Source organism: Streptomyces sp. NPDC001634 (assembly GCF_040298185.1).
Classification (GTDB): Bacteria; Actinomycetota; Actinomycetes; order Streptomycetales; family Streptomycetaceae; genus Streptomyces.
Genome location: NZ_JBEOZU010000021.1, coordinates 45,723 through 91,255 on the forward strand (window position 1 = coordinate 45,723; position 45,533 = coordinate 91,255).

Sequence of the window (45,533 nt, forward strand, 5' to 3'; positions counted from 1 at the left end):
CCAGGATCAGAGCCCCCCCCCCCCCCGGCAGCCGCCCGCCCACAACCCCGAGCAGCAGTAACGCCACCGCCAGCCCCACCAACGCCCCCAAAAGCACCTCGGCTCCGGCCCGGGCACCCCCCCCCCCCGGCGCCCCCCCCGGCGCCGCCCGCCGCGCGGGCCCGGCCGGCCCCCGCCCCCCCCCCCCCCGCTTCCGGCGGTCTACGCGGCGGACGCGCCTTCCTGTTCCACCTCGATGCGCGCGTTCCACTCGCGCTTCGAGGCCTGCCAGCCGTCCTCGTCGTGGCCGAGCCGCCAGTAGCCGGAGATCGACAGGTCCTCGCGTGCGATCTGAAGTTCGACGCGCAGCATCCTGCGCAACTCCTTCACGAAGCCGGCCTCGCCGTGCACGAACGCGTGCAGCCGGCCCTCCGGGAACTCCAGGGCCCGTATGGCCTCGACCAGCGCCTCGCCGACCGGCCGGTCCCCGCGGTGCAGCCAGACCACCTCCACATCGGAGTCGATCTTCTGCTCCTCCTCGGGGCCCGCCACCTCCACGAAGGCGTGGGCCCTGACTCCGTCGGGCAGCGCCTCCAGGGCGGCCGCGATCGCGGGCAGCGCGCTCTCGTCCCCGGCGAGCAGATGCCAGTCGGCGCCCGCGTCCGGGGCGTAGGCGCCGCCGGGACCCATGAAGCGCACGGTCTCGCCCGGCTGGACGCGCATCGCCCATGGTCCGGCGAGGCCCTCGTCGCCGTGGATCACGAAGTCCAGCGTCAGCTCGCGGTGTTCGGGATCCCAGGCGCGCACGGTGTACGTCCGCGTCACGGGCCACTGGCTGCGCGGGAACTCCTCACGGATCCGCTGCATGTCGAAGGGTTCGGGGTAGGTGACGCCCTCGGCAGGGAACAGCAGCTTCACATAGTGGTCGGTGCAGGTGCCCGCCGTGAAGTCGGCCAGACCCTCGCCGCCGAGTACCACGCGCTGCATATGCGGGGTCAGCCGCTCCGTGCGGACGACCTGCGCGGAGTGGGCCTTGCGGGCCCTGCCTGCCGGGCGCTCTGCCATGACGCCTCCAAGTTGCCATTCTTAGGTTTACCTAAGTTAGCACCTCCTCCCGACGAACACCTCGTCCACTCAAGAGTTGACCGGGCACTCGTCGCCGGAACCGTCACGTCCCCAGCGTGGTGAGCAGCCGTTGCAGTGACCCGCCCAGGCCCCAGCGGGCCGCCAGCCTCTCCACTGCGGCCGGGTCGCGCGGTGCGTGCGGCAGCGCCGTGTCCACGTCCGGCACGGGTACGTCGTCGGCGACCCGTACCACCTTGGGGGCGACCGCGAGGTACGGCCGCGCCTCGTCGAGCCGCTTGCGCTGCGCCGGTGTGAGCTTCGCCTTCGGGTCGTCCACCGCCGCCATGATCCCGGCCAGGTCCCCGAACTCGGCGAGCAGCTTCGCGGCCGTCTTCTCGCCGATGCCCGGCACGCCCGGCAGCCCGTCGCTCGGGTCGCCGCGCAGCAGTGCCAGGTCCGCGTAACCGCGTCCGTCGACGCCGTACTTCTCGCGCAGGACCGCCTCGTCGGTGAGCTGGAGCGTGCCGACGCCCTTGAGCGGATACAGCACGCGCACCCCGCGCGCGTCGTCGACCAGCTGGTACAGGTCGCGGTCGCCGGTGACGATGTCGACCGGGCCCTGCGCGCGGGCCGTGAACGTGCCGATCACATCGTCCGCCTCGTACCCCTCGACGCCCACGCGCGCGATGCCCAGCGCGTCCAGGACGTCCTCGATGACCGGCACCTGGGGGGAGAGCGTGTCCGGCACCTCCTCCTCGTCCGGTCCCACCGCGTGCTCCTCGGCCACCCGGTGCGCCTTGTAGGAGGGGATCAGCTCGACGCGCCAGTGCGGGCGCCAGTCCGCGTCCATGCAGGCGACCAGGTCGTCCGGCCGGTGGTCCTTCACCAGGCGGTCGATGAATTCGAGCAGCCCGCGCACGGCGTTCACGGGTGTGCCGTCCGGGGCCTTCACGGATTCCGGTACGCCGAAATAGGCGCGGAAATAGAGCGAGGCGGTGTCGAGAAGCATCAGGCGTCGGGTCACCTTCCGCATCATGCCGTACGGCTCCGACAGTGACCCGCGCAGCGGCGCGCGCTGGTCGGGCAGCCCGGAGGGCGGGATCAGGTACCGCGGTCAGGATTCCGCGGAGGCCGCCGTGGCCGCGTGGCTGAAGCAGCACCCGGGCCGTACGGGCGTACGGACAGGATCCGGACAACCACTCCGAGTGGGCGGCCATGCCCCTGAGCGAGTCCCGCCGGGCGGGTAGCCGGACGCTCCTCCGGCGCCCCCGCAGCCTCCCACGCTGATCCGAGGACGTCGCCCACCCCGGCTCTCCGCCCGCGCACATCCCCCAACTCGCCGCCCGCCGCCCCCCGGGCCGTGCCACACCTCGCTGCGCCGGAGCAGTCCCGAAGGCCGTCCACGCTTCTGATCGGCCCCTTCGTCATGCGCGAAGGCGGGGCGCACCAGGAGGCGGGACGGCTCGTCCAGTGGCGCGAACCGTGGCCCTCACCACTCTTGTATGTGACAGCGATGTGACGGGCGCATGAAACGGTTTGCCGAACATGCGTAGGGTGCAGACAACTCGACAGAAGCAGTGCACCGATGAACCATCGGGCAGTGGCGGCACAGCCGCCGGGCAGAGCAGCGAACCGACGAGCGAGGGAGGGAGCCGGAGCGATGGGCGACCACAAAGAACAGCCCCTTCGGGTGGGCGCGGCCGTCCGGCGGCGGCGCCGGACGCTGCAGCTGACCCTCGCCGTCGTGGCCGAACGCAGCGGCCTGTCGGTCCCCTTCCTGAGCCAGGTGGAGAACGAGCGGGCGCGCCCCAGCCGGCCCTCCCTGGAACGCATCGCCGACGCCCTGGGCACCACCGCCGTCGAACTCCTCGCGGCGGCCGACCCGGCGTGCAGCGTGGATGTCCTGCGCGCCGATGACGACGAGTTCACACCGGGGCGGGCGCTGGTGCGCCCGCTGGTGCGCGGTCACCATCAGTTGCATGCGATGGAGTTCATCGGGGACCACGACGAGGGACGCGAATTCCAGCACCGCAACGACGAGTTGATGTACGTCGTCGACGGCGCGGTCGAGATCGAGGCGGAGGGCCGGGCGCACCGGCTCGGGCGCGGCGACACGCTGTATCTGAGCGGGGGAGTGCGCCACCGCTGGCGGGCCACCGTGCCGGACACCCGCGTGATCGTGGTCGCGGTCGCGGACCACATCGAGGCGGTCGAGGACCCCTCCGGCCGACGCTGACCCTTGTGGGGGCATCCATCCGGGTGCCGCGCTGGAATACTCGACGACATGGCTGACATCTCCGGATACGACTGCGGCCGGGCCCCGGTGCTGTCGGCGTCCACACCGGAGGGGGCCGCGCTCTTCGAGCGGGTGCACGACGTCGACATCCATGACCTGCACGGTCAGTTGACCGAGGACGGACCGACGCGGGACGGCCTGGACCGCCGCGCACGGCTTGTGAAGGACCCGGCGTTCGCCGTCAACTCCTACCCGCTGATCTGCACCTGGGGCAGGCGGCCGTGATGCGTGTCGTCTCCCTCGTGCCCTCACTGACCGAGGCCGTGGCCGCGTCCGCGCCGGGAGTGCTGGTCGGCGCGACCGACTGGTGCAGCCATCCGGCCGACCTCGACGTCGTCCGGATCGGCGGCACCAAGAACCCGAAGACCGAGCGGATCGTCCGGCTCGCCCCCGACCTGGTCCTCGCCAACGAGGAGGAGAACCGCGAGCCGGACCTCGCCGCCCTGCGCGAGGCGGGCCTGGAGGTCCTGGTCACCGAGGTGAGGGACGTGCCGGGGGCATTCCGGGAACTGGAGCGGGTCGTGACCGCGTGCGGCGCGCCCGCCCGGCCGCGCTGGCTCGACGAGGCCGAGGCGGCGTGGTCCCGGCTGCCGGTGCACCGGGCCCGTACGACCGCCGTCGTCCCCGTCTGGCGACGGCCCTGGATGGTGCTGGGCCGGGACACCTTCGCCGGGGATGTCCTGGCCCGGCTCGGCGTGGACAACGTGTACGCGGCGCACCCCGAGAGCTATCCGCGGATCCCCCTGCAGGAGCTGTGGGACGCGGCCCCCGACCTGGTCGTGCTCCCCGACGAGCCGTACCGCTTCACGGCCGACGACGGTCCGGAGGCGTTCGCGGGGACGCCGTGCGCGCTGGTCAGCGGGCGCCACCTGACCTGGTACGGGCCGTCGCTGACCGAGGCGCCGGACATCATCGGCGCGGCCCTGCGAGCAGCTCGCCGCTGACGACTCCCCGGGCCGTGAGGACGGCTGCGACGCCCCAGGCGGCGACGAGCAGCCCGTACAGGCCCGCGGCGAGCCCGTCGAACGCGGCGAGCCCGGTGCGCCGGGCCAGCACCTCCGCGCCGGTGACGCAGGTGCCGACCGGGAAGGTGAACGCCCACCAGGTCATCGTGAAGCCCATGCCCCGCCGTCGGGCGCGCACCACCAGCGCGGCCGCGAGCGCCAGCCACAGCAGGGCGAAGCCCGTCACGGGGACGCCGTAGAGCACGGCGAGGACGCCCAAGCCGTGGTCGTACGGGGCCGGTACGACACCGTGGGCGGCGTCCGCGGACGTGCCGAGGGCGGTGGTGGACTGGCCGAGCGGGCCGAGGACCAGGAACAGGGTCGGGGTCAGGGCGAGTGGCAGCGGGCCCACGGTGATGAGCCGGGCGACGATCAGTGGCAGCATCACAAAGGTCGCCAGCAGGCTGAGCCCGAACAGGGCGAGGCAGGCGAACAGCAGGGTCTCCGGGGGCTGACCGGCGGGCAGGTGCCGGACCAGGAACGGACCCTGCGCCGCGGACACCATGGGGGCGACCAGGGGCAGCAGCCAGACGGGGCCGGCCTGGACCGGCTCGATGCGGTGCCGGGCGACCATCAGATACGGGACGGCCACGGCGGCGACGAGACCGGCGACCGTTCCGGCGGTGAACAGGACGGCGTCCAGGGCGACGGCCGGACCGGTCCCGGTCCAGTCCCGGCCGACGGCCACGGCGCCGCCGCCCACGGCCAGCAGGGCCATGGCGAGGCAGCCGTGGAAGGGGGCCACCGCGGGGTCGAGGAGATGGGCGCGAGCCTGGTCGCGGTGATGGATCCAGTGCAGGGCACGAGCGCCGAGAAGGGTCGCGAGCAGCACCGAGGAGAGCGCCCAGACGGTCGCGCAGAGCGTCCGCAGCCCGGGTATGTGCGCGGCGCCCGGCAATCCCGCGCCCGCAGTGGCCACGATCGCGGTGCCCATCACGCAGGCGTACCAGTTGGGGCCGAGGTGGCGGACGGCGGCGGCGCGCCGGTGGCGGGGTGCGGGGAGGGCGAGGGGCTGGGCTGCGGTGACCATGTCTCCACGGTTCCTTCGGAACGGGCCCCTCACCAGGGAGTACGACTCTATGAGGACATAAGCTGGGTTTATGAGTGAGGACCTTGGGCGTTCCACGGCCGGCCTGGCGCACCGGGTGCCGGACCTGGGAGCGCTGGAACTGCTGCTTGCCGTCGCCCGGCTGGGCAGCCTGGGGCGGGCGGCACGGGAACTGGGGATCACCCAGCCCGCGGCGAGCAGCCGGATCCGGTCGATGGAGCGGCAGCTGGGCGTGGCGCTGGTGGACCGTTCACCGCGGGGGTCGCGGCTGACCGACGCGGGGGCGCTGGTCACCGACTGGGCGCGGCGGATCGTGGAGGCGGCGGAGGCCTTCGACGCGGGGGCGCAGGCGCTGCGCGGCCGGCGGGACTCCCGGCTGCGGGTGGCCGCGAGCATGACGATCGCCGAGTACCTGCTGCCCGGCTGGCTGATCGCCCTGCGTGCCCAGCGGCCGGACACGGCGGTGTCGCTGCTGGCCGGGAACTCGGCGGCGGTCGCGGAACGTCTGCTCGCGGACGAGGCGGACCTGGGGTTCGTGGAGGGGCTGTCCGTGCCGGCGGGCCTGGACGCGGCGGTCGTCGCCCACGACCGCCTGATCGTGGTGACGGCACCGGGGCACCCGTGGGCGCGCCGCCGCAAGCCGCTCTCGGCGCGGGAGCTGGCCGCGACACCACTGATCCTCCGGGAGGAGGGCTCGGGCACCCGCCAGGTCCTCGACGCGGCCCTGGGCGGCCTTGCCCGCCCGCTGCTCGAACTGTCCTCGACGACGGCGGTCAAAGCATCGGCGGTCAGCGGCGCGGGCCCGGCGGTCCTGAGCGAACTGGCCGTCGGAGAGGAACTCTCGGCCCGCCGCCTGGTGAGCGTCCCCGTCGACGGCGTACGGCTGGACCGGGCGCTACGGGCGGTGTGGCGCACCGGCCACCGGCCGACGGGCCCGGGCCGGGACCTGCTGGGGCTGACGCGGGGGTAGCGGAACCTAGACGCTGGACGCGGCCCGAAGCAGCGCCCTCATCACCCGTACGTCCTCTCCCATCTCCGGGTGCCACTGGACGCCCAGCACCCAGCCGGCGGACGGAAGTTCGATCGCCTCCACCGTGCCGTCCGCGGCGTACGCCGACGCTGCGAGGCCCGCGCCGAGGCGGTCCACGGCCTGGTGGTGGTAGGTCGGCACGGACGTCTCCTCCGGGACGGCATCGGCGTACAGCGTGCCCGGCACGGGCTTGACCGTGTGACGGCCGAAGACTCCGACGACCTCCGCGTGCCCGTCGATGTGCTGCACGAGCGTGCCGCCGAGCGCGACGTTCAGCAACTGCATCCCGCGGCAGATGCCGAGCAGCGGCGTCCCGGACGCCAACGCCGCCTCGATCAGGGCGAGTTCCCAGGAGTCCCGCTCGGGCGCGGGCGGCCCGGTCCGAGGTGAGCGCGCCGCGCCGTAGTGGGACGGGTCGACGTCCGGGCCGCCCGCGATCACCAGACCGTCCAGCCGCGCCACGGTCGCGGCCGCGTGCGCCGGGTCGTCCGGGGGCAGCATCGCGGCGAGCCCGCCGGCCTGCTGCACCAGCCGTGGATAGCCCGCCGGCAGCAGCGCCGCGTCCAGATCCCAGACGCCCCAGCGGACTCCGGCCTCCAGATACGTACTCACACCGATCAGCGGTCGTGCCCTCATACGGTGCCTCCCCGGGATTCAATGGAACGTATTCATACCTTTGTGGGGCCTGCTTACGCCAGGAATCCCCGCAACAGCGCCGCCGTCCCCGCGCAGTGCTCCCGCATCATCTCCCGCGCTCCGTCCGCGTCCCCGTCGAGCACCGCCTCCACCAGCGCCTCGTGCTGCCGCTGCGAGTGCTCCAGGTTCCGCACCAGCAGAGGGATGCAGTCCAGCAGATCGTTCACCGTCGCCCGTACGGCCGCGTACTGCGCCGTCAGCGACGGCGACCCGCACAGCTCGGCCAGCGTGAGGTGCAGCAGTGTGTCGAGGCGCCGGTACTCGGCGAGCGGTGCGTCCTGGGTGCGCGCCAGTGCCTCCCGCAGCCGCCCGGTCTGCTCCTGAGTGAGGCCGTGTGTCGCGCACAGGCCCGCCGCCCCCACCTCCAGCACCTCGCGGAACCGCAGCACGTCCTCGATGTCGACCTTCTCGATGCGCCGGCGCAGCTCGTCCTCGCCGCCCGCGTCGACGCGCGGCCGCACGAACGTGCCGCCGTACCGTCCGCGCCGCGACTCCACCAAGCCCTGGTCCTGGAGCACCTTCAGGACCTCGCGCAGCGTCACCCGGCTGATGCCCAGCCGCTCCGCCAGCTCCCGCTCCGCGGGCAGCCGTTCGCCGCCCGGCACCAGCCCGAGGCGGACGACCTGGAGGATCTGCTCCAGCGCCTCCTCGAAGCCGTTGCCGGCCCGCACGGGTCGCAGCACCGGCGTCAGCCGGTCCTGCGGGCCGCCGAAGCCGCCGTCGGGTTCCGCCTGCGACATCTTGCCGTGCCCCCTTCCCAAGCAATGGTTCTCGGAAATACCTTATGACTCCCGGCGGACCGAAGGAGACCTCCCGTGGCACACCGCACATCCCCGCTCGGTGTCGAGGAGCTGCACGCCCTCGTCGCGGGCGGCGAGATCGACACTGTCGTCCTGGCCTTCCCCGACATGCAAGGGCGCCTCCAGGGCAAGCGGTTCGCCGCACGCTTCTTCCTCGACGAAGTCCTGGAGCACGGCACGGAGGGCTGCAACTACCTCCTGGCCGTCGACACCGAGATGAACACGGTCGACGGCTACGACATGTCCTCCTGGGACCGCGGATACGGCGACTTCGCCCTCCATCCGGACCTGAGCACACTGCGCCGGGTGCCCTGGAACGAGGGTACGGTCATGGTGATCGCCGACCTCGCCTGGAACGACGGCTCGCCCGTGGTCGCCGCGCCCCGCCAGATCCTGCGCCGCCAGCTGGAGCGCCTCGCCGCCCTCGGATACACGGCCCAGGTCGGCACCGAGCTGGAGTTCATCGTCTTCAAGGACACCTACGAGCAGGCCTGGGACGCGAACTACCGGGGTCTGACCCCGGCCAACCAGTACAACATCGACTACTCGGTGCTGGGGACCGGGCGGATCGAGCCGCTGCTGCGCCGTATCCGCAACGAGATGGCGGGCGCCGGGATGACCGTCGAGTCCGCCAAGGGCGAGTGCAACCCCGGACAGCACGAGATCGCGTTCCGCTACGACGAGGCCCTGGTCACCTGCGACCAGCACGCCATCTACAAGACCGGCACCAAGGAGATCGCGGCCCAGGAGGGCGTCTCGATCACCTTCATGGCCAAGTACAACGAGCGCGAGGGCAACTCCTGTCACATCCACCTCTCGCTCGCGGACGCCGACGGCACCAACGTCATGGCGGGGCACGGGGAGGGCGGCATGTCGGAGGTCATGCGTCACTTCCTCGCCGGCCAGCTCGCCGCCCTGCGTGACTTCTCGCTCCTGTACGCCCCCAACATCAACTCCTACAAGCGCTTCCAGCCCGGCTCCTTCGCCCCGACGGCGGTCGCCTGGGGATACGACAACCGCACCTGCGCCCTGCGCGTGGTCGGCCACGGGCGCTCGACACGCTTCGAGAACCGGCTGCCCGGCGGCGACGTCAACCCGCACCTCGCGGTCGCCGGAATGGTCGCCGCCGGGCTCTACGGCATCGAGCAGAAGCTGGAACTTCCCGAGCCGTGCCCGGGAAACGCGTACACCGCCGAGTACGAGCATGTGCCGACCACCCTGCGCGAGGCCGCCGAGCTCTGGGAGAACAGCGCCATCGCCAAGGCCGCCTTCGGCGACGAGGTGGTCGCGCACTACCGCAACATGGCCCGCGTCGAGCTGGCCGCCTTCGACGCCGCGGTGACCGACTGGGAGCTGCGCCGCTCCTTCGAACGCATGTGAGAGGTCTTCCCTTGTCCGACCAGCACGAGCTGCAGGTACTCAATCCGGCCACCGAAGAGGTCGTCGCCACCGTCCCGGCCGCCACTCCGGCCGACGTGGACGCTGCCGTCGTACGGGCCGCTCAGGCGCAGTCCCGATGGGCGGCGCTCCCGCCCGGCGACCGGGCCCGGCTGCTGCGCCGGTTCGCCGCCACTGTCGACGAGCACCTCGAAGAACTGGCGCAGTTGGAGGTCCGGGAAGCCGGACACGTCATCGGCAACGCCCGCTGGGAGGCCGGGAACGTCCGCGATCTGCTCGACTACGCGGCCGGGGGAGTGGAGCGGCTCACCGGCCGTCAGATCCCGGTCCCGGGCGGCCTGGACGTCACGATCCTCGAACCGCTCGGCGTCGTCGGCGTCATCGCGCCCTGGAACTTCCCGATGCCGATCGCCGCGTGGGGCACGGCCCCGGCGCTCGCGGCGGGCAACGCGGTGATCCTGAAGCCCGCCGAGACGACCCCGCTCACGGCCCTGCGCCTGGCCGAACTGGCCCTGGCGGCGGGGCTTCCGGAGGGGCTGTTCCAGGTGCTGCCCGGCCACGGCCCCGTCGCGGGCAACGCACTCGTCGAGCACCCGGGCGTGGCGAAGATCGTCTTCACCGGGTCGACGGCCGTGGGCAAACAGGTGCTGGCGAAGGGCTCCGCCCTCCTCAAGCGCGTCACCCTCGAACTCGGCGGCAAGAGCCCCAACATCGTCTTCGCCGACGCCGACCTCGACGCCGCCGCGGCCGCCGCCCCCATGTCCTTCCTCGACAACTCCGGCCAGGACTGCTGCGCCCGCACCCGCATCCTCGTCCAGCGCTCCGTCCACGACCGCTTCCTCGGTCTCCTCGCCCCCGCCATCGAGTCCGTCCTCGTCGGCGACCCGGCCGACGAAAGCACCCAGATGGGCCCCCTGATCTCCAAGGTCCAGCTGGAACGGGTGCGTTCGTACGTCGCCGCCGACGCGCCAGGTATCCGCGGCAAGGCACCCGAGGGCCCCGGCTTCTGGTTCCCGCCCACGGTCCTCACCGGTGTCGACCCGCAGGCGCGCGTGGCCGTCGAGGAGGTCTTCGGCCCCGTCGCCGTCGTGCTGCCCTTCGAGGACGAGGCCGACGCGATCCGCCTCGCCAACGACACCTCCTACGGCCTCTCCGGCTCCATCTGGACCCGGGACGTCGGCCGCGCGCTGCGTGTCTCCCAGGCCGTCCGCGCGGGCAACCTGTCCGTCAACTCCCACTCCAGCGTCCGCTACTGGACCCCCTTCGGCGGCTTCAAGCAGTCGGGGATCGGCCGCGAACTCGGCCCGGACGCCCTGACCGCCTTCACCGAAACCAAGAACGTCTTCATCAGCACGGAGGGCCCCGCACAGTGACCGCAACCAGCGAAGACATCGTCTGCCGCCGGCTCGTCGGCCGTACCGCCGTCATCACCGGTGCCGGCAGCGGCATCGGTCTCGCCACCGCGCGCCGGCTCGCCGCCGAGGGCGCCCACGTCGTCTGCGGCGACGTCGACGAGACCCGCGGCAAGGCGGCCGCCGAGGAGGTCGGCGGGCTGTTCGTGAAGGTCGACGTCACGGACGCCGAGCAGGTCGAGGCGCTCTTCAAGGCCGCGTACGACACCTACGGCTCCGTCGACATCGCCTTCAACAACGCGGGTATCTCGCCGCCCGACGACGACTCCATCCTGGAGACCGGCCTCGAGGCCTGGAAGCGGGTCCAAGAGGTCAACCTGACCTCCGTCTACCTGTGCTGCAAGGCCGCGATCCCCTACATGCAACGCCAGGGCAAGGGGTCCATCATCAACACGGCGTCGTTCGTGGCCCGGATGGGCGCGGCGACCTCGCAGATCTCGTACACGGCCTCCAAGGGCGGTGTGCTCGCCATGTCCCGCGAACTGGGCGTGCAGTTCGCCCGCGAGGGCATCCGGGTCAACGCTCTGTGCCCCGGACCGGTCAACACGCCGCTCCTGCAGGAGCTGTTCGCCAAGGACCCCGAGCGGGCCGCGCGCCGGCTGGTGCACATCCCGGTCGGCAGGTTCGCGGAGGCCGAGGAGATCGCCGCGGCGGTCGCGTTCCTCGCCAGCGACGACTCCTCCTTCGTGAACGCCACCGACTTCCTGGTGGACGGCGGGATCTCGGGGGCGTACGTCACGCCTCTCTAGAGTCATGCGGCTGTGCCCCGGAGCCCTTATGGTGCCGGGATGAGCAGTACGCCCCCGCCCGGCTGGTACCGCGACCCCTCCTATCCGCTCACCGAACGCTGGTGGGACGGGGCCGCGTGGACCGACCACCGGCGTCAGCCGGAGGTGCCGGTGCCGCCGATGGTGCCGTCGCGGCCCCCGGACGGCGGGGGCTCCCGGCGGGCCAAGGCGGTGGCGCTCATCACGGCCGGGGCCGTCCTGGTCGCTGCCATCGTCGTCGGCGCACTCGTCCTCGGCCGCGAGGGCGGCGGCGCCGCGCAGGCCAAGTCCACACCACCGGTGGTGAGTTCCACGACGACGAGCAGTCCTGCGACCTCATCCGCGTCCGAGGACTCACGCGTGGTCGTGGATGACCTCAACGGCATCACCTTCCCCGTGCTCCAAGGGTGGGCAAGGCCCCAGAACATCGCCGAGAAGGATGTCGTACTGACCACGCCGGGCACGTACGACTGCCCGGGCGACGCCGGCTTCTGCCGACACGGCAGGGTGATCTCGCGCACCGCTACGGCCGACGCCGGAACGACCCCGGAGGCGCTCGCCAAGGGCGACATCACGGACGCCGCGAACGCGGAGTACGACCGCGACACGATCGGCAACCGGCCCTTCGGCGGGATCACCTCCCACCGATCGGTGAAGTCCGGCCCGGTCGCGGTCGCGGGCCGCGTCGGCTACTTCGTGCGCTGGCGCGTCACCACCGCCAAGGGGCCCGGCGGTTACGTCCAGTCGCTGGCCTTCCCGTCCAGCGTGGGGTCGGGGGCGCCGGTCCTCGTCCGCTTCGCCTTCGACGCGGGTCCCGACGGGCCGCCACTCGCCGACATGGACAGGATCACCGAGGGGATCAGGCCGGTCGGGGACGCGGCGACCGGCGGCGGCGTGGGCAGCAGCATCGGCACCGGACGCTGACCCGAACGGTCAGAGGAAGGTCTGCCCCTCGCCGCGGTACGTCGGCGCGGTAGCTGTGACCTCGTCGCCCTCGACCAGGTGCAGCACGTCGAACCGTTCGCACAGCTCGCCCGCCTTGGCATGCCGGAACCACACCTTGTCGCCGATGAGGAGGTCGTCGGCGGGCGAGCCCAGCAGCGGCGTCTGCACCTCGCCGGGGCCCTCCTGGGGGTCGTACTTCAGCCCCTCGGGCAGATACGGGACGGGCAGCCGGTCCCGGCCCGGGGCGCCCGACGCCGGATAGCCGCCGCCCAGCACGGTCACCACCCCTACGCCCGGCCTGCGCACCACCGGCTGGGCGAACAGCGCGGCCGGACGCCCGTGGAACGAGGTGTAGTTGTCGAACAGCCGCGGCACATACAGCCCCGAGCCCGCCGCGATCTCGGTCACCGCGTCCTCGGCGGCCGTGGACTGCACACTGCCCGTGCCGCCACCGTTGACGAACTCCAGGTCCGGAGCCACGGCCCGGACGGCACGCACCACTTCGGCGCGCCGCTCGGCGAGTTCCCTGCGCGCCGCGGCCTGCATCAGCCGGATGGCCCGAGACCGCACCGGCCGTCCGGCCACCGCGTCACCGACACCGGCGATGTGGCCCTCGTACGCCATGATCCCCACCAGCCGGAAACCCGGCGTACGCGCGACCACACGGGCCATCTCGGCGACCTGGGCGGGGGAGTGGAGCGGCGAGCGCCGCGCGCCGACGCGGACGCGCCCGCCGAGCAGCTTCAGTGAGGTGTCCAACTCCAGGCAGACACGCACCTCTTCGGTGCCGCCCCGGCGGGCGTCGTCGATCAGACGCAGCTGGGCCGGGTCGTCGATCATCACCGTGACGGCGGCGGCGAGCTTGGGGTCCCCGGCCAGTTCGGCGAAGGACTGCCGGTCGGCCGACGGGTAGGCGAGCAGGACGTCGTCGAAGCCGGACCGGGCCAGCCACAGGGACTCGGCGAGCGTGAACGACATGATGCCCGCGAAACCGTCGCGGGCCAGGACGCGTTCGAGCAGGGCACGGCAGCGCACGGACTTGCTGGCGACGCGGATCGGCTTGCCGTCGGCCCTGCGGAGGAGGTCCTCGGCGTTCGCGTCGAACGCCTCCAGGTCCACGATCGCGACGGGGGCGTCTAGATGAGCGGTGGCCCGGTCGTAGCGGGCCCGGTCTGCGGCGCGGGCAGTCATGAACGAAGCCTGCCAGATGCGATTACCGCAGGGTAGGGGGACGATCCGGGCAGATGCCCCGGTGCTGCGGACTGGTTCCCGTTCGAGGCCGTTCAACCCGTAGAGTGACGCGCACGTGGGGAAGCGAGGGCTCCGCCCGGGCGCGTACGCCTGGGATGGGTGCCGACCCGCGCGGGTATGCCTGCCCAGGACGGGGCGGAGAGTCCCGCCCCGCGCGTACCGGCCGCCCCCCATGGGCGGTCGAACACCCTGGCAGAGCCCGGGGCGGCCCGGCCACAACGAAACGGGGGGTGCATGAGCACGGAAGCGCGCCGCGCCTCCATCCCTCCGCGCCCCACGGCCCCGCCCCGCTCGTCGACCCGGCCGGGCGAACCGCCCGCGGAGCCGGACCGCACGCCTTCCGCCCCGCAGAACCCGCCCCGGACGGTGCCGCGCAACCCCGCTGCCGGAACGATCCCGCCCCGCCCCGAGCACCCGCCCACGACGGCGAACACACCGGTGCCGGGCGCCCCTGCGCCGCAGGTTCCGCCCCGCCCGGGGCAGCCGCCCAGGACGGGAACCCCTGCACCCCCGCGGCCCAGCGGGCCGCCCGCGCCCCAGGAGAGGCCTTCCGCACGTACGGCACCGTCCCGCCAGGAGCAGCCGCCGCCGACCGGAAGGACGACACCGCCGTCCTCCCCGGCGAACGGTTCCCCGGACCGGCCACGAGCAAACGGCTCCCCGGACCGGCCACGAGCGAACGGCTCCTCGGACCGGCCCGGCGTCGGGGGCGGTTCGGCGCGCCCCGGCATGGATGGTCCCTCGGCCCGGTCCGGTGCGGCTGATGGGTCTGCTGGGTCCGGTGCGGCTGATGGGTCTGTTGGGTCCGGTTCTGCTGGGTCCGGAGCGGACGGTTCTTCGGTTCGGTCCGGCACGAACGGATCTTCGGCGCGGCCAAGCGCCACAAGGCCAAGTGCCACGCGGCCAAGCGCCAGTGGCTCCTCGTCGAGTTCCGGTGTGGCCGGCCGGCCTCCCCTGGCCGACGCGAACACCCCCGTCGCGCACCCCGATGCCGCCGATACGTCCGCCAGGCCCGGAACGGTGCGATCCGGTGGGGTCGCGCGTCCGTTCCGGATCGGTTCTTCCGGCTCCAAGCGTCCCTCGGGCGTATCCCGCGACGCGGACGCGCCGTCACGGCACAGCCCCGAATCCCCCCGGTTTCCGAAACTCCGGCTCGACCGCCACGCCGAGCCGTTCAGCCCGCCCCCGCCGCCGGCCTCCGCGCGCTTCCCGGACGCGCCGCCGACGGCCGGCGCAACCTCGCGTACCGCCGAGACGGATGCCGCGCCACCCCTGCGCACCCCCCTGCCCACCGACGGCATCGTGGAGACCACCTCGCGTCTGCTGCCCCAGCGTGACGAGACCGGGACCGCTCCCTCCGCCCGCCCGTTCGTGACGCTGGCCGAGCCCGACACACGCGACGTCGACACCGCGCGCCCGCGGCCCTTCGGCGGCCGTGTGCGTCCCCGGGTCGCCGCGTCCGCCGTCTGCCTGGTCCTCGGCCTCGGGCTCATCGGCGGTGCCGTGGCCGGAAGCTGGCTCACCGGGGACGACTCGGAGGACGGTACGCGCGGCGCGTTCGCCGTCGCCGGAAGCCTGTGGCACAGCATCCCCGTCGACCAGTTCTTCCCGCTCACCGTCGACGGCACCGGCGCGGGCCCCGGCGGCGCCGACCGCGTCTGGACGCGCATCGCCGTCGCCCCCGACAGCGGCTGCAACGACGCCTTCGACCCGCTGCTGCGCAGGGCCCTCGCCCCCGCCGGCTGTCTGCGGTTGCTGCGTGCCACGTACACGGACGCGACCCGCAGTCATGTCACCACCGTCGGCCTGCTGTTCACCCGGGCCGACGCCGCCGCCATGACCGCGCTGAACAGCCGCTTCAAGAACGAGGGTCTTGCCCGGCGCACCGACCTGATGCCGCGCCCGTACGCCGCGAAGGACACCGTCGCCGCGGGCTTCGGCGACGCCCAGCGCGCCTCCTGGACGATCTCGGTCCTCACCGACGTGCCCGTCGTCGTCTACGCGGTTTCCGGGTTCGCCGACGGCCGCACCGTCACCGAACCGCAGTCGGCCGAGGACGCCATGAAGACCGGCGCCACCACGGCCCCCGCCCAGGCGGGTCTCGGCAACGAAGCGGTGGGCCTCGCCGACCGCATCGAGGCGAGGCTGCGCAAAACCGTCACCTCGGCCACGGAGAAGCCCTCGTGAGCGCCCGCACGACCGGCGCCCGGCTCCTCACCCTCCTCCTCGCCGGCTCCCTCGCGCTGCTGCCCTCCACCGCCGCGCACGCCGACGCGATACGCGCCCAGGAATGGGCCCTCGACGCCCTGCACACCCAGGAGGCCTGGCGCACGACCAAGGGTCAGGGCATCACCGTCGCCGTCCTCGACACCGGCGTCGACGCGACTCACCCGGACCTCGCCGGCAACGTCCTCGAAGGCAAGGACATGGTCGGCTTCGGAGCCCAGCGCGGCGACCGCCCCTGGGCCCGGCACGGCACCGCCATGGCCGGCATCATCGCAGGTCACGGCCACGGCATCGATGACGCCGACGGTGTCATCGGTATCGCCCCCGAGGCGAAGATCCTCCCCGTCCGCGTCATCCTCGAGGACGGCGACCCGGCCCGTACGAAGGCCCGCAACACCCGCGGCAACGCCCTCGCCGAGGGCATCCGCTGGGCCACCGACCACGGTGCCGATGTCATCAACCTCTCCCTCGGCGACGACTCCAGCTCCGCGCACCCCGAGGCGGCCGAGGACGAGGCGGTGCAGTACGCCCTGAAGAAGGGCGCCGTCGTCGTCGCCTCGGCCGGCAACGGCGGCGACAAGGGCGACCACATCTCGTACCCGGCGGCCTACCCGGGCGTGATCGCCGCGACCGCCGTCGACCGCTACGGCACCCGTGCCTCCTTCTCCACCCGCCGCTGGTACGCCACGGTCAGCGCGCCCGGCGTCGATGTCGTGATCGCCGACCCGGACCGCAAGTACTACGAGGGCTGGGGCACGAGCGCGGCGTCCGCGTTCGTCTCCGGCGCCGTCGCGCTGATCAAGGCGGCGCATCCGGGCCTCACCCCGGCCCAGATCAAGCAACTTCTGGAGAAGACGGCCCGCGACGTTCCCACCGGGGGCCGCGACGACTCCCGCGGCTTCGGGTTCGTCGACCCGGCGACGGCGATCAAGGCGGCGGCGAACCTCAAGCCGGAGGACCTGCACGCGGCGGCGTACGGCCGGAAGTACTTCGGTACCGGCCCCGACCCGGCCACCGACACATCCGGTTCCCCCGGCTGGGCGGGCCCGCTGGCGGGCGGCCTGGGCGCGGTGCTGCTGGCGGCGTCGGTGGCGCTGTGGCGGGGACGCAACAGGACGCGTCTGTGGGGCCTTTGAGGGGGCCTGGGGCCGCGAACCACTCAGGCGAACGCCGAAACCGCCGCCTGGGCAGCCGCCTCCACCAGTGAAATCCCCTTGTCCTTCGTGGAGTTGCCGTTCGAAAGCGTCGCCACCAGATAGTCGTGGCCGTCGACCGTGACCCGCCCGATGCTGTTGATGTCCCACAGTCCCGTCGTACTGCGCGCGAGCCAGCCGTTCTTCAGCGCCCACGCGGAGCCGTCCGCGGCCGCCGAGACGCCCCATTGCTGGTCCGCGGCGATCTTGCCCATGAGCCCCTGCAGATACGTCTGTGAGGCGTCGCTCAGCGTCGAGTCGTCCCCGAACACCTGCTGGAGCAGGGTGAGCTGATCGGCCGCCGTGGTCTGCGTCAGTCCCCACAGACCACCGTCGCCGCCCGCGGTGCCCGTCAGACCGAAGCGCTTGTTCGCGCCGTCGAGGCCGTCCGCCTGCCCGATCGCGGTCCACAGCGCCGACGCCGAGGTGTTGTCGCTGTTCTCGATCATCGCGGTGGCGTACGTCTTCTCCTGCGCGGTCAGATGCCGGTCCGCGTCCTGCGCCTGGAGCAGCAGCGCCGCCAGGATGTCCACCTTCACGATGCTCGCGGTGTCGAAGGTGCCGTCGCCGTACGCGGCGCTCTCCCCGGAGTCCATGGCGAGCACCGCCACGGCCACGTCCGCGCCGTCCTCGACGGTCACGGTCTTCATGGCCTTCTCCAGCAGCGCGTTGCGGTCCACCGAGGGTTCGTCCGCAGGTTCCACCGATGCCTCCAGGCTCACCGGGACCGACGCCGAGGGCGTCACCGACGACGGCGACGATACGGCGCCCGCGTCGGCGTGCGCCTGCGCCTTCACATACGCGGTCCCGGCGGCCGTACCGCCGACGACGACGGCCGCCGCCAGCACCGTACAGAGGAACGGGCGACGGCGGGAGGAGCGGGCGCGGCGGCGACGGTGGGCTCTGCGGGACTCCATGCCCGCGATGCTCGGGGCCGATGCTGTGCGATCCGTTGGACGAATGTGAGATGTGTGTCAGCGGGAGCTGAGAAACCCGTGAGGCGGGTGACCGCCGAGTCTCAGGGGCGGCACGAGGCCGGCAGAGACCCCCCGATAGGGTCGGTGACCGTGGCGAACAAGAACATTCCCGACTCCCCGTTCTCCGACGACGACGGCTCCGCCGACCCGCGGCTGAGTGCGGCGCTCGCCGCGTGGGCCGAGGACCGCAGCGCCGTGGGGCCCGTGCTGGAGGCGCTGAAAGGCGCGCGTCTTCTCGTCCCCGTCGTTGCGATCCTCGGGGACGTCGAGGAGGACGAGAAGGGGCTGCGCCGCGAGAAGAACAGCGAGATGGCCGTGCCGACCCTGAAGGCCGCAGGCCGCACCGCCCTGCCCGCCTTCACGTCCACCGAGTCGCTGGCCCGCTGGGACCCCGCGGCCCGCCCCGTCGCCGTCCCGCTGCACCAGGCCCTGCAGGCCGCCGCGCACGAGAAGGCCGACACGATCGTGCTGGACATGTCCGGGCCGGTGCCGTTCGAGCTGACGGGCCCCGCGCTGCTGGCGCTCGCGGAGGGCCGGACCTCGACCGATCCGCTCGCCGACCCGGCCGTGACGGACGCCGTACGGGCCGCGGTGGCCGCCGAGCCCGCCGTGCTGTGCGCCTACCTCGGCCCGGGACAGGCCGACGGCATTCTGGCGCTCGTCCTGGACCCCGCGGTGGCCCCGGCCGAGGCCGCTCGCGCGGTGGCGCAGCGCATGGCCGGGAACGACACACTGAGGGCCCGCCTGGTGCGCGGCCTCGACCTGGCAGTGCTGCCGGCCGGGACCACGCCGCCGGGCGAGCCCCTCTTCGTACGCGGGTGAGTCAGCCGTAGACCGGGCCGGTGTACTTCTCGCCCGGCCCCTGGCCCGGCTCGTCCGGGACGATCGAGGTCTCGCGGAACGCCAGCTGGAGCGACTTCAGTCCGTCGCGCAGCGGGGCCGCGTGGAAGGAGCTGATCTCCGTCGCGCTCGCGTCGAGCAGACCGGCGAGGGCGTGCACCAGCTTGCGGGCCTCGTCCAGGTCCTTGTACTTGTCGCCCTCCTCGGTCAGTCCGAGCTTCACGGCGGCCGCGCTCATCAGGTTGACGGCGACCGTCACGATGACCTCGACCGCGGGGACCTCCGCGATGTCACGGGTCATGGCGTCGAAGTCGGGGCTTTCGGCGGGAGCCGGAGATTCCGCGGCAGCCGGGGATGCTGCGGAAGCCACGGATTCCTCGGGGGAGGTGTCACTCATGCCCCACACGATAGGCCCCGGTGTGCACCCTCCCGCGCATGGGAGGTGCGGGGCCGGGGCGGCGGATGCCCGGTGCAGGCCGGTTCGCACCACTCCCGGCGAGCTGCTAGCCTTGTGGGACGACCGGCCGGACATGGTTATGCCCGGCCCACAAGTGGAGGCTCCGATCTCCCACCTGGCCGTCCTGAGGGGTGGCGGGTCACCGGTCAGGCGGCCACCACCGTTCCGTACGGACGGTGGAGTCGCCCGAAATCGCGCCCCGCGGTAGACCGCGGCGGTGCTCCGGAAGGTTCGGAGTCCCGCCTGTGTCCCGTCCGGGGCATTTTTGATGCGCCGCGATGGTTGGTCCCAATGTCAACCAGACATGCGCGGACGTCCGCCAGACGGCCGTGTGGTGCTACCGAGGAGGATCCATCAGCACCGAGCCCCGCATCAACGACCGGATTCGCGTTCCCGAGGTGCGACTTGTCGGTCCCAGTGGCGAGCAGGTCGGCATTGTGCCGCTTGCCAAGGCCCTGGAGCTTGCGCAGGAGTACGACCTGGACCTGGTCGAGGTCGCGGCGAACGCCCGTCCGCCTGTGTGCAAGCTCATGGACTACGGGAAGTTCAAGTACGAGTCGGCCATGAAGGCCCGTGAGGCGCGTAAGAACCAGGCGCACACGGTCATCAAGGAGATGAAGCTCCGGCCGAAGATCGACCCGCACGACTATGACACCAAGAAGGGTCATGTCGTCCGGTTCCTCAAGCAGGGCGACAAGGTCAAGATCACGATCATGTTCCGTGGCCGCGAGCAGTCCCGGCCCGAGCTGGGCTACCGGCTGCTGCAGCGCCTCGCGGAGGACGTCCAGGACCTCGGTTTCGTCGAGTCGAACCCGAAGCAGGACGGCCGCAACATGATCATGGTTCTCGGTCCGCACAAGAAGAAGACCGAGGCGATGGCCGAGGCCCGTCAGGCGCAGGAGGCCCGCAAGGCATCCGCGAAGGCCAACCCCGGTCGCTCGCAGAACGCCGCCGACGCCGAGACCGCCGAGGCCCCGGCCGAGGCTTCCGCCGAGGCCTGATCCCGGGGTGTGAGCCCCGGGGGAGCCGGACGTACGGACGTACGACCACCACAGAGTGGGCGTACGGACCCCGGAAAGCCCGGGACGCCAGTCCCAGGATGTAACCGATACAAGAGCGACGCTCCATCGTGCCCGGTTTCACGACCGGGCACCGGAGCGCCACCGACGAGGAGAGAACGGCGCTATGCCGAAGAACAAGTCGCACAGCGGTGCCAGCAAGCGCTTCAAGGTCACCGGCTCCGGCAAGGTGCTCCGTGAGCGCGCCGGCAAGCGCCACCTGCTCGAGCACAAGTCGTCCCGTCTGACGCGTCGCCTCACCGGCAACGCCGAGATGGCCCCGGGCGACGCCAAGAAGATCAAGAAGCTTCTCGGCAAGTGACGCAGCGGCGCGTGAGCGCCGTACGTCAGGACCGGGACCCAATCGATTCCGGGCCGCGTGAGTCCAACCGCGGCCCCGCTACAAGGAGTTAACAAGTGGCACGCGTCAAGCGGGCAGTCAACGCCCACAAGAAGCGCCGGGCGATCCTCGAGCAGGCCTCCGGCTACCGCGGTCAGCGTTCGCGCCTGTACCGCAAGGCCAAGGAGCAGGTCACCCACTCGCTGGTCTACAACTACAACGACCGCAAGAAGCGCAAGGGCGACTTCCGTCAGCTGTGGATCCAGCGCATCAACGCCGCTGCCCGCGCCAACGGCATCACCTACAACCGCTTCATCCAGGGTCTGAAGGCCGCGAATGTCGAGGTCGACCGCAAGATCCTCGCGGAGCTGGCCGTCAACGACGCGGGCGCGTTCGCCGCGCTCGTCGAGGTCGCGCAGAAGGCGCTGCCGGCGGACGTGAACGCGCCGAAGGCGGCGTGACGTCGGCGCTGGCTTGAGCCGGACTACAACGGACCCGCAGGCTTACGCTTGCGGGTCCGGTTGCGTCTGCGTAGCTGCCGTAGCTGCGGGCAGTCGTGCCGCTGGGGCGGCACGGGTGGGCGCAGCGGCACCCTGCCGGCGCCGGTCAGCGAAACCCGTGCGGCACTGCAGCACACGCTGCGCGTCGTACCTGGCAGTTCGGCACCGCCGAAGTCCGCCGTAGTGGCTGGGCGCCGGTGCGGCGGAAACAAGTACTGAAGGTGAACAGCATGCCGGCCACTCCCGAGCTCATCTCCCCCCGCTCGCCCCGCGTCAGCGCCGCTCGGCGGCTGGGCAGGCGGAACTTCCGGGGGAAGGAGCAGCTGTTTCTCGCGGAGGGGCCGCAGGCCGTGCGGGAGGCGGCGGCGCACCGGGTCGGTGGCACGCCCACCCTCGTCGAGCTGTTCGCCACCCCGGACGCCGTCGAACGGTACGCCGACATCATCGGTGCGGCACGCACGGTCGGTGCCCGCATCCACCTCGCGGCCGAGGAAGTCATCGCGGACATCTCCACCACCGTCACCCCGCAGGGCCTCGTCGGGATCTGCCGGTTCCTCGACGCCCCCTTCGACGAGATCCTGAACAGCCGTCCCAAGCTCGTCGCCGTCCTCGCGCACGTCCGGGACCCCGGAAACGCAGGGACCGTGCTGCGGTGCGCCGATGCCGCCGGGGCCGAGGCCGTCGTCCTCACCGACGCGTCCGTCGATCTGTACAACCCCAAGGCCGTCCGCGCCTCCGTCGGATCCCTGTTCCACCTGCCCGTCGCGGTCGGCGTCCCCGTCGAGCGTGCCGTTGCGGGGCTCAAGGACGCCGGTGTGCGGATCCTGGCCGCCGACGGCGCGGGGGAGCAGGACCTCGACGACGAGCTCGACAAGGGCACCATGGGCGGCCCCACGGCCTGGGTGTTCGGCAACGAGGCCTGGGGGCTCCCGGAGGAGACCCGCGCGCTGGCCGACGCCGTCGTGCGCGTGCCCATCCATGGAATGGCCGAGAGCCTGAACCTGGCGACCGCCGCCGCCGTATGTCTCTATGCCTCCGCCCGTGCACAGCGCGCCGTCGGAGGGTGCCGTTCCGTCACCCCCGGCTAGTAGGGTGGCGGGCTCGGGGGCCCTCCCCCAACTCTCGGCCTTTCTCCCGCTCTCGGCATCGCCCGAGTGGGGGGAACCCCGGAGCAGGGAGGCACCCCCACGCCAGACGAGAGGTTGGTACGGGGATGAGTGTCGGCACGAGCAGAGCACCGGGAGCACGGGACGCACACAGCGTGCCCGCGTCCCGGCGCGGTGATCTCGCCGAGCTCGGCATCGACCCGGACGAACTCCCCGACGGACTCGTGATCGCCGACGAACACGGCCGGGTGATCTGCTTCAACGCCGCGGCCTCCCGCATCACCGCCGTCCCCGCCGCAGACGCCCTCGGCCGGCGCCTTGAGCACGCGCTGCCGTTAGAGGACCTGGAGGGGCGGCGCTGGTGGCAGCTGACCGACCCGTACGGTGGGCTTTCGATCCGCGTACGGCAGCCCGAGCGCAATCTGCTGCTGCCCGGGGGCCGGGAGGTCCTCGTATCGGCGCGATACGTGCGGACCCATCCCACCGGCCCCATCCGCCGCGTCGTCGTCTCCCTCCGTGACACCGAGGCGCGGCGCCGGACCGAGCGCAGCCACGCCGAGCTGATCGCCACCGTGGCCCATGAGCTGCGTTCGCCCCTCACCTCGGTCAAGGGCTTCACGGCCACCCTGCTCGCCAAGTGGGAACGCTTCACCGACGACCAGAAGCGGCTGATGCTGGAGACCGTGGACGCCGATGCGAACCGGGTCACGCGGCTCATCGCCGAGCTGCTGGACATCTCCCGGATCGACTCCGGGCGGCTGGAGGTGCGGCGCCAGCCCGTCGACATAGGCGCGGCCGTCGGACGGCACATCCAGGCGTACGTCGCCGCGGGCCAGCCCGCCGACCGCTTCCTCCTGCGCATCGAGCAGCCCCTGCCCGCGCTCTGGGCCGACCCGGACAAGGTCGACCAGGTGCTCAGCAACCTCCTCGAAAATGCCGTGCGCCACGGCGAGGGAACCGTCACGATTGATGTCACGCCCTCGGCGTCCCCGCGCGAAGGGGAGAATGCCGGTACGTCGGTCACGGTGAGCGACGAGGGCCCCGGCATCCCGGAGGAGTCCATGAACCGCGTCTTCACCCGCTTCTGGCGGGGCAGCAAGCGCGGTGGCACGGGCCTCGGGCTCTATATCGTCAAGGGCATCGTCGAGGCCCACGGCGGCACCATCACGGTCGGGCGCGCCCGGGGCGGCGGCGCCGAGTTCCGATTTACGTTGCCCGTGGGGACGCCGGCCTACCTGGCCTGAGCCGCCACGGGCGCATTCGCATACCTCCGCCCCGTTAGACTCGGCCATTGGCACCTTTGCGTCCTGATCCGTGGCCAAAGCGACCATGGATCGAAGACGGGGCACCCCAGCCAGCCAATCGGAAGCACGGGAAGAGATGTCGGCACCCAATAAGTCGTACGACCCTGTCGAGGTCGAGGCCTTGAAACCGGAAGAGATCGAGCGCATGCGGGACGAGGCGCTCGCCGCCTTCGCCGCCGCGGACTCCCTCGACGCGCTCCACGAGGCCAAGGTCGCCCACACCGGCCCCGCCTCGCCGCTGGCCCTCGCCAACCGCGAGATCGGCGCCCTGCCCCCGCATGCAAAGGCCGAGGCCGGCAAGCGTGTAGGCATGGCCCGTGGCGCCGTGAACAAGTCCCTCGCCGCCCGCCAGACCGAGTTGGAGGCCGAGCGGGACGCCCGCGTGCTGGTCGAGGAGTCGGTGGACGTCACGCTGCCCCACGACCGCGTACCGGCGGGCGCCCGGCACCCGCTGACCACGCTTTCCGAGCGCATCGAGGACGTCTTCGTGGCCATGGGCTACGAGGTCGCCGAGGGCCCCCAGGTCGAGGCCGAGTGGTTCAACTTCGACGCCCTGAACATCGGCCCGGACCACCCGGCGCGCGGCGAGGCGGACACCTTCTTCGTGCAGGCTGCATCCAAGAGCGGCTCCGGCGGCACCGAGTCCGGCGTCGTGCTGCGCACGCACACCTCGCCCGTGCAGATCCGCTCCCTGCTCGACCGCGAGCTGCCGGTCTATGTGATCTGCCCCGGCCGCGTGTACCGCACGGACGAACTGGACGCCACGCACACCCCGGTCTTCCACCAGGTCGAGCTGCTCGCCGTCGACGAGGGCCTGACCATGGCCGACCTCAAGGGCACCCTTGACCACATGGTCCAGTCGCTGTTCGGCGAGGGCATGAAGACCCGGCTGCGGCCGAACTTCTTCCCGTTCACCGAGCCGTCCGCCGAGATGGACATGGTGTGCTACGTCTGCCGCGGCGAGTCCGTCGGCAATCCCGACCGGCCCTGTCGCACCTGCTCGTCCGAGGGCTGGATCGAGCTCGGCGGCTGCGGCATGGTCAACCCGCGGGTGCTCACCGCCTGCGGCGTCGACCCGGAGAAGTACAGCGGCTTCGCCTTCGGGTTCGGCATCGAGCGGATGCTGATGTTCCGCCACAACGTCGAGGACATGCGAGACATGGTCGAAGGTGACGTCCGGTTCACCCGGCCGTTCGGGATGGAGATCTGATGCGGGTCCCGCTTTCTTGGCTGCGGGAGTACGTCGACCTGCCGGCGACGGAGACCGGGCGCGATGTGCAGGCCAAACTGATTTCGGCCGGCCTGGAGGTCGAGACCGTCGAGCACCACGGTGCCGACCTCAAGGGCCCGCTGGTCGTGGGCCAGGTGCTGACCATCGAGGAGCTGGACGGCTTCAAGAAGCCGATCCGGTTCTGCACGGTCGACGTCGGCGAGGCCAACGGCACGGGCGAGCCCCAGGAGATCGTCTGCGGCGCCCGTAACTTCTCCGTCGGCGACAAGGTCGTCGTGGTCCTGCCGGGCGCGGTGCTGCCCGGCGGCTTCGAGATCTCCGCGCGCAAGACGTACGGCCGGAACTCGCACGGCATGATCTGCTCCAGCGAGGAGCTGGGCATGGGCGAGGACGGCACCAAGGGCATCATCGTGCTGCCGCCCGAGACCGAGGTCGGCAAGGACGCGATCGAGCTCCTCGAGCTGGTCGACGAGGTCCTCGACATCGCCGTCACCGCCAACCGCGGCGACTGCCTGTCGATCCGCGGCGTCGCCCGCGAGACCGCCATCGCCTATGGTCTGCCCCTGCGCGACCCGGCGCTGCTCGACGTACCGGCCCCGAACGCGTTCGGCTACCCGGTGCAGGTCTCCGATCCGCTCGGCTGCGACCGCTTCACCGGCCGTACGGTGACCGGCCTCGACCCGGAGGCACGCTCCCCGATCTGGCTGCAGCGCCGTCTGCAGAAGGTCGGCATGCGCCCGATCTCGCTCGCCGTCGACGTCACCAACTACGTGATGATGGAGATCGGCCAGCCGCTGCACGCCTACGACCGCAAGCTGGTGCTGGGCCCGATCGGCGTGCGCCGTGCCGAGGAGGGTGAGAAGCTCACCACCCTCGACGGCGTGACGCGCACGCTGCACGCCGAGGACCTGGTGATCGCCGACGACCGCGGCCCGATCGGCCTCGCGGGTGTCATGGGCGGCGCGAACACCGAGATCGCCGATCACGACAACGTGGAGAACGCCACGACCGACGTCGTGATCGAGGCCGCACACTTCAACGCGGTCGCCATCGCACGCACCGCGCGCCGCCACAAGCTGTCCTCCGAGGCGTCCCGTCGCTTCGAGCGCGGCGTCGACCCGCAGGCCGCCTCCGCCGCGGCCCAGCGCACCGTCGACCTGCTGGTGCTGCTCGCGGGCGGTACGGCCGAGGCGGGCGTCACCGAGGTCATCGCGCCCTCCGCGCCGCACACCATCACCATCCCGGCCGACCACCCGGACAAGGTCGCGGGCGTCGACTACGGGCGTGAGACCGTCGTAAGGCGGCTCCAGGCGGTCGGCTGCGACGTGTACGGGCAGGACGAGCTGATCGTCACCGTCCCGTCCTGGAGGCCCGACCTGGCCGACGCGAACGACCTGGCCGAGGAGGTCATCCGGCTGGAGGGCTACGAGAACCTGCCCTCCACGCTGCCCAAGCTCCCGTCCGGGCGTGGCCTGACCCACCGGCAGCGGCTGCACCGGCGCGTCGGCCGGGCACTGGCCGGGGCCGGCTATGTCGAGGCGCCGAACTACCCGTTCGTCAGTGAGCAGATCTTCGACCAGTTCGGCCTCGAGGCCGACGACCCGGCCCGCCGTGTGGTCAAGCTGGTCAACCCGCTCAACGACGAGGAGCCCGCGCTCCGTACGTCGCTGCTGCCCGGGCTGCTCGGTGCGCTGCGCCGCAACGACGGGCGAGGCTCGCACGACCTGGCGCTCTTCGAGACCGGGCTGGTCTTCCACCCGCGCGAGGAGCAGCGCGTCGCCCCGCATCTGCCCGTCGACCGGCGTCCCACCGACGAGGAGATCGCCTCGCTGACCGCCGCGCTGCCCGAGCAGCCGCGGCACGCGGCCGTCGTTCTCGCCGGGGCGCGCGAGCAGACCGGCTGGTGGGGCAAGGGCCGCCCGGCCGACTGGGCCGACGCCGTCGAGGCGGCGCGCACCGTCGCCCGTGAGGCCGGTGCCGACCTGGTCGTCCGCAAGGCCCAGTACGGTCCCTGGCACCCGGGCCGCTGCGCCGAACTCGTGGTCGTCGCCGACGGCACCGAGCGGGTCGTGGGCCACGCGGGTGAGCTGCACCCCCGTGTGGTGAAGGCTTTCGGGCTGCCCGAGCGCACCTGTGCCATGGAGCTGAACCTGGAGGCACTGGAGGAGGTGGGCGACGGCGTCCCGCAGGCGCCGCGCATCTCCACGTTCCCGGTCGCCACCCAGGATGTCGCGCTGGTCGTCGACAAGTCCGTCCCGCACGCGGACGTCGAGGCGGCGCTGCGCGAGGGCGCGGGGGAACTGCTGGAGTCCATCCGGCTGTTCGACGTCTACGAGAGCGAGCAGCTCGGCGAGGGCAGGAAGTCTCTGGCGTACGCGCTGCGCTTCCGCGCCCCCGACCGCACGCTGACCGTGGACGAGGCCTCCGCGGCGCGCGACACGGCGGTTGCGCTGGCCGCTGAGCGCACCGGGGCCGTGTTGCGGAGTTAGCTCCGCCGGGGTGCCGGGGGACTGCGCTTCGGTTTTGGCTGCGGGTTGTTCGTGGCCGGTCGCGCAGCTCCCGGCGCCCCTGTCGGGGTGCGCGGTGCTGTTCATGGCTGGTCGCGCTCGCGCGGCGGAGCCGCATATGTGACGGCCCCGGGCCCCTGTCGGGGCGCGCCTTCGCGCCCCGACACGCGCACCACCCGTACCCGTACCGGTTACCTCACTCATTTGGGTGACAAGTCCGGGCGATCTGGGTCGGACGAGGCTGTGGTCGACAGAATCGGACCGGACCCGGGGGGTGCGAGGAGGGACTCTGCGGGCCGCTTCTGCGCTCTCAGGGCTCTCATGGGGGGCCATTCGGCATGATCCGTATCAAGCTCGCGCGGCGTTCCCGCAGGGATTCCCGGCGGTTCCGGCGGGCGCTCGCCTTCGGGCTGCCCGCCGTCTGGGGCGCGACCGCGGTCACGTACAAGCTGGCCTGTCCGCTCGCCCAGCAGAACTCACTCGGCGCGCGCATCGCCACCAGCGCGGTGTTCTTCGCGGTCGGCACCGGCCTGCTCCTCCATGTCCGGCACACGCTCCTGCGGGAACTGAAACAGGCACGCAAGGTGGCCGGCGCCGCCCAGAGCGTGGTGCTGCGCCCGCTGCCGCCCCGGATCGACGGGCTGAACATCGCCGCCGCCCAGCTCTCCGCGGACCGCGGGGCCAGCGTCGGCGGTGACCTGTACGAGGTGATCGCCACCGACCACGGCGTCCGCGTCGTCATGGGCGACGTGCGCGGACACGGACTGGCGGCCCTGGCCACCGTGGCCGCCGTCCTCGGCAGCTTCCGCGAGGCCGTGCACGACGAGCCCGAACTCACCCAGGTGCTGCGCAGACTGGACCGGGCGCTGGCCCGGCACCTGCGTGGCCAGGAACCCGACAGCCCGGTCATGGAGGAGTTCGTGACCGTCCTGCTGCTGGAGATCGGCCGCGACGGGGAGCTGAGCGCCCTCAACTGCGGTCACCCCTGGCCGTACCGGCTGGAGCCGGGCCGGGTCGACCCACTGGCCCGCACCGAACCGCTGCCTCCGCTCGGACCGTTCCCGCTCCCCGACGACCTGTCCACCACCGACTGCGGTCGGCTCCCGCCAGGCCAGGCGCTCCTCCTGCACACCGACGGAGCCGAGGACGCACGGGACTTCCGCGGCCGGTTCTTCCCCCTGTCGGCCACACTCACGGAGGCCGTCCGCGCCGGACCCGCCGTCGAACCACAGGCCGTCCTGCGGACGGTCTTCACCGCGCTCCAGCACCACATCGGCGGCACACCGCCCGACGACATCGCCCTGCTGGTCCTCCACAACGACCGCCCAGGGTGCGCCCCGACACGGGCGTGGGGCTGTGACACAAGCGGCTCCGCCGCGCGGGCGCGACAAGCCACAGTGGGCCCGCACCCGACAAACCACCTATAGCCACCCTGCGTTGAAAGCGGAGCGCCGACGCGCCGCCCGCCCCGCCACGGAGTGTCGGGCAGGCAGCTGGGCGGACGGCGCAGAAGCGGGCCACCGCACTGTACGAGGGGGAGCCGGCGGCCCGGCCGGCCTCTTACGAGGGATTCAAGTCAAGCGGCCGGAAACTCTCCGCAACAGCGCACGCACAGCCCGGATTCGCGCACTCCGTTCACACCCCGTGTGAACCCGGACCCACTACTCTGTCGGGACCGAGCCACCGGGGGGCCACCCATGCAGCCCAACACTCTGCTCGACGCGATTCTCGACGAGGCCGGGATCTCCCACGCGGGACTCGCCGCGCATGTCAACCAGGCAGGGCGGGCGCGCGGGCTCGCGCTCAGATACGAACACACCGCCGTGGCCCGGTGGCTGAAGGGCCAGCGCCCGCGCGGCCAGGTGCCCGACCTGATCTGCGAGGTGCTCGCCACCCGGCTGCACCGCCCGGTGACCCTCGACGACATCGGCCTCGGTGTGCCCGGTGAACCGGCCGCCCCGCACGGCTCCACCCTCTCCGGCTTCGTCGAACGGGCCACCGCCCTGTGGCGGTCCGACGAACAGCAGCGCCCCCACATCCTGGGCGCCCCCGCCGTCACCGGGACGCCCGCCGTGATGCCCGTGTGGGAATGGGAGAACCCGCCCGAGGACGTGGACGTCTCGCGCGGCGGCCGGCACCGGGTCACCCCCGCCGACATCGAGATGCTGCGCTCCGCACGCGCCCACTACGAGCAGATGTACCGCAAGGCCGGCGGCATCGCGACCCGCAGCCGTATCGTCGGCTTCCTCAACGCCGAGACGGCGCCCCTGCTGCGCGGCAGCTACACCGACGCCATGGGCCGCCAACTGCACCGTGCCACCGGCGGTCTGGTGGCGATCGCCGGCATCTGCGCCTACGACTCGGACGCCCATGGCCTCGCCCAGCGCTACTTCCACCAGGCGCTGCGCCTTGCGAAGGCCAGCGGGGACCGGGGGCTGGGCGCGTATGTGATAGCCCTGCTGGTCAACCAGTCGCTGTTCATGAAGGAGTACCGGCAGGCCGTCGCGTTCGCCGAGGCCGCGTTGCGCGCCGCGGGCAAGCACATCACCCCGGCGCTCGCCTCCGACCTGTACGCGATGCAGGCGAAGGCGTATGCGCACCTCGGCGACGCAACGAGCGCGCTGTCCTGCATCCGGCGGGCCGAGTCCGCCGCCGAACGCATCCGGCGCGGCTACGAACCGGACGAGACCGGCTATGTGCAGCCCGGTCTCGTCAACGTCCAGGTCGCCGAGGCACTGCTCAGCCTCGGCGACCTCGTGGCGGCGGGGGAGCACGCCACGGCCGCCGTCGACACGCCCGCGCACGACCGCGGCCGGGTGCACCGGCTCGCCATGCTCAGCCAGATCGAACTGCGTCAGGGCAATGCCGACAAGGCGGTGGCCACCGCGGTCGAAATGGCGGAGCGGGCCCGGGGGATGGAGTCCCAGCGGCTGCGCGACAGACTGCGGGCGGTACGTGAACACCTCGTGCGCAGCGGCTGCGCCGGCACGGCCGAGGCAGCCGAACTCATCGACGGGGCGCTGCGCGTACCGCTGTAGACACCGTCCCGGACCACTGCCGGAGAGCCGCCCTTCCCCACCGCCGCGGACCATTGCGCCCGCCGTTGCGCCGGGGGTGCGTCGCTGTGAGCCTGCTGAGTGGACGCTCCTGCTGCGATATTGCCACTTACTCGGCGGAAGGTGGCAGAACCGTGCAGTGGACGAAACAGAACGAACAAACTGTGTATGCAAACCGCTGGTTCAGCGTCAATCTCGCTGATGTCGAGTTGCCGGACGGCCGGCACCTCGACCACTTCCTGATACGGCTGCGGCCGGTGGCCGTGGCCACCGTCGTGAACGAGGCCAACGAAGTGCTGCTGCTGTGGCGGCACCGCTTCATCACCGACAGCTGGGGGTGGGAACTGGCGGCGGGCGTCGTCGAGGACGGCGAGGACATCGCCGATGCGGCGGCCCGCGAACTCGAGGAGGAGACCGGCTGGCGGCCGGGACCCCTGCGCCATCTCATGAGCGTCGAGCCCTCCAACGGACTCACCGACGCACGGCACCATGTCTACTGGGCCGACGAGGGCGAATACATCGGGCACCCCGTGGACGACTTCGAGTCGGACCGTCGGGAATGGGTTCCCCTCAAGCTCGTCCCCGACATGGTCGCCCGTGGAGAGGTCCCGGCCGCCAACATGGCGGCCGCATTGCTCCTGCTGCACCACCTCAGGCTCGGGCAGGACGCGTTGCCCTGATCCCCCACCGCGTCCGACGGGCTAGCGGCCCAGAGCCTGCCAGATCGCCACGACGAGAGCGCCCAGGGCCGTGAGCGCGGCGACCGCGGGCAGCGGCCAGCGGGTGTGCTCCAGCGCGACGACCCGCAGGCTCAGGTCGTCGAGATCCTTGGCGGTCTGTTCGGCGCGGTGACTGAGCAGGGCCAGCCCTCCCTCGACACGGGCGTGTGCCACATCGAGGCGACGGCGTAACTCTGCGACTTCTCCATGGACCACGGGATGCTCGGGGTCGGCGGTCACGTGTCCGCTCCTTTCCGTAGTCGTCACATCCCTTGCATGCGCATGAAGAGTCAACTCGCCTGGTGGACGCGTGGGGAGAGTGTGCGAACGGCATATGCGAGTCCGGCGCGCACACGGTGTGTGAATGGTACGGGCCCGGCACCGGAGAGGGTGCCGGGCCCGTACCGGCTCCGGACTGACGGTCCGTAATCAGGCCTGTGCCGTAACCAGGGGGTATGCCGTCATCAGCCGTATGCCGTGATCAGGGATACGTGTAGAAGCCCGAGCCCGTCTTGCGGCCGAGCCGGCCCGCCTCCACCATGCGCTGCAGCAGCGGGGGAGCGGCGTACAGGGGCTCCTTGTACTCCTCGTACATCGAGTTGGCGATCGAGACGATGGTGTCCAGGCCGATCAGGTCGGACAGCTTCAACGGGCCCATCGGGTGGGCGCAGCCCATCTCCATGCCGTTGTCGATGTCCTCGCGGCCCGCGATGCCCGACTCGAACATGCGGATGGCGGAGAGCAGATAGGGCACGAGCAGGGCGTTGACCACGAAGCCCGAGCGGTCCTGGGCGCGGATCGCGTGCTTGCCGAGGACCTTCTCGGCGAACAGCTGGGCCCGGCTGATGGTGCCCTCGGAGGTGGTCAGCGCCGGGATCAGCTCGACGAGCTTCTGCACCGGGGCCGGGTTGAAGAAGTGGATCCCTATGACGTGGTCGGGCCGCGAGGTGGCGACCGCGAGCTTCACCAGCGGGATCGAGGAGGTGTTGGAGGCGAGGATGGCGTCCGGGCGGGTCACCACCTGGTCGAGCACCTGGAAGATCTCCGTCTTCACCTGCTCGTTCTCGACGACGGCCTCGATCACCAGATCGCGGTCCGCGAACTCGCCGAGGTCGGTGGTGAAGCTGAGGCGCGCCTGCGTCGCGTCCCGCTCCTCCTCGGAGATCTTGCCGCGCTCGGCCGCCTTGGACAGGGAGCCGAACAGGCGGGTCCGGCCGATCTCCAGGGCCTCGCCGGTGGTCTCGGCGACCTTGACATCCAGTCCGGCGCGGGCGCACACCTCGGCGATGCCCGCTCCCATCTGGCCGCACCCCACCACTCCGACGCGTGCAATGTCTCCCGCTGGGATGTCCGTCACATCGTCCCTTTCGCTGGTCTACGGCTGTGGCAGGTCCGTCCGGGTTCGGCCGCCTGCTCCGATCGTGCACGTTACTCCCAAGTATCGATGATCGATCGTCGGGGTGGGAGGCATGCTGTGCGCGGAAACGATCCGTGACCGTGCGGATCCGCAGCGTACGAGGGTGTGCAGATGGGCCGATTGTCACGTCGGACGTTCGCGGTGGCCGCGATGTCGGCGCTTGCCACGGGTGCGGCGCCCACCCCGGGACACCGGCGCGCGGCAACCGAGATGCGGGGCATGTGGCTGGCGACGATCTTCAACCGTGACTGGCCCTCCCACTCCGGACTGTCGCCGTCCGCACAGCGCGCCGAGCTGCGCGCCCACCTCGACACGGCGGTACGGCGCCGGCTGAACGCGGTGTTCTTCCAGGTGCGGCCCTCGGCCGACGCGCTGTGGCCGTCTCCGTACGAGCCGTGGTCCCAGTACCTCACCGGCACCCAGGGCAAGGACCCCGGCTGGGACCCGCTCGGCACGGCCGTCGAGGAGGCGCACGCGCGCGGGCTGGAGCTGCACGCCTGGTTCAACCCCTACCGGGTCGCCACCCATGGGGACCCGTCGCGGCTCGTCGCCTCGCACCCCGCGCGCCGGCACCCCGACTGGGTCGTGTCCTACGGCGGGAAGCTCTACTACAACCCCGGGCTGCCCAAGGTCCGTGCGTTCGTCGAGGACGCGGTCCTCGACGCCGTACGCCACTACCCCCTCGACGGCGTCCACTTCGACGACTACTTCTACCCGTACCCCGTCCCGGGAGAGGACTTCGACGACGACGCGGCATACGACGCCCACGGCGGCGGCTTCCCGAACCGGGCCGCCTGGCGCCGGAACAACATCGACCTCCTGGTGCAGGAGACCGCGACCCGCATCCGGCAGCTCCGGCCCACCGCCCGCTTCGGGATCAGCCCTTTCGCGGTGTGGCGCAACGCCGACACCGACCCCCGCGGCTCGGAGACCCGGGCAGGGGTGCAGACGTACGACGACCTGTACGCGGACACCAGGAAATGGGTGAGGTCCGGCTGGCTGGACTACATCTGCCCGCAGGTCTACTGGAGCATCGGCTTCGCCGCCGCTGACTACGCCAGGATCGTGCCCTGGTGGGTGGGGGTGGCCAAGGGCACCGGCGTACGGCTGTACGTGGGTGAGGCGCTGTACAAGGCCGGTGACCCGGCGCAGTCCGCCGCCTGGCAGGACCCGGCGGAACTGTCCCGGCACCTCACCCTTGCCAAGCGGTACCCGCAGGCACGCGGGCATGTCTTCTTCGCGGCCAAGGACGTCGCGGCCGACCCCATCGGTGCGATGACACGGGTGGTCGCCGACCATTACGGGCAGCCGGCGAAGCCCCCGCGCTGAGTCCTCACCCGATCTTCTGTCCGGTTTCCCTGTGGCGGATCTCGGTGTCGGGGCCGGGTGAGCACACGCCTTCGTGCCCGTCCTGGAAGCGGACGCGGTACGGCGGGTTGCCGTTCGTGCCCATGACTTCGACGATCTCACCGATCTTGTCGTGCTGTCCGACGATCCTGCCGTGCTGCACAAGCTTGTCGCCCACAGTTGCGCGCATCTGTTGGGCCTCCTCGTCACGTACGGGAGTATCGGTCCGTGGCCGCAGTCTACGGCCGGAGGGCGCCGGTCGACCCGGTCCGCGCGCCCCGCCCCGGTCAGCCCCGCGCCCGCTGGGTGACCGCGATGCAGACCAGTACCGCGGCGGCCGTGAGCGGTGCGGCCGGGGTGAGGTGCTCGCCGAGGAGCAGTACCGACCACACCAGTGTGAGCAGCGGCTGCGCCAGCTGCAACTGGCTGGCCTTCGGTATCCCGATGGCGGCCATGCCCCGGTACCAGACGACCAGCCCGAGGAACTGCGAGCCTGCCGCCACCCACAGCAGCCCCGCCACGCCGTGCACCGTGAGACGGACCGGCTCGTACGACAGGGCGAGGAGCGCGCCGGGCGCGGTGAGCGGCAGACACAGCACCAGCGCCCAGCCGATGACCTGCCAGCCGGGCATGATCCGGGCCAGCCGGCCGCCCTCGGTGTAGCCCGCGGCGCAGATGAGCAGCGCGCCGAAGAGGTAGGCGTCCGCGCCGGTCAGCGCACCGCCGCTCTGCTGCACGGTGAACGCGATGACCGCGGCGGCACCGGCGAGGGCGGCGATCCAGAAGGTCCTGGAGGGCCGGGCGCCGACGCGCAGCGCCGAGAAGAGGGCGGTGGTCAGCGGGAGCAGCCCGACGACCACGGCAGCGTGCGCGGTGGTCGAGGTCTGCAGGGCGAGGGTGGTCAGCAGCGGGAAGCCCAGCACGACGCCGGCCGCGACGACGGCGAGCCCCGCCCAGTGCCGCCGCGCGGGCACGGGAACGCGCAGCGCGAGCAGACACCCCCCGGCGATGACCGCGGCCAGGACGCTGCGCACCCCCACGAGCGACCAGGGACCGAACCCCTCCAGCCCCCAGGCGGTGGCGGGGAAGGTGAGCGAGAAGGCGACGACTCCCAGGGCGGCTTGCAGGGTGCCGACTCGGCGCGGGGATGACGCACTCGGCGGTGCGGTGATCAGGGGCGCGGTCCCGGAATCTCCGACCGCTATCGATGTATCGGCAGTAGCGCTATCCTGTGCTCTCATGCAAGAGCGTAGCAGTGTCGGGGAACTGGCGGTTCGCCTGCGGTCGGAGCTGAAGCGCTACTCTCCCGGTGAGAAGCTGCCGTCCAGTCGTCTGCTCGTCGAGCGGTTTCGGGTCAGTCCGGTGACCGTGTCGCGGGCGCTGGCCCAGTTGGCCGCGGAGGGACTCGTGGTCACACGGCCCGGGGCCGGGGCGTTCCGGGCCGAGCCGCGTGCGACGTCCCCGGAGGTGGGGGACACCGCCTGGCAGGAGGTCGCGCTCAGTGCGGACGCCTCCGCCGAGCTCGTGCCGCGGAGCGTCGACGCCTCCGGTGTACTGGTCTCGCTCGCCGCCCCGCCCGCGGGTGTCATCGAGTTCAACGGCGGCTATCTGCACCCCTCGCTGCAGCCCGAGCGCGCTATGGGTGCCGCACTGTCGCGTGCCGGGCGTCGCCCCGGAGCGTGGGCGCGACCGCCCGTCGAGGGCATCGCCGAGCTGCGCGAGTGGTTCGCGCGCGGCATCGGCGGCGCGATCACCGCGGCCGACGTGCTGATCACGGCCGGCGGCCAGTCCGCACTGACCACCGCGCTGCGGGCCCTGGCGCCACCGGGCGCCCCGGTCCTGGTCGAGTCGCCCACCTACCCCGGCATGCTGGCGATCGCCCGCGCGGCCGGCCTCAGGCCGGTGCCGGTGCCGGTCGACGCGGACGGGGTGAAACCCGCCCTGCTCGCCGACGCCTTCCGGGCGAGCGGCGCCCGCGCGCTGGTCTGCCAGCCGCTGTTCCAGAACCCCACCGGTGCCGTCCTCGCGCCCGAGCGCCGACGTGAGGTGCTGCGCATCGCGCGCGAGGCCGGAGCGTTCGTGATCGAGGACGATTTCGTACGACGGCTGGTGCACGAGGACGCCGGACCGCTGCCGCCCCCGCTCGCCGCCGAGGATCCCGACGGTGTCGTCGTGCATGTCTGCTCGCTCACCAAGGCGACCTCGCCCAGTTTCCGGGTCGGCGCCCTGGCCGCCCGTGGTCCGGTCCTGGAGCGGCTGCGGGCCATCCAGGTCGTCGACACGTTCTTCGTGCCGCGCCCGCTGCAGGAGGCCGCGCTCGAACTCGTCGGCTCACCCGCCTGGCCCCGCCATTTGCGCGCCGTCTCCGCCGAGTTGAAGCACCGCCGCGACACGCTGACCGCCGCCCTCCGACTCCGGCTCCCCGAACTCGCCCTGCCGCACGTCCCGTCCGGCGGCTACCACCTGTGGGTGCGCCTGCCCGACGGCACCGACGAGTCCGCGCTCGTGGCGGGCGCCCTGCGCGCGGGCGTGGCCGTCACCCCGGGCCGCCCCTACTTCAGCGCCGAACCGCCCGCCGCCCATCTGCGGTTGAGCTTCGCGGCCGTCGCGGGGACGGGGGAGATCGCGGAGGGGGTGCGCCGACTGCGTACCGCGTGCGACGAGGTGCTCCAGCCCCGCTAGGACCTGGCACATCAGCATCAGCCGCAGAGGCCACCGCACCCCCTCCGGCAATGTCGTTCGCCTGGCTCTGCGACGTGTACGCCGACCGGACGGTGCGCGGCAGCCGCTCTCGTTCGACCGGCCGGACAAGGTCCGTGCGTGAGCCCCCGGACACCCTTGGTAACTCATGAGTAACACCTCTTGACCTGCGCAGTTGCGCGGCTCACGATCACCGCATGCCTCGGGTCACATTCGTCGCCGCCGCTCGCAGCTCCTCGCTGCTCGCCGAGCGCTTCGAGGACGACCGGCCGCTGGACCAGGCCGGCTGGGACGAGGTGCAGCGTGTCGCCGGGGAACTGGTACCGCTGGCGGCGGCCGAGCTGCGCTACTGCTCGCCGACGCCGCGCAGCCGGGCGACCGGTGACGCGCTCGGGTACGCGCCGCTGGTGCAGCCCGCGCTGCGGGACTGCGACATGGGCCGCTGGCGCGGGTTCACGCTGGCCGAGGCGATGGCCCGGGAGCCCTCGGCGGTGGACGCCTGGCTCGCGGACCCCCGCTCCGCGCCGCACGGCGGCGAGTCGCTGGTGTCCTTCATCTCCCGAGTGGGCGGCTGGCTGGACACCCGTCCGGTGGGCGACGGCAGCCGTATCGTCGCAGTGGCGGAGCCGTCGGTGGTGCGGGCGGCGCTGGTGTACGCCCTGAAGGCGCAGCCGTCGGCGTACTGGAACATCGACGTCCGCCCCCTGTCGACGGTCACGCTCGCCGGGCGGGGCGGCCGCTGGAACCTCCGCCTGGAGGCCGCGTCGCGGTGACCGGGTCGTGCCCAGCACGGCCACGACCACCCCCGACGTGAGTGGTCCCATCGCCGGAGCCGTCGGTCTGTCGACCTGGGCGACCAGTGCCGCCTACGACGATGTGAAGGTCACCGCCGCGGACGGGACGACCCTGCTCGGCGACGACTTCTCCGGTGACGCCTCGAAGTGGACCCACACGGGCAGCGGCAGCTGGAGCATCCAGGACGGGCAGTACGTCCAGACGGACACCGCCGCAGAGAACACCATGGTCTCGGCCGGGGCCCCGTCCTGGCACGACTACGACCTGCATGTGAAGGCCACCAAGAAGTCCGGCAAGGAGGGCTTCCTCGTCGCCTTCGGCGTCAAGGACACCGGCAACTACTGCTGGTGGAACCTGGGCGGCCGGAACAACACCACCACCGCTGTCGAACAGGCTGTGGACGGCGGCAAGTCGACGATCGTTTCCAAGCCGGGGACCATCGAGACCGGCCGGACCTACGACGTCGACATCAAGGTGCGCGGCCGTCAGGTGACCCTGTACCTCGACGGCCAGGAGTGGGGCAGCTTCACCGACGACAAGCCGGCCGAGCCGTTCCGCCAGGTCGTCACGCGGGACGCGAAGACCGGTGAGCTGATCGTCAAGGTCGTCAACGCCCAGTCCTCGGCGGCACGTGCGGCGATCGATCTCGGCGGTGCCAAGGTCGCCTCCAAGGCCCGGGTGACCACGCTCGCCGCCGCGCCGGGCGCGGTGAACACCGAGACGGCCACGGCGGTCGCCCCGGTCACGTCCACCTTCACGGGGGTCGCCGGCAAGTTCACGTACACCTTCCCGGCGAACTCCATCACCTTCCTGCGGATCAAGCAGAGGTAGCCGCAGACTCGGCGGGCTGCTGTCCGAGCGGCAGCAGCCCGCGCTCGGCGAACACCTTCTTCGCCACGAGGGAGGCGTTCATCGCCTTGGGTATGCCGCAGTACACGGAGGAGTGCAGCAGCGCCTCGACGATCTGGTCGGGCGACAGGCCCACGTTCAGCGCCGCGTTGACGTGCACCTCCAGCTGGACCTCGCAGCCGCCCAGCGCGGTGAGCATGCCCAGCGTCACCAGCTGACGGTCGCGCGGGGCGAGGCCGGGCCGGTCGTAGATGTCCCCGAAGGCCCAGGCGACGATCTGGTGGCCGAGTTCGGGGTTGATGTCGCCGAGCGCGTCGACGACGCGCTGCCCGGCCTCGCCGTCGACCCGCTTCAGGACCTCCAGGCCGTGGGCGAAACGCTCTTCACGGGTGGTGCTCTCGCTCATGCCGGCTCATCCGTTCCCGGCTGCCGCTCGTCGAGCAGCCGTTCGTAGTAGTCGATCTTGTCGTCCAGTGCGGCCGCGTTCCGGCGCAGCGCACGGATCCGGTCCGCGAGCTCGGCGCGATGCTCCCGGAGCATCGCCAGCCGGTCGGCGACCGTGGCGTCGCCCCGCGCCCGCAGCCGGGCGAAGTGCTGCATGTCGGCGATCGACATGCCCGTCTCGCGCAGCCGCAGCAGGAACTCCAGCCAGGCCAGGTCGGCCGCCTCGTAACGCCGCTGGTTGCCGGTGGTCCGGCCGACCCGCTCGATCAGGCCCGCCTTCTCGTAGTAGCGCAGCGTGTCGTGCGTGAGGCCGGTGCGCTCGGCCACCTGGGCGATGGTCAGCGTCGGCTCCCGGTCCGGCGGGAGGGGCTGTCCGCTGGTCATGAACAAGACCGTAGAACCTGGAGCGCGCTCCAGGTCAAGCGCCGTCGTCGATCATGTACCGATCACTTGCCGAAGTACGCCTGAGCTGCGCGGACGCCCTCCACCAGGGCATCCACCTCGTCCGGCGTGTTGTACACGTAGAAGGTCGCCCGGGTCGTCGCCGGAATCCTGAAGCGCTGCACGATCGGGCGGGCGCAGTGGTGGCCGACGCGGACGGCGACGCCCCGCTCGTCCAGGACCTGGCCGACGTCGTGCGGGTGGATGCCGTCGACCGTGAAGGAGACGGCCGAGCCGCGGTCGATGAGGTCGCGAGGGCCCACCACGCGTACGCCCGGGAGCTCGCCGAGCAGGTCCAGGGCGCGGGCGGTGAGCCGGTCCTCGTGCGCCGCCACCTCGTCCATGCCCAGCGCTTTCAGATAGTCCACCGCAGCAGCGAGGCCCACTGCCTGGGACGTCATCGGCACGCCCGCCTCGAAGCGCTGCGGCGGCGGCAGGAAGGTCGTGCGGTCCATCTCGACCACCTCGATCATCGAGCCGCCGGTGAGGAACGGCGGGAGGCCGGCGAGCAGTTCGCGCCTGCCCCACAGCACGCCGACGCCGTTCGGGCCGAGCATCTTGTGCCCGGAGAAGGCGAGGAAGTCGGCGCCCAGCTCCTGTACGTCCACGGGCCGGTGCGGGACCGACTGGGCGCCGTCGACCACGACGAGCGCGCCGAACGCGTGGGCCCGGTCGGCGAGACGGCGTACGGGGTTGACGGTGCCGAGGACGTTCGACTGGTGGGTGACGGCGACGACCTTGGTGCGCTCGTCGACGAGCTCGTCGATCCGTGTGAGATCGAGGCGGCCCTCGTCGGTGAGGCCGAACCAGTCCAGCGTCGCGCCGGTGCGCTCGGCGAGCTGCTGCCAGGGCACCAGATTGGCGTGGTGCTCCATCTCGGTCACCACGATCCGGTCGCCGGGACCGATCCGGTGTGCGTTGCCCAGGGTGTAGGCGACGAGGTTGATGCCCTCGGTGGTGTTCCTGGTGAAGACGACCTCGTCGTCCGCCGCGCCGATGAAGGCGGCGATCGTGTGCCGGGCGTTCTCGTACGCCTCCGTCGCCTCGCCCGCGAGCTGGTGCGCGCCCCGGTGCACTGCGGCGTTGCGTGTGAGGTAGAAGTCCCGCTCGGCGTCGAGGACCTGGAGAGGTTTCTGGGTGGTGGCGCCGGAGTCCAGGTAGACCAGACGGGCACCGCTGTCCATCGTCCGTTCCAGGATCGGGAAGTCCTTGCGCAGCGCGTCCACGTCGAAGGCCACAGCGTGCCACCTCTCACGGGTCCTGTATCGATTTCCCGTGAGACAAGCTAGGTCTTCTCACGGTGAATCGCAAGCATTAACATGAGAACGTGGATCATGAGGCCCCCGTTTACCTGCACCAGCTCCCCGTCCCCGGCGAGGAGCGCTATGTCTCGCTGGCGCTGGTCAACTCGCGTTTCACCCTCAGTCACGGCCCGGTCGACCTGCTCGACGACGCCGAGGCCGCGCATCTGTGGCTCGTACGGCACGGGCTGCTGCCGGACCGGGTGGCGCTGGGGGGCAGGCAGTTCGGGCGACTGCTGGGCCTGCGTGAGGCGCTGGGGGTGCTGTTCGAGGCGTACGGGGACCGCGAGGCCCCGTCGGCCGAGCACCTCGCCACTGTCAACTCCGCGCTCGCGGCGGCCCCTTCGACACCGCGGCTGACCTGGACGGCCGACGGCCCGCAGCGCACCGACGAGCCCGATGCCGGCAACCCGGCCGCCGCCGCGCTCTCCCTCCTGGCCGAGGACGCCACCGACCTGCTCACCGGCTCCGAGGCCGAGCAGCTCACCCGGTGTGCCGCGCAGGGCTGCGCCCGATGGTTCCTGCGCTCGCACGGGGCGCGGCGCTGGTGCACGACGAAGTGCGGCAACCGGGTACGGGCGGCGCGGGCGTACGCGGCGCGCAAGGCGCAGTGAGGCGCGTGGACCTCTTCCCGCCGGCCCCGGTGCGCGGAGTGCGGGCCACATACGCCCGCCAGTCGAGCTGCCCCTCTTACTACGGCTCGGTCGTCGTGGACTTCGAGCCCTGGGGGGAGGGCTTCGCCTTCGAGACGGCGAAGGACGCCCGGCTCGACCCGGGCGGCTGGTTCTCGCCCGAGGAGGTGGCCGAGTTCCAGTCCGCGCTGATGGCGGGGATGCAGAAGGAACTGGCCGCGCTGCCTGCGGAGACGGTCGTCGCCGTGGCGGTGGTCCTGCACGAGCTGCGGACGCGTGCCGTGGACTCGTGCGCCCGCGCCTTCCATGAGGCGGGCCGGATCGCCGTACGGGCGGCGCTTGCCTGACGGGCTTGCCGTACGGTCACCGGTCCTTGCGGCGGCGGAACCAGCCCCGACCGGTGGCGGGTGCCTCCGCCGCCGGGGCCCCGGGTGTCGCTGCCGGGGCCGTGGGCAACCCGAATGGCGGCAGGACCTTGAACCGTTCGTCCAGCCTGACGGTGGGCGTGATCCGGGTCAGTGCCGCGCGGACGAGTGTCAGCGGGTGATCCGGGAACTGTGCGTCCCACCCCTCGTGGTCGGCGACGTGGTACGGCAGCCCGCCGCGCAGCTCGTTCGCGTACGGGTGCGGCCGGAAGTAGTCGGCCGGGCCCACCTGGCCCATGACCATCGCCTCGCGTATACCGGTCGTCCCACCCTCCTCTGCCTGCACCTTGAGGACCGTGCTGCAGTTGGCCTTCGGGAGAGTCCAGGATCCGAGGAAGGCCTGGCCGAAGCCTTCGGGCCGCGGCACCTTGATCAGCTGCCGGACCGCCGGAACCCCGTCCACGGTGCCGAACACGGCCTCGATCAGACATCCGCCGGCCCTGGCCGCCCCGTGCGCGCGAGCGTGCCGGAACCGGTCGGGCTCGTGGAGCGGGGCGGGCAGGTCCGGTACGAGGGGAAAGAAGTGGATCGACAGGGCCAGCCCCCGCTCGTCCATCCACACCCCCGGCTTCAGCTCGGCGAAACCGGTCAGGTCCATGGCAGTGATCGGAGTCATGAGGATCATCATGGCGGGAGGGGGTGGTCCGCTCGTCACCCGGCCCGCCCACCCCATTTCGACCGGGTCCATTTACGTGGAATTCATTTGCGAGACAGCTCCTTTTCCTCGGGGTAATGCACAACTCCGGCAGGAGGCACGTGCATTCGGAATTCCACCCACCATTTTCCGGTTGGCCGTACAACCATCCGGAAACACCGCCCGTCTAGGTTGGCGCATCGATGACGTGCGGGGAGTGACACCCCCAAACCGGGACGCCGTGCGTCCCACATTCTCAGGAGCTCGCCAAGAATGAATCGCTCGACCCTGCCCAGGGCCGTTTTGACACAAGGGAACGCATGGCGACGGCCGGACAGGAACAGGGTGTGAAACCGACTACGCATCCGGAGCCGAGCACCGGAGCCATCGACGGCGGCAACCCACCATCCGCACCCGGGCCGCGCCGGCCTGCCGATCCTTCGTCCGGCGGGACGCACGACCGCCGTATGCGGCTTCGGCTGCCGACCGGCCCGACGCAAGCCGCTGCCCTGCTCGCGGCGCTCATCTCGGTCACGGCGTTCTGCGCCGCCAGTGCCGTCTCCCGCAGCTACCCCTTCGGGCCCCGCAGCCGGATCATCAACGACCTGGGCAACCAGTACGTGCCCTACCACGCACACCTGTGGGACCTGCTGCACGGAAGGGCCGACGGCGGTCTTCTCATGAACTGGCAGTCCGGGTTCGGCGCCAGCTTCCTCCCCGACCTCGGTACGTACCTCACCAGCCCGTTCGCCCTGCTCGTCGCGTTGTTCCCGCGGGACGAGATCGACCTCGCGGTGTATGTGATCACCGTGCTGAAGACGGCGTCCGCCGGTGCCGCCATGGCCTGGCTGCTGCTCCGTCTGCGCCCCGGCCGCTGGTGGGCGGCCGGCCTGCTGGGGGCCTCCTACGCCCTGTGCGGCTGGAGCGTGGCGGATGCCGCGTACAACCCGATGTGGCTCGACGGCCTCGTCGCGCTGCCGCTGCTGTGCCTGGTCGGCGAATGGGCGCTGAACGGACGGCGCCCGTTCCTCGGTGCGCTGGTGGTGGCCCTCGCCTGGATCGCCAACTTCTACACCGCGTACATGGCCACCATCGGCGCGGTCCTGGTTCTGCTGCTCCGGCTGCTGCTCTCCGGCCTTCCGCGCCGGCAGGCGCTGGCGGCAGCGGGCCGTGCGGGCGTCACCTTCGCACTCGGTGTGGGCCTGGCCGCACCGCTGGTGACGGTGGTGTACCTGGGCTCCAAGCACGCCTCCCCGGGCAGATTCACGGGATTCGCCCCGTCGCCGGGGCAGGACCAGCTGGCCCGTCTGCTGCCGACGACGTACAGCTTCACCACGCCGGCCGTGTACGTGGGCATCACGGCGCTGCTGCTCGCTCTTGCCCTGCCGTTCCACCGGGCGGTACCCCGGCGGGTGCGCACGGGCTGGACGCTGCTGGTGGTCGGGATGGCGCTGTCGATGGAGTGGAAGCCGACCCATCTGGCCTGGCACGCCTTCGTCACACCACAGGGCAGTCCCTACCGCCAGGCCTTCGTCCTGTGCGCGCTGCTGGTGATCTGCGCATGGCACTCGCTCTCGTACGGCCTGCCCGACCGGCGCGCGCTGCTCGCGGCGAGCGCGCTGCTCGCACTGATCGTGGCCGTCGCGAGCCTCAGCGATCTGGTGCACCCGTCCGCCTGGCCGGTTCTCCTGCTCGCCGCGGTGGGCGCACTCGGTGGGCTGGTCCTGTTCGGCAGCACGGACGGCGGGCGTCTCGCCGGCAACAGGCGCCGCACCGTGCTGACAGGGTGCGCCGTCGCGCTGCTCGTCGGCGCACAACTCGTGGAGGCCACCGCCACCACCGCCGCGGCCACCCGGCAGCGACTCACGTTCTTGGACAGCTACGCCCCCTGGGGGGCACGGCAGCAGCGGCAGTCGGAGGCGATCGCGAAGGCCGACGACTGGCCCCGGTACCGTACCGATCCGGGCCGGGAGCAGACCGTCAGCAATGACCCGATGCTGGTCGGCGGCCAGGGCGCCCAGTACTACAGCAGTCACACCTCCGACGTCCTCTTCCGCACGCTCACCGCCCTCGGGGGCGGCTGGACCTCGGGAGGCCGGAGCCTGCAGAGCCTGGACAACGCCGTCACGGACGTGATCTTCTCCGTCGGCGCGCGGGTACACTCCCCGCCCGACCCGCACCAGCGCTGGTTCCGGCAGGCCGACAATCGGGTGACCGTGTCCCGGCAGGAGGTACCGCCCCTGGTCACGGTACGGCCCTCCGTCCCCGCTCCTGCGCGCACGGGCGTGTCCGCGTTCGGGCCCTCGCCGTACCGCAATCAGGAAATCCTGCTGGGTGCCCGCGTCTACACCGTGCCCCGCCTCACGGTACTCACCGGTGCGGGGAAGCCGATGACCCGCAGCGACGACGAGCGGCAGGGCGTGCGCCTCGCCGCCGTTCATGCCGGTGTGCGGAGGCCGATGATCACGGCCGACTGCCCGGCCGGCAGCGAGGTGTACCTGTGGGCACCGAACTTCTCGGGCGCCGCGCGCATCCTCGGCGGCCCGTCCGGCGGCCCGGTCGGGCGGTTCAGGTCCGACCAGGGTGTGTCCAGGATCGCCGCCATGCAGCGCCTCGGCCTGGTTCCGGCCTCCGGCCACCTCCGGATCGTGCTCGCCCCCGACACGGCGAGCCTCATCCCGGACGGCGCGGTCGGCTGCCTGGACACCACCCGGCTGAGCGCGGTCGTCCAACAGCTCAAGGCCACCGGCGCAAAGGAGGTGAGCGTCTCCGACGGCACCATCCGGGCCGAACTCCCGGCCGGCAGTACCGGGACCGCCGTCGTCTCGGCCCCCCGGATCGCCGGCTGGCGCTGCGCCACGGGCGACGCTGCCGCCGTACCCGCGGGGGAGTACCACGGGCTGATCGCCGTGCCCCTCGACGGTTCGTCGACCAGCCTGACCTGTACGTTCCGCCCGCCCGGCCTGCGGCTGGGCACGGCTGTCGGGGGCGCCTCGCTCCTGGCCATGATCCTGCTCGCCACCTTCACCGCCGTCCGCCGACGGCGGGCCGGGGCGCCACGAACCGGTTCCGGTATTTCCGCGGGCATGCCATGAATACGCGCTCGATATCGAGACGGTCCCCGGCTTCGCCGTGGCGGGAGTGCGGGCGTCATTGACGCGGTGATGCACTGAGGCCTTCGCCCGGCGTCTCGTTTGTCCGAGTGCTTCACCGCCGGGTGCGGTGGGGGTGGGGGGGAATTACGCCCCACCGAACGGCCCCGGCCGAGGCGGGGATTTCGTAGGGCGTGGGGGCCACCCGCTGTGTACCGCTGCGGGGGTGAGGGTCGCGGCGCCCCGCGGCC

General features: G+C 71.9%; 43 protein-coding genes and 1 pseudogene. 28 read left to right on the forward strand and 16 right to left on the reverse strand.

What is annotated here, in order from left to right; all coding sequences use genetic code 11:
- Nucleotides 1–201 precede the first annotated feature (201 nt).
- Nucleotides 202–1,044 (reverse strand): siderophore-interacting protein, encoded by an 843-nt coding sequence (locus ABT186_RS16210; protein ID WP_351227467.1) that lies wholly within the window; start codon nucleotides 1,042–1,044, stop codon nucleotides 202–204.
- A gap of 103 nt (nucleotides 1,045–1,147) precedes the next feature.
- Nucleotides 1,148–2,077, reverse strand: coding sequence for a 5'-3' exonuclease (locus tag ABT186_RS16215; protein ID WP_351925559.1), 930 nt, complete (start codon nucleotides 2,075–2,077; stop codon nucleotides 1,148–1,150).
- A 627-nt stretch (nucleotides 2,078–2,704) separates the two neighbouring features.
- Between ABT186_RS16215 and ABT186_RS16220 the strand changes: the two genes are divergently transcribed.
- The 3 genes from ABT186_RS16220 to ABT186_RS16230 are packed head-to-tail and all read left to right on the forward strand — an operon-like array spanning nucleotide 2,705 to nucleotide 4,284.
- A complete protein-coding gene (locus tag ABT186_RS16220) occupies nucleotides 2,705–3,280 on the forward strand; it encodes a helix-turn-helix domain-containing protein (RefSeq protein WP_351227469.1) in 576 nt (191 codons plus the stop codon).
- Nucleotides 3,281–3,328: 48 nt separating this feature from the next.
- Nucleotides 3,329–3,565 carry a hypothetical protein gene (locus ABT186_RS16225; RefSeq protein ID WP_351227471.1) on the forward strand — a complete coding sequence of 79 codons (237 nt, stop codon included), beginning with the start codon at nucleotides 3,329–3,331 and terminating at the stop codon, nucleotides 3,563–3,565.
- Nucleotides 3,565–4,284 (forward strand): helical backbone metal receptor, encoded by a 720-nt coding sequence (locus tag ABT186_RS16230; RefSeq protein WP_351925509.1) that lies wholly within the window; start codon nucleotides 3,565–3,567, stop codon nucleotides 4,282–4,284. The genes ABT186_RS16225 and ABT186_RS16230 overlap by 1 nt, the downstream gene beginning before the upstream one ends.
- Here the strand turns inward: ABT186_RS16230 and ABT186_RS16235 are convergent.
- Nucleotides 4,250–5,374: a TDT family transporter gene (locus tag ABT186_RS16235; RefSeq protein WP_351925511.1), complete on the reverse strand. Its 1,125-nt coding sequence runs from the start codon at nucleotides 5,372–5,374 to the stop codon at nucleotides 4,250–4,252. The two genes, ABT186_RS16230 and ABT186_RS16235, sit on opposite strands and share 35 nt — an antisense overlap.
- Before the next feature lie 70 nt (nucleotides 5,375–5,444).
- Here ABT186_RS16235 and ABT186_RS16240 point away from each other — a divergent pair, with 70 nt between their 5' ends.
- Nucleotides 5,445–6,362, forward strand: a complete 918-nt coding sequence (locus tag ABT186_RS16240) for a LysR family transcriptional regulator (protein WP_351227477.1) — start codon at nucleotides 5,445–5,447, stop codon at nucleotides 6,360–6,362.
- A gap of 6 nt (nucleotides 6,363–6,368) precedes the next feature.
- Here the strand turns inward: ABT186_RS16240 and ABT186_RS16245 are convergent, their stop codons facing one another.
- Nucleotides 6,369–7,058: a gamma-glutamyl-gamma-aminobutyrate hydrolase family protein gene (locus ABT186_RS16245; protein WP_351925513.1), complete on the reverse strand. Its 690-nt coding sequence runs from the start codon at nucleotides 7,056–7,058 to the stop codon at nucleotides 6,369–6,371.
- A gap of 53 nt (nucleotides 7,059–7,111) precedes the next feature.
- The gene (locus tag ABT186_RS16250; RefSeq protein WP_351925515.1) at nucleotides 7,112–7,858 is read right to left on the reverse strand and encodes a FadR/GntR family transcriptional regulator; all 747 of its coding nucleotides are present in this window, start codon (nucleotides 7,856–7,858) and stop codon (nucleotides 7,112–7,114) included.
- 75 nt (nucleotides 7,859–7,933) lie between these two features.
- Between ABT186_RS16250 and ABT186_RS16255 the strand changes: the two genes are divergently transcribed.
- Genes ABT186_RS16255 through ABT186_RS16270 form a run of 4 tightly spaced genes read left to right on the forward strand, consistent with a single transcriptional unit; the run spans nucleotide 7,934 to nucleotide 12,419 of the window.
- Nucleotides 7,934–9,298: a glutamine synthetase family protein gene (locus ABT186_RS16255; protein WP_351227483.1), complete on the forward strand. Its 1,365-nt coding sequence runs from the start codon at nucleotides 7,934–7,936 to the stop codon at nucleotides 9,296–9,298.
- An 11-nt stretch (nucleotides 9,299–9,309) separates the two neighbouring features.
- On the forward strand, nucleotides 9,310–10,689 hold the full coding sequence (locus ABT186_RS16260; RefSeq protein WP_351227485.1) for an aldehyde dehydrogenase family protein: 1,380 nt from the start codon (nucleotides 9,310–9,312) through the stop codon (nucleotides 10,687–10,689).
- Nucleotides 10,686–11,477: a 3-oxoacyl-ACP reductase gene (locus tag ABT186_RS16265; RefSeq protein WP_351227487.1), complete on the forward strand. Its 792-nt coding sequence runs from the start codon at nucleotides 10,686–10,688 to the stop codon at nucleotides 11,475–11,477. Before ABT186_RS16260 ends, ABT186_RS16265 begins: the two co-directional genes overlap by 4 nt.
- 39 nt (nucleotides 11,478–11,516) lie before the next feature.
- Nucleotides 11,517–12,419, forward strand: a complete 903-nt coding sequence (locus ABT186_RS16270; RefSeq protein ID WP_351925517.1) for a DUF2510 domain-containing protein — start codon at nucleotides 11,517–11,519, stop codon at nucleotides 12,417–12,419.
- A gap of 9 nt (nucleotides 12,420–12,428) precedes the next feature.
- Here the strand turns inward: ABT186_RS16270 and ABT186_RS16275 are convergent, their stop codons facing one another.
- Nucleotides 12,429–13,631, reverse strand: coding sequence for an amino acid deaminase/aldolase (locus ABT186_RS16275; RefSeq protein ID WP_351227491.1), 1,203 nt, complete (start codon nucleotides 13,629–13,631; stop codon nucleotides 12,429–12,431).
- Between the two features lie 996 nt (nucleotides 13,632–14,627).
- On the opposite strand from ABT186_RS16275, the gene ABT186_RS16280 reads away from it, so the two are divergent.
- A complete protein-coding gene (locus ABT186_RS16280; protein WP_351227493.1) occupies nucleotides 14,628–15,878 on the forward strand; it encodes a hypothetical protein in 1,251 nt (416 codons plus the stop codon).
- A complete protein-coding gene (gene mycP, locus ABT186_RS16285; protein ID WP_351925519.1) occupies nucleotides 15,875–17,053 on the forward strand; it encodes a type VII secretion-associated serine protease mycosin in 1,179 nt (392 codons plus the stop codon). The genes ABT186_RS16280 and mycP overlap by 4 nt, the downstream gene beginning before the upstream one ends.
- Nucleotides 17,054–17,076: 23 nt before the next feature.
- Here the strand turns inward: mycP and ABT186_RS16290 are convergent, their stop codons facing one another.
- Nucleotides 17,077–18,027 (reverse strand): serine hydrolase, encoded by a 951-nt coding sequence (locus ABT186_RS16290; protein WP_351925521.1) that lies wholly within the window; start codon nucleotides 18,025–18,027, stop codon nucleotides 17,077–17,079.
- A 150-nt stretch (nucleotides 18,028–18,177) separates the two neighbouring features.
- On the opposite strand from ABT186_RS16290, the gene ABT186_RS16295 reads away from it, so the two are divergent.
- Nucleotides 18,178–18,909, forward strand: coding sequence for an SseB family protein (locus ABT186_RS16295; protein WP_351925523.1), 732 nt, complete (start codon nucleotides 18,178–18,180; stop codon nucleotides 18,907–18,909).
- 1 nt (nucleotide 18,910) lies between these two features.
- Here ABT186_RS16295 and ABT186_RS16300 read toward each other — a convergent pair whose 3' ends face one another.
- Complete coding sequence (locus ABT186_RS16300) at nucleotides 18,911–19,324, reverse strand: DUF1844 domain-containing protein (RefSeq protein ID WP_502973219.1); 414 nt, start codon at nucleotides 19,322–19,324, stop codon at nucleotides 18,911–18,913.
- Nucleotides 19,325–19,713: 389 nt separating this feature from the next.
- Here ABT186_RS16300 and infC point away from each other — a divergent pair, with 389 nt between their 5' ends.
- The 10 genes from infC (at nucleotide 19,714) to ABT186_RS16350 (ending at nucleotide 31,166) form a co-directional block, all read left to right on the forward strand.
- Nucleotides 19,714–20,385, forward strand: a complete 672-nt coding sequence (gene infC / locus ABT186_RS16305; RefSeq protein WP_351227542.1) for a translation initiation factor IF-3 — start codon at nucleotides 19,714–19,716, stop codon at nucleotides 20,383–20,385.
- Nucleotides 20,386–20,569: 184 nt separating this feature from the next.
- Nucleotides 20,570–20,764 carry a 50S ribosomal protein L35 gene (rpmI, locus tag ABT186_RS16310; protein ID WP_007829094.1) on the forward strand — a complete coding sequence of 65 codons (195 nt, stop codon included), beginning with the start codon at nucleotides 20,570–20,572 and terminating at the stop codon, nucleotides 20,762–20,764.
- A gap of 95 nt (nucleotides 20,765–20,859) precedes the next feature.
- Nucleotides 20,860–21,243 carry a 50S ribosomal protein L20 gene (gene rplT / locus ABT186_RS16315; RefSeq protein WP_055492778.1) on the forward strand — a complete coding sequence of 128 codons (384 nt, stop codon included), beginning with the start codon at nucleotides 20,860–20,862 and terminating at the stop codon, nucleotides 21,241–21,243.
- 269 nt (nucleotides 21,244–21,512) lie between these two features.
- Nucleotides 21,513–22,370, forward strand: a complete 858-nt coding sequence (locus ABT186_RS16320; protein ID WP_351227502.1) for a TrmH family RNA methyltransferase — start codon at nucleotides 21,513–21,515, stop codon at nucleotides 22,368–22,370.
- Between the two features lie 125 nt (nucleotides 22,371–22,495).
- Nucleotides 22,496–23,632 (forward strand): sensor histidine kinase, encoded by a 1,137-nt coding sequence (locus ABT186_RS16325; RefSeq protein WP_351227504.1) that lies wholly within the window; start codon nucleotides 22,496–22,498, stop codon nucleotides 23,630–23,632.
- A gap of 136 nt (nucleotides 23,633–23,768) precedes the next feature.
- Nucleotides 23,769–24,902 carry a phenylalanine--tRNA ligase subunit alpha gene (pheS, locus tag ABT186_RS16330; protein WP_351227506.1) on the forward strand — a complete coding sequence of 378 codons (1,134 nt, stop codon included), beginning with the start codon at nucleotides 23,769–23,771 and terminating at the stop codon, nucleotides 24,900–24,902.
- A complete protein-coding gene (gene pheT, locus ABT186_RS16335; protein ID WP_351925525.1) occupies nucleotides 24,902–27,412 on the forward strand; it encodes a phenylalanine--tRNA ligase subunit beta in 2,511 nt (836 codons plus the stop codon). The genes pheS and pheT overlap by 1 nt, the downstream gene beginning before the upstream one ends.
- A gap of 356 nt (nucleotides 27,413–27,768) precedes the next feature.
- A complete protein-coding gene (locus ABT186_RS16340) occupies nucleotides 27,769–28,857 on the forward strand; it encodes a PP2C family protein-serine/threonine phosphatase (protein ID WP_351227510.1) in 1,089 nt (362 codons plus the stop codon).
- 270 nt (nucleotides 28,858–29,127) lie between these two features.
- Entirely contained in the window at nucleotides 29,128–30,468 is a 1,341-nt protein-coding gene (locus tag ABT186_RS16345) for an NsdA family TPR-like regulatory protein (protein ID WP_351227511.1), read from the forward strand.
- Between the two features lie 152 nt (nucleotides 30,469–30,620).
- Nucleotides 30,621–31,166 (forward strand): NUDIX hydrolase, encoded by a 546-nt coding sequence (locus tag ABT186_RS16350; RefSeq protein WP_351227513.1) that lies wholly within the window; start codon nucleotides 30,621–30,623, stop codon nucleotides 31,164–31,166.
- 21 nt (nucleotides 31,167–31,187) lie between these two features.
- On the opposite strand, the gene ABT186_RS16355 is transcribed toward ABT186_RS16350, so the two are convergent.
- Nucleotides 31,188–31,445 (reverse strand): hypothetical protein, encoded by a 258-nt coding sequence (locus ABT186_RS16355; protein WP_351227515.1) that lies wholly within the window; start codon nucleotides 31,443–31,445, stop codon nucleotides 31,188–31,190.
- A gap of 241 nt (nucleotides 31,446–31,686) precedes the next feature.
- Nucleotides 31,687–32,562 carry a 3-hydroxybutyryl-CoA dehydrogenase gene (locus tag ABT186_RS16360; RefSeq protein WP_351227517.1) on the reverse strand — a complete coding sequence of 292 codons (876 nt, stop codon included), beginning with the start codon at nucleotides 32,560–32,562 and terminating at the stop codon, nucleotides 31,687–31,689.
- Nucleotides 32,563–32,733: 171 nt separating this feature from the next.
- Here ABT186_RS16360 and ABT186_RS16365 point away from each other — a divergent pair, with 171 nt between their 5' ends.
- Entirely contained in the window at nucleotides 32,734–33,951 is a 1,218-nt protein-coding gene (locus ABT186_RS16365) for a glycoside hydrolase family 10-like protein (RefSeq protein WP_351227519.1), read from the forward strand.
- Nucleotides 33,952–33,955: 4 nt separating this feature from the next.
- Here ABT186_RS16365 and ABT186_RS16370 read toward each other — a convergent pair whose 3' ends face one another.
- Together ABT186_RS16370 and ABT186_RS16375 are read right to left on the reverse strand one after the other, a co-directional pair.
- Nucleotides 33,956–34,159 carry a DUF1918 domain-containing protein gene (locus ABT186_RS16370; RefSeq protein WP_351227521.1) on the reverse strand — a complete coding sequence of 68 codons (204 nt, stop codon included), beginning with the start codon at nucleotides 34,157–34,159 and terminating at the stop codon, nucleotides 33,956–33,958.
- A gap of 97 nt (nucleotides 34,160–34,256) precedes the next feature.
- Nucleotides 34,257–35,210 carry a DMT family transporter gene (locus ABT186_RS16375; protein ID WP_351925527.1) on the reverse strand — a complete coding sequence of 318 codons (954 nt, stop codon included), beginning with the start codon at nucleotides 35,208–35,210 and terminating at the stop codon, nucleotides 34,257–34,259.
- Between ABT186_RS16375 and ABT186_RS16380 the strand changes: the two genes are divergently transcribed.
- From ABT186_RS16380 to ABT186_RS16390, 3 genes and pseudogenes are all read left to right on the forward strand, one after another.
- Nucleotides 35,209–36,651 (forward strand): aminotransferase-like domain-containing protein, encoded by a 1,443-nt coding sequence (locus ABT186_RS16380; RefSeq protein ID WP_351227525.1) that lies wholly within the window; start codon nucleotides 35,209–35,211, stop codon nucleotides 36,649–36,651. The genes ABT186_RS16375 and ABT186_RS16380 overlap by 2 nt on opposite strands.
- Nucleotides 36,652–36,866: 215 nt before the next feature.
- Nucleotides 36,867–37,442, forward strand: a complete 576-nt coding sequence (locus tag ABT186_RS16385; protein WP_351227527.1) for a histidine phosphatase family protein — start codon at nucleotides 36,867–36,869, stop codon at nucleotides 37,440–37,442.
- A pseudogene (locus tag ABT186_RS16390) lies at nucleotides 37,438–38,295 on the forward strand (alpha-L-arabinofuranosidase C-terminal domain-containing protein); the annotation flags it as partial. The gene ABT186_RS16385 and the pseudogene ABT186_RS16390, both read left to right, overlap by 5 nt.
- On the opposite strand, the gene ABT186_RS16395 reads toward ABT186_RS16390, so the two are convergent.
- The 3 genes from ABT186_RS16395 to ABT186_RS16405 form a co-directional block, all read right to left on the reverse strand.
- Nucleotides 38,282–38,719: a carboxymuconolactone decarboxylase family protein gene (locus tag ABT186_RS16395; RefSeq protein WP_351227529.1), complete on the reverse strand. Its 438-nt coding sequence runs from the start codon at nucleotides 38,717–38,719 to the stop codon at nucleotides 38,282–38,284. The pseudogene ABT186_RS16390 and the gene ABT186_RS16395 sit on opposite strands and share 14 nt — an antisense overlap.
- On the reverse strand, nucleotides 38,716–39,141 hold the full coding sequence (locus tag ABT186_RS16400; RefSeq protein ID WP_351925529.1) for a MerR family transcriptional regulator: 426 nt from the start codon (nucleotides 39,139–39,141) through the stop codon (nucleotides 38,716–38,718). Before ABT186_RS16400 ends, ABT186_RS16395 begins: the two co-directional genes overlap by 4 nt.
- 62 nt (nucleotides 39,142–39,203) lie before the next feature.
- On the reverse strand, nucleotides 39,204–40,436 hold the full coding sequence (locus tag ABT186_RS16405; protein WP_351227533.1) for a cysteine desulfurase: 1,233 nt from the start codon (nucleotides 40,434–40,436) through the stop codon (nucleotides 39,204–39,206).
- 89 nt (nucleotides 40,437–40,525) lie between these two features.
- Here ABT186_RS16405 and ABT186_RS16410 point away from each other — a divergent pair, with 89 nt between their 5' ends.
- Together ABT186_RS16410 and ABT186_RS16415 are read left to right on the forward strand one after the other, a co-directional pair.
- Nucleotides 40,526–41,113 carry an ABATE domain-containing protein gene (locus ABT186_RS16410; protein WP_351227535.1) on the forward strand — a complete coding sequence of 196 codons (588 nt, stop codon included), beginning with the start codon at nucleotides 40,526–40,528 and terminating at the stop codon, nucleotides 41,111–41,113.
- A gap of 5 nt (nucleotides 41,114–41,118) precedes the next feature.
- Complete coding sequence (locus ABT186_RS16415; RefSeq protein WP_351227536.1) at nucleotides 41,119–41,478, forward strand: hypothetical protein; 360 nt, start codon at nucleotides 41,119–41,121, stop codon at nucleotides 41,476–41,478.
- 16 nt (nucleotides 41,479–41,494) lie between these two features.
- On the opposite strand, the gene ABT186_RS16420 is transcribed toward ABT186_RS16415, so the two are convergent.
- On the reverse strand, nucleotides 41,495–42,172 hold the full coding sequence (locus ABT186_RS16420) for a hypothetical protein (protein WP_351227537.1): 678 nt from the start codon (nucleotides 42,170–42,172) through the stop codon (nucleotides 41,495–41,497).
- Between the two features lie 485 nt (nucleotides 42,173–42,657).
- Here ABT186_RS16420 and ABT186_RS16425 point away from each other — a divergent pair, with 485 nt between their 5' ends.
- Nucleotides 42,658–45,285: a YfhO family protein gene (locus tag ABT186_RS16425; RefSeq protein WP_351227544.1), complete on the forward strand. Its 2,628-nt coding sequence runs from the start codon at nucleotides 42,658–42,660 to the stop codon at nucleotides 45,283–45,285.
- Nucleotides 45,286–45,533: the final 248 nt, after the last annotated feature.

Excerpts from the sequence above, each read along its gene's own strand:
- ABT186_RS16215 (WP_351925559.1), bottom strand. The coding sequence starts at position 2,077 with ATGCGGAAGGTGACCCGACGCCTGATGCTTCTCGACACCGCCTCGCTC.
- ABT186_RS16220 (WP_351227469.1), top strand. The coding sequence starts at position 2,705 with ATGGGCGACCACAAAGAACAGCCCCTTCGGGTGGGCGCGGCCGTCCGG.
- ABT186_RS16365 (WP_351227519.1), top strand. The coding sequence starts at position 32,734 with ATGGGCCGATTGTCACGTCGGACGTTCGCGGTGGCCGCGATGTCGGCG.
- pheT (WP_351925525.1), top strand. The coding sequence starts at position 24,902 with ATGCGGGTCCCGCTTTCTTGGCTGCGGGAGTACGTCGACCTGCCGGCG.
- ABT186_RS16345 (WP_351227511.1), top strand. The coding sequence starts at position 29,128 with ATGCAGCCCAACACTCTGCTCGACGCGATTCTCGACGAGGCCGGGATC.
- ABT186_RS16250 (WP_351925515.1), bottom strand. The coding sequence starts at position 7,858 with ATGTCGCAGGCGGAACCCGACGGCGGCTTCGGCGGCCCGCAGGACCGG.
- ABT186_RS16385 (WP_351227527.1), top strand. The coding sequence starts at position 36,867 with ATGCCTCGGGTCACATTCGTCGCCGCCGCTCGCAGCTCCTCGCTGCTC.
- ABT186_RS16225 (WP_351227471.1), top strand. The coding sequence starts at position 3,329 with ATGGCTGACATCTCCGGATACGACTGCGGCCGGGCCCCGGTGCTGTCG.
- ABT186_RS16370 (WP_351227521.1), bottom strand. The coding sequence starts at position 34,159 with ATGCGCGCAACTGTGGGCGACAAGCTTGTGCAGCACGGCAGGATCGTC.
- ABT186_RS16375 (WP_351925527.1), bottom strand. The coding sequence starts at position 35,210 with ATGAGAGCACAGGATAGCGCTACTGCCGATACATCGATAGCGGTCGGA.
- ABT186_RS16210 (WP_351227467.1), bottom strand. The coding sequence starts at position 1,044 with ATGGCAGAGCGCCCGGCAGGCAGGGCCCGCAAGGCCCACTCCGCGCAG.
- ABT186_RS16245 (WP_351925513.1), bottom strand. The coding sequence starts at position 7,058 with ATGAGGGCACGACCGCTGATCGGTGTGAGTACGTATCTGGAGGCCGGA.
- ABT186_RS16230 (WP_351925509.1), top strand. The coding sequence starts at position 3,565 with ATGCGTGTCGTCTCCCTCGTGCCCTCACTGACCGAGGCCGTGGCCGCG.
- ABT186_RS16325 (WP_351227504.1), top strand. The coding sequence starts at position 22,496 with ATGAGTGTCGGCACGAGCAGAGCACCGGGAGCACGGGACGCACACAGC.
- ABT186_RS16425 (WP_351227544.1), top strand. The coding sequence starts at position 42,658 with ATGCGGCTTCGGCTGCCGACCGGCCCGACGCAAGCCGCTGCCCTGCTC.
- ABT186_RS16320 (WP_351227502.1), top strand. The coding sequence starts at position 21,513 with ATGCCGGCCACTCCCGAGCTCATCTCCCCCCGCTCGCCCCGCGTCAGC.
- pheS (WP_351227506.1), top strand. The coding sequence starts at position 23,769 with ATGTCGGCACCCAATAAGTCGTACGACCCTGTCGAGGTCGAGGCCTTG.
- ABT186_RS16290 (WP_351925521.1), bottom strand. The coding sequence starts at position 18,027 with ATGGAGTCCCGCAGAGCCCACCGTCGCCGCCGCGCCCGCTCCTCCCGC.
- rpmI (WP_007829094.1), top strand. The coding sequence starts at position 20,570 with ATGCCGAAGAACAAGTCGCACAGCGGTGCCAGCAAGCGCTTCAAGGTC.
- ABT186_RS16340 (WP_351227510.1), top strand. The coding sequence starts at position 27,769 with ATGATCCGTATCAAGCTCGCGCGGCGTTCCCGCAGGGATTCCCGGCGG.
- ABT186_RS16420 (WP_351227537.1), bottom strand. The coding sequence starts at position 42,172 with ATGACTCCGATCACTGCCATGGACCTGACCGGTTTCGCCGAGCTGAAG.
- ABT186_RS16240 (WP_351227477.1), top strand. The coding sequence starts at position 5,445 with ATGAGTGAGGACCTTGGGCGTTCCACGGCCGGCCTGGCGCACCGGGTG.
- ABT186_RS16300 (WP_502973219.1), bottom strand. The coding sequence starts at position 19,324 with ATGAGTGACACCTCCCCCGAGGAATCCGTGGCTTCCGCAGCATCCCCG.
- ABT186_RS16395 (WP_351227529.1), bottom strand. The coding sequence starts at position 38,719 with ATGAGCGAGAGCACCACCCGTGAAGAGCGTTTCGCCCACGGCCTGGAG.
- ABT186_RS16380 (WP_351227525.1), top strand. The coding sequence starts at position 35,209 with ATGCAAGAGCGTAGCAGTGTCGGGGAACTGGCGGTTCGCCTGCGGTCG.
- ABT186_RS16400 (WP_351925529.1), bottom strand. The coding sequence starts at position 39,141 with ATGACCAGCGGACAGCCCCTCCCGCCGGACCGGGAGCCGACGCTGACC.
- ABT186_RS16275 (WP_351227491.1), bottom strand. The coding sequence starts at position 13,631 with ATGACTGCCCGCGCCGCAGACCGGGCCCGCTACGACCGGGCCACCGCT.
- ABT186_RS16235 (WP_351925511.1), bottom strand. The coding sequence starts at position 5,374 with ATGGTCACCGCAGCCCAGCCCCTCGCCCTCCCCGCACCCCGCCACCGG.
- ABT186_RS16270 (WP_351925517.1), top strand. The coding sequence starts at position 11,517 with ATGAGCAGTACGCCCCCGCCCGGCTGGTACCGCGACCCCTCCTATCCG.